This is a genomic window from Peribacillus sp. B65, assembly GCF_058513295.1.
This window is the reverse complement of sequence record NZ_CP195840.1, coordinates 4,567,432-4,625,102: the sequence shown is the minus strand read 5'-3', so window position 1 is coordinate 4,625,102 and position 57,671 is coordinate 4,567,432. Positions and strand designations below refer to the sequence as shown.

At 39.3% G+C, this 57,671-nt stretch carries 52 protein-coding genes, 1 tRNA gene and 1 riboswitch (2 of these 54 only partly in view); of the genes, 10 read left to right on the top strand and 43 right to left on the bottom strand.

Annotated features, from left to right (window positions below; all coding sequences use genetic code 11):
• Positions 1 to 926: the 3' portion of an ATP-binding protein gene (locus ACSR9O_RS22610; RefSeq protein WP_101223524.1), read on the top strand. The gene continues 337 nt to the left of window position 1, outside the view; only the last 926 of its 1,263 coding nucleotides appear in the window; its start codon lies beyond the left edge, outside the window; its stop codon occupies positions 924 to 926.
• A 4-nt stretch (positions 927 to 930) separates the two neighbouring features.
• Positions 931 to 1,878, top strand: a complete 948-nt coding sequence (locus ACSR9O_RS22605; protein WP_101223360.1) for a response regulator — start codon at positions 931 to 933, stop codon at positions 1,876 to 1,878.
• 83 nt (positions 1,879 to 1,961) lie between these two features.
• Here ACSR9O_RS22605 and ACSR9O_RS22600 read toward each other — a convergent pair whose 3' ends face one another.
• The 8 genes from ACSR9O_RS22600 to queG form a co-directional block, all read right to left on the bottom strand.
• Positions 1,962 to 2,969, bottom strand: coding sequence for a FecCD family ABC transporter permease (locus ACSR9O_RS22600; RefSeq protein WP_230178062.1), 1,008 nt, complete (start codon positions 2,967 to 2,969; stop codon positions 1,962 to 1,964).
• Positions 2,966 to 3,976 carry a FecCD family ABC transporter permease gene (locus ACSR9O_RS22595; protein ID WP_101223362.1) on the bottom strand — a complete coding sequence of 337 codons (1,011 nt, stop codon included), beginning with the start codon at positions 3,974 to 3,976 and terminating at the stop codon, positions 2,966 to 2,968. The genes ACSR9O_RS22600 and ACSR9O_RS22595 overlap by 4 nt, the downstream gene beginning before the upstream one ends.
• Positions 3,977 to 4,042: 66 nt before the next feature.
• On the bottom strand, positions 4,043 to 4,963 hold the full coding sequence (locus ACSR9O_RS22590; RefSeq protein ID WP_230178060.1) for an iron-hydroxamate ABC transporter substrate-binding protein: 921 nt from the start codon (positions 4,961 to 4,963) through the stop codon (positions 4,043 to 4,045).
• The gene (locus tag ACSR9O_RS22585; RefSeq protein WP_101223364.1) at positions 4,914 to 5,762 is read right to left on the bottom strand and encodes an ABC transporter ATP-binding protein; all 849 of its coding nucleotides are present in this window, start codon (positions 5,760 to 5,762) and stop codon (positions 4,914 to 4,916) included. The genes ACSR9O_RS22590 and ACSR9O_RS22585 overlap by 50 nt, the downstream gene beginning before the upstream one ends.
• A gap of 290 nt (positions 5,763 to 6,052) precedes the next feature.
• The gene (gene nfsA / locus ACSR9O_RS22580) at positions 6,053 to 6,802 is read right to left on the bottom strand and encodes an oxygen-insensitive NADPH nitroreductase (RefSeq protein ID WP_491725138.1); all 750 of its coding nucleotides are present in this window, start codon (positions 6,800 to 6,802) and stop codon (positions 6,053 to 6,055) included.
• Between the two features lie 79 nt (positions 6,803 to 6,881).
• Complete coding sequence (gene trmL, locus ACSR9O_RS22575; protein ID WP_101223366.1) at positions 6,882 to 7,370, bottom strand: tRNA (uridine(34)/cytosine(34)/5-carboxymethylaminomethyluridine(34)-2'-O)-methyltransferase TrmL; 489 nt, start codon at positions 7,368 to 7,370, stop codon at positions 6,882 to 6,884.
• 67 nt (positions 7,371 to 7,437) lie between these two features.
• Complete coding sequence (locus ACSR9O_RS22570) at positions 7,438 to 8,295, bottom strand: amidase domain-containing protein (protein WP_101223367.1); 858 nt, start codon at positions 8,293 to 8,295, stop codon at positions 7,438 to 7,440.
• A gap of 198 nt (positions 8,296 to 8,493) precedes the next feature.
• Positions 8,494 to 9,633: a tRNA epoxyqueuosine(34) reductase QueG gene (queG, locus tag ACSR9O_RS22565; RefSeq protein WP_260359169.1), complete on the bottom strand. Its 1,140-nt coding sequence runs from the start codon at positions 9,631 to 9,633 to the stop codon at positions 8,494 to 8,496.
• A 106-nt stretch (positions 9,634 to 9,739) separates the two neighbouring features.
• On the opposite strand from queG, the gene ACSR9O_RS22560 reads away from it, so the two are divergent.
• Complete coding sequence (locus tag ACSR9O_RS22560; protein WP_230178058.1) at positions 9,740 to 10,408, top strand: B3/B4 domain-containing protein; 669 nt, start codon at positions 9,740 to 9,742, stop codon at positions 10,406 to 10,408.
• Positions 10,409 to 10,618: 210 nt separating this feature from the next.
• Here ACSR9O_RS22560 and ACSR9O_RS22555 read toward each other — a convergent pair whose 3' ends face one another.
• From ACSR9O_RS22555 to mgtE, 7 genes are all read right to left on the bottom strand, one after another.
• The gene (locus ACSR9O_RS22555) at positions 10,619 to 10,786 is read right to left on the bottom strand and encodes a hypothetical protein (RefSeq protein WP_491725136.1); all 168 of its coding nucleotides are present in this window, start codon (positions 10,784 to 10,786) and stop codon (positions 10,619 to 10,621) included.
• A gap of 45 nt (positions 10,787 to 10,831) precedes the next feature.
• The gene (locus tag ACSR9O_RS22550) at positions 10,832 to 10,987 is read right to left on the bottom strand and encodes a hypothetical protein (protein WP_260359171.1); all 156 of its coding nucleotides are present in this window, start codon (positions 10,985 to 10,987) and stop codon (positions 10,832 to 10,834) included.
• Between the two features lie 487 nt (positions 10,988 to 11,474).
• Positions 11,475 to 11,548, bottom strand: a tRNA-Gly gene (locus tag ACSR9O_RS22545).
• Positions 11,549 to 11,738: 190 nt separating this feature from the next.
• The gene (locus tag ACSR9O_RS22540) at positions 11,739 to 12,152 is read right to left on the bottom strand and encodes a YbjN domain-containing protein (protein WP_063235961.1); all 414 of its coding nucleotides are present in this window, start codon (positions 12,150 to 12,152) and stop codon (positions 11,739 to 11,741) included.
• Positions 12,153 to 12,311: 159 nt separating this feature from the next.
• Positions 12,312 to 14,264, bottom strand: a complete 1,953-nt coding sequence (locus ACSR9O_RS22535; protein ID WP_491725135.1) for an FUSC family protein — start codon at positions 14,262 to 14,264, stop codon at positions 12,312 to 12,314.
• Positions 14,265 to 14,504: 240 nt separating this feature from the next.
• The gene (locus ACSR9O_RS22530; protein ID WP_230178055.1) at positions 14,505 to 15,533 is read right to left on the bottom strand and encodes an NADP-dependent oxidoreductase; all 1,029 of its coding nucleotides are present in this window, start codon (positions 15,531 to 15,533) and stop codon (positions 14,505 to 14,507) included.
• Positions 15,534 to 15,911: 378 nt separating this feature from the next.
• Positions 15,912 to 17,270, bottom strand: a complete 1,359-nt coding sequence (mgtE, locus tag ACSR9O_RS22525; protein WP_202190588.1) for a magnesium transporter — start codon at positions 17,268 to 17,270, stop codon at positions 15,912 to 15,914.
• Positions 17,271 to 17,534: 264 nt separating this feature from the next.
• A riboswitch (M-box (ykoK) riboswitch) is annotated at positions 17,535 to 17,700 on the bottom strand.
• 432 nt (positions 17,701 to 18,132) lie between these two features.
• Here mgtE and ACSR9O_RS22520 point away from each other — a divergent pair.
• Together ACSR9O_RS22520 and ACSR9O_RS22515 are read left to right on the top strand one after the other, a co-directional pair.
• The gene (locus ACSR9O_RS22520) at positions 18,133 to 19,380 is read left to right on the top strand and encodes an alpha/beta hydrolase family protein (RefSeq protein ID WP_402939850.1); all 1,248 of its coding nucleotides are present in this window, start codon (positions 18,133 to 18,135) and stop codon (positions 19,378 to 19,380) included.
• 1,177 nt (positions 19,381 to 20,557) lie between these two features.
• Positions 20,558 to 20,686, top strand: a complete 129-nt coding sequence (locus ACSR9O_RS22515; RefSeq protein ID WP_290370132.1) for a hypothetical protein — start codon at positions 20,558 to 20,560, stop codon at positions 20,684 to 20,686.
• Between the two features lie 317 nt (positions 20,687 to 21,003).
• Here the strand turns inward: ACSR9O_RS22515 and ACSR9O_RS22510 are convergent, their stop codons facing one another.
• The 5 genes from ACSR9O_RS22510 to ACSR9O_RS22490 all read right to left on the bottom strand — a co-directional run bounded on the left by ACSR9O_RS22510 (position 21,004) and on the right by ACSR9O_RS22490 (position 27,301).
• A complete protein-coding gene (locus ACSR9O_RS22510) occupies positions 21,004 to 22,503 on the bottom strand; it encodes a sodium:solute symporter family protein (protein WP_230178053.1) in 1,500 nt (499 codons plus the stop codon).
• Positions 22,500 to 22,700 carry a DUF3311 domain-containing protein gene (locus ACSR9O_RS22505; RefSeq protein WP_053344651.1) on the bottom strand — a complete coding sequence of 67 codons (201 nt, stop codon included), beginning with the start codon at positions 22,698 to 22,700 and terminating at the stop codon, positions 22,500 to 22,502. The genes ACSR9O_RS22510 and ACSR9O_RS22505 overlap by 4 nt, the downstream gene beginning before the upstream one ends.
• Positions 22,701 to 22,712: 12 nt before the next feature.
• Entirely contained in the window at positions 22,713 to 23,900 is a 1,188-nt protein-coding gene (locus ACSR9O_RS22500) for a M20 family metallopeptidase (protein ID WP_491725134.1), read from the bottom strand.
• Positions 23,901 to 24,119: 219 nt separating this feature from the next.
• The gene (locus tag ACSR9O_RS22495; protein WP_491725499.1) at positions 24,120 to 25,418 is read right to left on the bottom strand and encodes a hypothetical protein; all 1,299 of its coding nucleotides are present in this window, start codon (positions 25,416 to 25,418) and stop codon (positions 24,120 to 24,122) included.
• A gap of 578 nt (positions 25,419 to 25,996) precedes the next feature.
• Positions 25,997 to 27,301: a hypothetical protein gene (locus tag ACSR9O_RS22490; protein WP_491725133.1), complete on the bottom strand. Its 1,305-nt coding sequence runs from the start codon at positions 27,299 to 27,301 to the stop codon at positions 25,997 to 25,999.
• Positions 27,302 to 27,773: 472 nt separating this feature from the next.
• On the opposite strand from ACSR9O_RS22490, the gene ACSR9O_RS22485 reads away from it, so the two are divergent.
• From ACSR9O_RS22485 to ACSR9O_RS22475, 3 genes are all read left to right on the top strand, one after another.
• Entirely contained in the window at positions 27,774 to 29,318 is a 1,545-nt protein-coding gene (locus tag ACSR9O_RS22485; protein ID WP_402939862.1) for an AbgT family transporter, read from the top strand.
• A gap of 118 nt (positions 29,319 to 29,436) precedes the next feature.
• Complete coding sequence (locus tag ACSR9O_RS22480) at positions 29,437 to 30,696, top strand: amidohydrolase (RefSeq protein WP_491725132.1); 1,260 nt, start codon at positions 29,437 to 29,439, stop codon at positions 30,694 to 30,696.
• A 36-nt stretch (positions 30,697 to 30,732) separates the two neighbouring features.
• Complete coding sequence (locus ACSR9O_RS22475; protein WP_491725131.1) at positions 30,733 to 32,139, top strand: M20 family metallopeptidase; 1,407 nt, start codon at positions 30,733 to 30,735, stop codon at positions 32,137 to 32,139.
• Positions 32,140 to 32,322: 183 nt separating this feature from the next.
• Here ACSR9O_RS22475 and ACSR9O_RS22470 read toward each other — a convergent pair whose 3' ends face one another.
• The 17 genes from ACSR9O_RS22470 to speB all read right to left on the bottom strand — a co-directional run bounded on the left by ACSR9O_RS22470 (position 32,323) and on the right by speB (position 50,268).
• A complete protein-coding gene (locus tag ACSR9O_RS22470) occupies positions 32,323 to 32,844 on the bottom strand; it encodes a P-loop NTPase family protein (RefSeq protein ID WP_101223381.1) in 522 nt (173 codons plus the stop codon).
• 135 nt (positions 32,845 to 32,979) lie between these two features.
• Positions 32,980 to 34,038 (bottom strand): alkene reductase, encoded by a 1,059-nt coding sequence (locus ACSR9O_RS22465; RefSeq protein ID WP_101223382.1) that lies wholly within the window; start codon positions 34,036 to 34,038, stop codon positions 32,980 to 32,982.
• A gap of 207 nt (positions 34,039 to 34,245) precedes the next feature.
• On the bottom strand, positions 34,246 to 35,673 hold the full coding sequence (locus ACSR9O_RS22460) for an MDR family MFS transporter (protein WP_101223383.1): 1,428 nt from the start codon (positions 35,671 to 35,673) through the stop codon (positions 34,246 to 34,248).
• Positions 35,674 to 35,734: 61 nt separating this feature from the next.
• Complete coding sequence (locus ACSR9O_RS22455; RefSeq protein WP_230178042.1) at positions 35,735 to 36,307, bottom strand: TetR/AcrR family transcriptional regulator; 573 nt, start codon at positions 36,305 to 36,307, stop codon at positions 35,735 to 35,737.
• 253 nt (positions 36,308 to 36,560) lie between these two features.
• Entirely contained in the window at positions 36,561 to 36,653 is a 93-nt protein-coding gene (locus tag ACSR9O_RS22450; RefSeq protein ID WP_220126990.1) for a putative holin-like toxin, read from the bottom strand.
• A gap of 338 nt (positions 36,654 to 36,991) precedes the next feature.
• A complete protein-coding gene (locus ACSR9O_RS22445) occupies positions 36,992 to 37,969 on the bottom strand; it encodes a 5-oxoprolinase subunit C family protein (protein WP_402939875.1) in 978 nt (325 codons plus the stop codon).
• Positions 37,970 to 38,845, bottom strand: coding sequence for a 5-oxoprolinase subunit B family protein (locus ACSR9O_RS22440; RefSeq protein ID WP_402939878.1), 876 nt, complete (start codon positions 38,843 to 38,845; stop codon positions 37,970 to 37,972).
• Positions 38,846 to 38,863: 18 nt separating this feature from the next.
• Positions 38,864 to 40,903: a sigma-54 interaction domain-containing protein gene (locus tag ACSR9O_RS22435; RefSeq protein WP_491725130.1), complete on the bottom strand. Its 2,040-nt coding sequence runs from the start codon at positions 40,901 to 40,903 to the stop codon at positions 38,864 to 38,866.
• Positions 40,904 to 41,278: 375 nt separating this feature from the next.
• Positions 41,279 to 42,043: a LamB/YcsF family protein gene (locus ACSR9O_RS22430; RefSeq protein ID WP_491725129.1), complete on the bottom strand. Its 765-nt coding sequence runs from the start codon at positions 42,041 to 42,043 to the stop codon at positions 41,279 to 41,281.
• Between the two features lie 5 nt (positions 42,044 to 42,048).
• Positions 42,049 to 43,401: an acetyl-CoA carboxylase biotin carboxylase subunit gene (locus ACSR9O_RS22425; protein ID WP_491725128.1), complete on the bottom strand. Its 1,353-nt coding sequence runs from the start codon at positions 43,399 to 43,401 to the stop codon at positions 42,049 to 42,051.
• Positions 43,402 to 43,432: 31 nt separating this feature from the next.
• The gene (locus ACSR9O_RS22420) at positions 43,433 to 43,681 is read right to left on the bottom strand and encodes an acetyl-CoA carboxylase (protein WP_323599577.1); all 249 of its coding nucleotides are present in this window, start codon (positions 43,679 to 43,681) and stop codon (positions 43,433 to 43,435) included.
• Positions 43,674 to 44,672, bottom strand: coding sequence for a 5-oxoprolinase subunit C family protein (locus ACSR9O_RS22415; RefSeq protein WP_491725127.1), 999 nt, complete (start codon positions 44,670 to 44,672; stop codon positions 43,674 to 43,676). The genes ACSR9O_RS22420 and ACSR9O_RS22415 overlap by 8 nt, the downstream gene beginning before the upstream one ends.
• A complete protein-coding gene (locus ACSR9O_RS22410; RefSeq protein WP_491725126.1) occupies positions 44,669 to 45,538 on the bottom strand; it encodes a 5-oxoprolinase subunit B family protein in 870 nt (289 codons plus the stop codon). The genes ACSR9O_RS22415 and ACSR9O_RS22410 overlap by 4 nt, the downstream gene beginning before the upstream one ends.
• Before the next feature lie 309 nt (positions 45,539 to 45,847).
• A complete protein-coding gene (locus ACSR9O_RS22405) occupies positions 45,848 to 46,837 on the bottom strand; it encodes a D-2-hydroxyacid dehydrogenase (RefSeq protein ID WP_491725125.1) in 990 nt (329 codons plus the stop codon).
• 89 nt (positions 46,838 to 46,926) lie between these two features.
• A complete protein-coding gene (locus tag ACSR9O_RS22400) occupies positions 46,927 to 47,706 on the bottom strand; it encodes a class II aldolase/adducin family protein (protein WP_260359181.1) in 780 nt (259 codons plus the stop codon).
• Between the two features lie 24 nt (positions 47,707 to 47,730).
• Positions 47,731 to 49,170, bottom strand: a complete 1,440-nt coding sequence (locus tag ACSR9O_RS22395) for a sodium:solute symporter family protein (protein WP_427571314.1) — start codon at positions 49,168 to 49,170, stop codon at positions 47,731 to 47,733.
• 99 nt (positions 49,171 to 49,269) lie between these two features.
• Positions 49,270 to 50,268 carry an agmatinase gene (gene speB / locus ACSR9O_RS22390; protein WP_101223388.1) on the bottom strand — a complete coding sequence of 333 codons (999 nt, stop codon included), beginning with the start codon at positions 50,266 to 50,268 and terminating at the stop codon, positions 49,270 to 49,272.
• Between the two features lie 303 nt (positions 50,269 to 50,571).
• On the opposite strand from speB, the gene ACSR9O_RS22385 reads away from it, so the two are divergent.
• The gene (locus tag ACSR9O_RS22385) at positions 50,572 to 51,975 is read left to right on the top strand and encodes a sigma-54 interaction domain-containing protein (protein ID WP_491725124.1); all 1,404 of its coding nucleotides are present in this window, start codon (positions 50,572 to 50,574) and stop codon (positions 51,973 to 51,975) included.
• Positions 51,976 to 52,687: 712 nt separating this feature from the next.
• Here the strand turns inward: ACSR9O_RS22385 and ACSR9O_RS22380 are convergent.
• The 3 genes from ACSR9O_RS22380 to ACSR9O_RS22370 form a co-directional block, all read right to left on the bottom strand.
• On the bottom strand, positions 52,688 to 53,008 hold the full coding sequence (locus tag ACSR9O_RS22380) for an antibiotic biosynthesis monooxygenase family protein (protein WP_402939908.1): 321 nt from the start codon (positions 53,006 to 53,008) through the stop codon (positions 52,688 to 52,690).
• 177 nt (positions 53,009 to 53,185) lie between these two features.
• Positions 53,186 to 53,314 carry a hypothetical protein gene (locus ACSR9O_RS22375; RefSeq protein ID WP_260359184.1) on the bottom strand — a complete coding sequence of 43 codons (129 nt, stop codon included), beginning with the start codon at positions 53,312 to 53,314 and terminating at the stop codon, positions 53,186 to 53,188.
• 286 nt (positions 53,315 to 53,600) lie between these two features.
• Positions 53,601 to 53,780 (bottom strand): IDEAL domain-containing protein, encoded by a 180-nt coding sequence (locus tag ACSR9O_RS22370; RefSeq protein WP_137019900.1) that lies wholly within the window; start codon positions 53,778 to 53,780, stop codon positions 53,601 to 53,603.
• A gap of 430 nt (positions 53,781 to 54,210) precedes the next feature.
• Between ACSR9O_RS22370 and ACSR9O_RS22365 the strand changes: the two genes are divergently transcribed.
• Positions 54,211 to 55,509: an MFS transporter gene (locus ACSR9O_RS22365; RefSeq protein ID WP_260359185.1), complete on the top strand. Its 1,299-nt coding sequence runs from the start codon at positions 54,211 to 54,213 to the stop codon at positions 55,507 to 55,509.
• A 91-nt stretch (positions 55,510 to 55,600) separates the two neighbouring features.
• On the opposite strand, the gene ACSR9O_RS22360 is transcribed toward ACSR9O_RS22365, so the two are convergent.
• The 3 genes from ACSR9O_RS22360 to ACSR9O_RS22350 all read right to left on the bottom strand — a co-directional run.
• Positions 55,601 to 56,296, bottom strand: coding sequence for a YjjG family noncanonical pyrimidine nucleotidase (locus tag ACSR9O_RS22360; protein WP_491725123.1), 696 nt, complete (start codon positions 56,294 to 56,296; stop codon positions 55,601 to 55,603).
• 286 nt (positions 56,297 to 56,582) lie between these two features.
• Positions 56,583 to 57,305 carry an anti-sigma factor domain-containing protein gene (locus ACSR9O_RS22355; protein ID WP_402939916.1) on the bottom strand — a complete coding sequence of 241 codons (723 nt, stop codon included), beginning with the start codon at positions 57,303 to 57,305 and terminating at the stop codon, positions 56,583 to 56,585.
• Positions 57,306 to 57,671 carry the 3' portion of an RNA polymerase sigma factor gene (locus ACSR9O_RS22350; RefSeq protein ID WP_101223393.1) on the bottom strand. 189 nt of this gene lie beyond the right edge of the window, so 366 of the gene's 555 nt are visible here — the last part of the coding sequence; its start codon lies beyond the right edge, outside the window; the stop codon is at positions 57,306 to 57,308.

The window sequence follows — 57,671 nt, the reverse complement described above, 5'->3', positions numbered from 1 at the left end:
AAATATTGTCCGACTCAGTAGAATTAATCTTTCAATATATTGTATTGGAAACAACAATTACGCTAGGTTCACTGAATGAGATGATCATGATCGCATTCGCCCACAGTTTTATCGTTTTAAGTTTTTTTAATATGATGAAGCTTTATGAAGCACAATCAAGGGAACGACAAATCAGAAAACAAAATGAACATATGCTGATGCTCATTTCCAACTTATACGAGGAAACGATTCATTTAAAAAAAACATTAAAAAATGCTGAGAATATTACAAAGAAATCGTATGATTTGTATCGAGATTTAAAAGCTCTGGAAAAACGGGAAAAGCAATCTCATGTTCTTACAGAGCCATATAGTCAAAAAGCATTGCGCATCGCGGGTGAAATGCATGAAGTCAAGAAAGATAATCAACGAATTTTTGCCGGTCTTTCCAAATTGATTTCCAATGAGAGTTTTAAGGATTATATGAATGCTGCTGAACTTTTTCATTTAATTATCCGAATTAATGAAAAATATGCCTTATCTCTAGGAAAGGATATACAATTCGAATACTCATTGGATCAAAAAAATGATTCACATTATCATGTGTATACCGTGTTATCTCTTTTCAATAATTTAGTCGCAAATGCAGTTGAAGCAATTAAAGATAAGGGAATCGTCCGTTTAAGTTTGTGTGAAATCCATGACAATGTGGAATTTAAAGTTGCTGATACTGGACCTGGAATTCCTCAAAAATATCAGACTGTCATATTCAAACCTGGGTTCACTTCAAAATATGATCATTTCGGGACACCTTCAACGGGGATTGGTCTCTCATATGTTAAAGAGGTCGTAAAAGAACTGGGAGGCGATATCCTGTTTGAGAATAGTTTTAACGGCGCCGTTTTTTCAATAAAATTACCCATTCATAAGTTGATCCAGAAAGGATGATTCCATGCGTTTTTTTATAACAGATGATGATTGTGCCATACGTTCGAACTTAAGCCAAATTATAGAGAACGAAGATTTAGGAGAAGTGGTGGAGGAAGCCGAGGATGGGAGTCTATTAGAAGGCCATATTCTGAATTTAAAACAAATTGATATATTATTCATTGATTTATTAATGCCCATCCGGGATGGCATTGAGACACTTCGTCATATAAAAAGTACATTTAACGGAAAAATAATAATGATTTCGCAGGTTGAATCAAAGGAGCTGATTGGTGAGGCATACTCACTTGGAATAGATTATTATATTACCAAACCAATCAATCGTATTGAGATATTAACAGTTATCCGAAAAGTTATGGAACGGATTCATTTAGAAAGATCAATCACAAATATCCAAGCTTCTTTGAATAGTGTATTGAATTTTGAACAGCCAAAAGTTGATAAATCCAATAGTTTTAATGAAAAAAGTATAAGTGAGGTAGGTGAATTCCTACTATCGGAATTAGGGATCGTTGGAGAAAATGGCGCAAAAGATTTAATGGAGATGCTTCAATATTTATTTATGTATGAAAGGACTTTTACTTTTGGAAAGCATTTCCCTACCCTTAAAGATATCTTTGTAGAAATCACCAAAAAAAAGCTCGGTACATCAGCTTTGCAGGCTGATATCAATCGAGAAATAAAAGCTGCCGAACAGCGAATACGCAGAACGATTAACCATTCCTTAAATCATTTTGCCTCGCTCGGTTTAACGGATTTTTCAAATCCGAAGTTTGAAAATTATGCTTCCAAATTTTTTGATTTCACAGTCGTACGCCAAAAAATGAAAGAATTGCAAAATGATTCAACAATAGTTCTTACACCTACCCGGGTAAATACAAAAAAGTTTATTCAAGTATTTTATTTCGAAGCGAAACGATTGAATCCTGATGAAATAATTAGATATAGATAATCAATGATTAAAACAAAAAACTACGGAAGCACTTAATGGAACATAAAATCCCCTGAAGGATTTCAGGGGATTTTAGCAAGTTCTTATTTTTTCAACAATAAATACATGAAATAAGGAGCACCAATCAATGCAACCATGATACCTGCAGGAATCCCCTCGGGTTCAATTATATTACGGCCTATCGTATCGGCAAGCAGCAATAGCCATCCACCGATTAAAATGGCGACCGGAATGAATAGTTGATTTCGAGGTCCTACCAAGGATTTCGCTATATGCGGGGACATAAGTCCAATGAATGCAATTCCGCCTGTAACAGAAACGGCAGCCGCTGCCAGTGCTACAGCCGTGATTAGCAGTACGATCCGCTCCTTTTCAATCGATACACCGACCCCAATTGCGACCGGTTCACTTAAACCAAGCAGATTCAAACGATTCGCTTTATATAAAGTGAATGGAATGAGGATGATTAACCATGGAATAATCGCCCAAACGAAAGGCCAATCCGTGCCCCATATATTTCCCGCCAACCATTTTGAGATGAAATCGACCTTTTCTCGTTCCGCTGATGAAATGAGGACAATCATCAGGCCTGAAAGCGCCATTGAAAAACCTACCCCGATCAACACTAACCGAACGGGTTCAAGGCCACTCCTTCTTTTGAATGAGAGAATATATATTAAACAGGCCGTCAGTAACGCTCCGATAAAACCGACAAGCGGAACCATATAAACAAAAGAACCAGCATCAAGCGGGAAAAACAGAAAGAAAGCTGCAATGGCAACACCTGCTCCTGAGTTGATCCCGATGATTCCGGGATCGGCTAAATCATTACGTGTGATCCCTTGCAGAATGGCTCCCGACAGTGCAAGGGCCATGCCTGCTAAAAGGGTGATGATGATTCGCGGTAACCTTACGGAAAATAAAATGAATTCCTCTTTAAACGTCCCTTGCCCGAAAAGCGTGGGAATCAGTCGTCCTAAAGAAAGATTGGAATATCCCGAACACGTCCCAATAATGATCGTAACGATGATGAGTGCAGTTAATGCACCTATCATCCATCGCTGTTTTTTGACTAATGATGACTGGATCATGAAAATGCTTTACCCCCTTTACGCACGATTAGGAGGAAGAAAGGTAAACCGATCATCGCAACAACCGCTACCACAGGTGTTTCATATGGAGAATTGATGGTACGGCCGATCGTATCGGCAAGCAGCATGAAAGTGGCTCCCAAAATCGCAGACATTGGAAGGATGAATCGATAATCCGTACCCACGATAGCCCGAACAATATGGGGGACCATTAAGCCGATGAACACCATATTTCCAACAAGTGCAACGGCAGCACCTGCCAGGAGAATGATGACTACGAAAAGAACCGCCTTTATTTGTGTTGTCTTTTGCCCTAAGCCTACCGCCACTTCTTCACTTAAGCTAAGTATGGTGAGCTGTCTGGAAAAGATAAGGGAAATCAGGATGCCTATCAAAATGAACGGGACGATTACCCGAAGCTGCTCCCATGAAGTTCCGATATTCCCGCCAGCTGTCCACATCGATACATCTTTTGATACCTTGAAATAAATGCCTACCCCTTGCGAAACGGCAAATAGGAATGCAGAGACTGCAGCACCAGCCAATACAATCCGCAAAGGTGAAAATCCGCCCTTTTTGATCGCACCAATTCCGAAAACCATGGTTGCCCCGACAGCGGAACCTATAAAACACGCAATCATGATCCCTAAATTATTAGCATTTGGAATAAATGCCAAAGTAATGGCGAGACCTGCATTGGCTCCTGCCGTCAATCCAAGCAACCCCGGATCGGCAAGTGGATTCCTGGTCATTCCCTGCATGATGGCACCAGAAACGGCAAGTGCTGCACCAACAAAGATTGCGCCCACTTCACGAGGGAAACGGATTTCCCGGATGATTGAAAGCTTTTCACCGACAGCATTTGATGTCAGTGCTTGCCAGACATCTTTTACAGTAACATCCGCCGCCCCAAATGCCATTGAAATAATGAACATGCCTATGAATACAGCAATCCCTATGAGCAGTTTATATATAAATGGGATGAAACGTTGATTTTCTTTAGTCATCTGTCTCTCTCATCTCTTTTTTATAGAATAAAAGGAGAGGAATTGGAATCCCTCTCCCTCACTGTATTATTTTCCAAGAAAACTTTTGGAAAAGAAGTCTAATTGGTATTCTAATGTTATTGGATCATTGAAGTAGAATTTTTTTGCATCAGCTTCATATAGTTGATTGTTTTTAACGGCAGGTATGTTTTTAAACGTATCTGTTTGTTGGAATGAATTGTCCTGATCTTTGTTATTGCTCAAAATCACATAATCACCGGCATAGTCTTTCAGGACTTCTAATGATAAGGCAAAGTAACCATCTTTCAATGCCACTTCTTTTACCTTTTCAGGCATGCCCAATTTCATTTCTTGATAAAGGATTTCCGTTCCACGGCCCCAATTATCGCCGTATACATAGAACTGTTTGTCAAACTTTTCGAAAACGGAAACGGTAGCATCTTCTCCAATTTTAGCCTTAATTTCATCACCGGTTGTTTTTGCCCGTTTTTTGAAATCATCCACCCAAGCTTGAGCTTCTTTTTCTTTATTCAAAAGTTTACCAATTTCTACATGCTGTGTTAAATAGTCCACTTTTCCGTATGTATACGTTACAGTCGGAGCAATTTCCTTTAATTTATCGACATTTTTAATCGTTGATAAACCAATGATTAAATCCGGATCCAACTCAATGATTTTTTCCAGGTTTTCGTCCGTGACTTCCTCGACATTTTTTAACTCTTTAAAGTTCGGGTTCATTTTAGACCACGAATCGACACCTACAAGGTTAACATCCAAAGCCATTACGTTACCTGCGAAAGAAGATAGTACTAAAACACGCTGAGGATCTGCCGGAACTTCAACAGGACCATTTTCAGATTGATATGTGATGGTACCTGATTTTTCCTTTTTGGAAGCGGAGCTTTTTTCTTTTTCGTTTGACTCGTTACCACAAGCACTAATAATTAACACTAACAGCAGTATAAACGGGATCATTATCTTTTTCATTTGTTGTCAAATCTCCTTTTAATAAATTGTATGTGCTGCACATTGGTTTGTTTGTTCGTTGATCTCGTCCGATTACCGCATCAATATGGAATACTTCCTTAAGCACTTCATGAGTGATGACTTCTTCACAATCTCCTGCTTTGACTATTTCCCCGTCCTTTAAGGCAATGATATAGTCGGCAAAGCGAGCAGCTTGGTTTAAATCATGAAGAACCATGACAATTGTACGTCCCTGTTCTACATTCAGCTTTTGTAATAATTCTAGAACCTCCAGCTGATGCGCCATATCCAAATAGGTGGTCGGCTCGTCAAGGAAGATGATTTCCGTTTCCTGGGCAAGTGCCATCGCAATCCAAACACGCTGGCGCTGACCTCCTGATAGAGCATCCACCGGACGGAACTTGAAGTCTTTCGTACCGGTCACTTCAAGTGCCCAATCAATCACATCATAGTCTTTTTGGGTCAGGCGCCCAAAACCCTTTTGATAGGGAAAGCGCCCATATGATACGAGCTCCCCAACCGTCAAACCGCTTGCACTCTCGGGTGTCTGCGGAAGTATGGCCATTTTTCTTGCAAGGATCTTAGTGCTTTCTTTTGAAATATTCACCCCATCTAAAACAACCGTACCTGATTGATTAGAAATTATTCTGGTGATCGCTTTCAAAAGTGTCGATTTCCCACACCCATTTGAACCGATGATCGTCGTGATTTTTTTATCTGGAATTTCCACACTGAGATCTTTTACAATTAAACGTTCACCATAACCAATATTCAAATCCTCTGTATATAGGCGAACCATTTTTTAACCTCCATTTACTGAAAAATAGGTAAGTAAAAACTCAAATGAAAATGATTATCATTATCCACTACTTAATTACTATAATTCTATCTAAATATATTGTCAATGGTAATTTCATGGGCATATAAGAAGAAATTCTGACAGGATTTTTTGGGCCGGTCCATATTACCGACTGACAAATGAACACAGTAAAGATCCCGGAAATATTTCCGGGATCTTTACTGCTAGGTCCATACTCAGGACTTTGGAAGATGTCCCTTATGGGAAGGGCAATAAGCCATTACCATCAATCAATGTTTCTTAAATCCTTGCTTCTCAACATAATCTTTCATGTACAACCTGCTTTTCTTTCCAAGCATTCCAGCCATTTGCTCGGTCCAGGTGTCTTTTCGTTTACCTTCAGTCCGACGCTCGTAATAACTGGAAATCGTTTCATTATACTCTTCAAGTTGTCCGATGAACTCTTGCTTATCCTCCTGATATCCATTTTCATGATAAATATTGGACAGCGGCAAACGCGGCTTTTTATCCGAACGGTTTTTCGGATATCCGACCACTAGAGCGAATAATGGTATAACGCGATGCGGTATATTCAATATTGCTGACACTTCTGGGAGATTATTGCGGATCCCGCCTATATAGCAAATGCCAAGATCCATCGATTCTGCTGCCAATGCCGCATTTTGAGCCGCAAGAGCAGCATCAATACAGGCAACCATGAATTTCTCCGTACTTTCAATTGATTCGGACAGGTCAGTGTTTTCCATTTCGGAAACCATATCATGACGATATAAATCGGCGCAAAAGACGAATAGATGTCCATTCTTCTCTACATATGATTGTGGTCCGGCAAGTTCAGCAAGCTTGGCTTTCTTTTCCGGATCGGTTACCCCTATGATTGAATACGCTTGAATATAACTTGAAGTCGATGCCGCTTGGGCACATTCCACAATCGTTTTGATTTGCTCCTCAGACAATAACTTGTCCTCAAAAGAACGTATGGAACGATGATCTAAAATCTTCTCAATAATGTTATTCAATGCTCCCACCCCTAAAGAATATGTAAAGTATCCATCATCGGGGCTGAAATAATGCCCCCGATGACAGTAATGATGAAACTCAACCTTTTGTTTTCAAATCCAATTCACGGTAATTTTGCTGTCTAAGTGCTTCATAAACCAAGATGGCAGCCGTGTTCGACAGATTAAGTGAACGTACTTTATCCGTCATTGGAATCCGCAGGCACCGATCCATATTTTCTTGGATCAGATCTTTCGGGAGCCCCGTCGTTTCACGGCCAAAAATGAAGAATATCTCACTGTCTTGATCACTGTAATCGAAGCTGGAATGCGGCTGCTCCCCGAATTTCGTCAAGTAATAAAATTCACCGCCGGCATTTTTTTCAAAAAACTCTTCTAACGAATCATAATAATGGATCTTTACATTCTCCCAGTAATCGAGCCCGGCCCGTTTGAGCTGTTTGTCATCCGTCGAGAAACCGAGCGGGCGAATGAGATGTAAAGACGTATCCGTCCCTGCACATGTTCTTGCGATATTTCCTGTATTTGCTGGAATCTGTGGTTGATATAAAACTACATGTATTGACACTTCATTTTCACCTCTAGTTTGAACTTCACCTTAATTATAGCATTAAACAAAAAAGACTAAAAACCAATCACCCTCCATCCAAAATCACAAAGAATTTATAAACAATGTTCGGTGTGTATCTCGTTGAATCCTCATATGTCCAATACCGGTGACGGCTGTTCATCGTATGTGCATTCACTAGCGGCATCCCGTCCTGATCCTTCGCCGTTACGATCAAGTTATGATCAAACCGTCCGTCCCCTTCGAAATCTATACAAAGGATATCTCCCAAATTCAATTCCTTGGCCGACTCGACCTGCTTTGTCCTGATGGCATTCCCGGCTTTAAGCAGATGATATAAAGAATGGGCCGTCGTCCATGTATAACTCCAGCTTTTCCCTCTTATCCACCAGCCCTTACTTTTATTTGGGGCCCCCCACATCGGTATTCCTCCTGCATGTAAACATTGTGAAATGAAATTCGTACAATCATCAGTGAATTTATGATAAGCGGGATTGAATTCGTTCCACCAACGCTCGGCATATTGGACAGCCTTCATCCGATCATATTTATATGCGAGACGCTCTGCGCCTGGATCACATTTTGGCGGTGCCCCTTCGGTTTCAAAGCTCGGAATCAGCTCACTTTCATCCACTATATAACCATTTCGAAACCGGGCCTCCCTTTCCTCCATTTCTTCTTCTATATAAAATGAATCCTCCTGTTTCAATAAATATTGCAGGTGCACGTGATATGTCAGAACTGTATCATTGTCTTCCTTTCTCTTTGAATGTACCTTGCCTGCCGCATTCACCCGAACAATTTCCGCAGCACGGTTTCTCATCATTTCCTTCTTCAAATGTAACTTCCTTTCACCCCGTTCCAGATCATCGGAAGTATAAAACTCCACTCTTTCTTGTAAAAGGCGTTGCAATTGTTCCCTCAAGTTCATGCCCTCCTTCTTACCATCTATGCTAATGTGTATGTATGAGGGCATGGACAAAAACACAATTTCATAAAATGTGGGAGTTTCAACTTTATATATATAATGATACTTTTAAAAAGGTTTCCTTGAAGGTAACGGAATATTCTAAGCCAAAAAAGCCGCCCCGTTAATATTTACCGGGCGGCTGCATTTTAGATATCATTTAGTTTCCAAGGTAAACTGCAGTCCTTTCTCAATTTCCGCCAATACCTCTTCATCCGTTTCCTTCATTCTTGCATCTTCCAATGCGGAAACAGCCTGCTCCCGGCCAATTTTCCCAACTGCCCAGGCCGCCGTCCCCCTGATGACAGGCCGCGGATCATCCTTCATGACCTGTATCAATTGAGGCAATGCCGTTTCATCTTTGAAATGGGCCAATGCTAAAATGGCATTTCGTTGGATTGGTTTTTTACCGCGCCAAGAGCCAGATACATGGCCGTATGTCTCTTTGAAGTCCCTATTCGAAATCGTAAGCAGCGGTTTTAACAGCGGTTTCGCCAGCTCCGGGTCGGGTTCCATCTCTTCATGAAAATGAAAATCCATTCCTTTGTTTTTCGGACAAACGGTCTGGCATGTATCACATCCATACAAACGATTGCCTATTTTCGTCCTGAACTCATCCGGAAGGAAACCTTTTGTCTGCGTCAAGAACGCAATGCAACGCTTGGAATTTAGCTGCCCGCCCTGAACGAGCGCTCCAGTCGGGCAAACATCGACACATTTATTGCATGTCCCGCATTGATCTTCCATCGGTTGATCCGGTTCAAATGGCAGGTTGGTTATCATGTCTCCCAAGTATACATAAGACCCGAATTCCGGTGTGATGATCATACTGTTTTTTGCACTCCAGCCAATACCTGCACGCTCAGCCACCGCCCTATCAGATAACTCGCCCGTATCAACCATGGACTTCATCATTGCTCCTGGCACCTTATCACTAATGAAATCCTCAAGTAACTGCAATTTATTACGAAGAACGGTATGATAATCCGTTCCCCAAGACGCCCGGCAAAAAATCCCCCGGCGCTCACTTTTTGTACTTTGCGGAGCATCCTTCAATTTAGAAGGATAAGCAAGCGCAATCGAAATGATGGATTGCGGTTTATCGAATATCAATTCAGGCCTTACCCTTTTATCTATATCGGCTTCTTCAAACCCTGACTGATAATCCAGCTCCTGTTGACGTATCAACCGACCTTTCAATTCGGTAAAGGCCGTGGCCGATGTAAAGCCGATTTTATCGATGCCGATTTCCTTACTATATATAATCACTTCTTGCTTGAATGTGTTCATATCCATATTAATCACCTACGTTCATTCAGTATTCCCATTGAAAGCTTGAATCTTTTTCAAACCATTGCTATCTATGATAAACTAATTGCAATCATTTTTGGAGGTGAAACCGTTGGAAATTACCGTATCAGCTAATCTTAGCAGTAAAATCCCTCAATTCAAAGTTGGGATCATTACATATGAAAACATCGAAGTAGGTCCCTCCCCGCAAATGGTGAAAGGAAGACTTCAATTATTTCAGGAAGCTCTTTTCTTCGATCTTGAAGAAAAGGAATTGACCGACTTTTCCGGCATTAAAGTGTGGCGGGAGATTTTCAAGGCTACTGGAACAAATCCGTCACGGTACCGCCCCTCCGTGGAAGCCCTTTACCGTCGAGTAAAAAAACAGAATTACTTGACACCCATTCATTCAGCCATCGATTTAAATAACTTCTTCTCGCTGTTATATGAAGTTCCGATTGGCATTTATGATGCGGAAAAATTATCAGGGGACATCTCGATTAAGATCGGCGAGGAGTCAGATGGTTATGAAGGTTTGAACGGCCGCTTGAATTCCATGGAGAATATGATTACATCTGCCGATCATGTGGGCGCATTCGGAAGTCCTTACGTTGATTCAGAACGCACGAAAGTCACTGAAGAAACGAAAAAAGCTATCCAAATCATTTATTTACAACCCAATACTCCAATCACGGAAGCAGATCAGCTGACGAAATCCCTGATGGACATGTTCCTTGAAATCCATGGTGGTGAAGGGACTTACTCGATTGTAGAAGGATAATTAAAATTCGAACGAAATTAAACCCTTTCCACAATCGGAAGGGGTTTTTATGATTTTTCCAATTAATAAAACCAGTCCTCTAGTATCCTTTTATTCAACCGATCGATCCATACCCTGAAAAAAGCGATAAAATGATTCCTGGATTTTAAGAGCATAAAGGATCACCTAGCTTAAATTTGGTTTGGGATGAGTCTAGCCTACGGACTTTTCTCAAATTACATTCCAGGTGATTCCAGAAATCCGCTCCCTTTCCGCCGACTGACTGCCAAGCCTCATCAAAGCAAGCGCCTGTGGGGTCTCGACTAGCCAGTTATTCGGCAAGAGTGTCGCAAATTTCTTCCATCCATTAAGGATTACAGTAGAAACATTAAGGATCACCTAGCTTAAATTTTGTTCGGGATGAGTCTAGCCTACGGACTTTTCTTAAATTACATTCCAGTTGATTCCAGAAATCCGCTCCCTTTCCGCCGACTGTCTGCCAAGCCTCATCAAAGCAAGCGCCTGTGGAGTCTCGACTAGCCAGTTATTCGGCAGGAGTGTCGCAAATTTCTTCGAACCAGTGAGGGTTTCATAAAACAATAAAAAAACAAAGAGCGAGATTGCCTACAATTTTTTCCAAAAAAATGTTTTTGCTGTTTTCAGCCGGAGCACTTTTGTTTCAACCTACACCTCACTATTCGGACTCCCAATCCCTTTTTGTCGCCAAACTGCAACCATAACAATGGTTATTATATCCGCACACCTTGCTCTTCCCCATTAACAGTGTCTAAACAGACCTCAACTACATAACTTGCAAGTTAGGACAAAAAAAAGCACACACTTAGTCAAACTGATTCTACTTACGTAGTTAATCACATTGACTAAGTGTGTGCTGAATCGAAATCCCCACTCTCCAGGATGGAGGATAATATAAAAATAAAAAATCGGTTTTCGGGCATAACATACTTACTGCAGGCAATTTGAACAATAAAAAAAATCCCACTGTAAACAGTAGAATTCTTGTAATAATATTTAAACGCAAAGCTTCGTTCTCCAGGTAACGAAACCCTACGTTATGAGTATGTATTGGAGCGGGTGAAGGGAATCGAACCCTCATCATCAGCTTGGAAGGCTGAGGTTTTACCACTAAACTACACCCGCATATTCTTGTAGAAGTTTGTCGAATTACCAATCAACAAAATTAATTATATAGTTTAATGTGAAAAAATGCAATAGTTCTTTTAAAAAAAATTAATAATTAACGTATTGTAACGTTAATATATTCATTCACTCTAGTAAAAATGTTAAAAAGTCCTCTGAATCAGAGAACTTTTTCATCCTATATGATGATCTAAGACCAAATGACTTCCATTAACCGCGGATAAACCTGCTGTGCCGTTTCAAGCAGCATGATTAACTTCCTGAACGCCAGATCCGGTACGATGTCCCCCTCAATGGAGTATGAATACCGAATGGAAATGGTCCCATTTTCCTCATACAGCTTAGAATACCTAAAATTAGCATTATATTCATTCAACAGTGTATGTACATCCTGTTTCTTTTCAGGATTCTTCAACTCGGCGACATTAAAGCAAAATAAGTCCGCCACATTTTCATCTTGATTGAAAGCAAATACTAAAAGGACCTTCCAGCCGTCCTTTAACTTTTGCTCAGCCCTAAAAAAGGTGGTGCCATCTTCATTCAACTCATTCATATAGATTTTCTCACTAGTTAAAAAATCACGAAATTTAGCAACGTTTGACATGGTTCATCACCTTTCTCTTTGTAATTACATTTTATAATGAAAACTGGCATTTTTACAGACTTTTCTATAAACCTTCCAATTTCATCCTATTAATAGGGGCGAAGAATCACTCAGCTAAAGAAAGGGATTCAAATATGATCTCCCGGATCAATAGATTGATTAGCCAGTTGCTTCTCCGGAAAACTGAAGCGCATCTTGTAGGTCCAAAATTTCCTGACGGATTTTTGAATATCCTTCTATTTCTGGCACTTCTTTATTCGTATGTGATCGACTTTTATCGGCCGCTATCGCCATGTTTTCGAAAACATACAGCAACTGAGCAAGCTCCCGCTCTGAAAGGATTGGCCGTTCAGAGGATTTTAAGCTGGCATTTAGATAATATCCCAACTGTTCTATCGAAAATATAACGGGCCAAAGAGATTCCAATCTAGCCTTGTTTTTGAATATCTCACCAAGGGATGCATTGTAGACGGTTAATAGATTCACCATATTTGTTTGCATTTTGTTCCTTTCACTGCTTTCATCAATTGCAAGGTCATTATCTTTTTCAGAGAACGCCATCAATAATAGCTGCCCCTGGCTACGAATCGTTTTGGCTATTAAATGATTGAGAAGACTGGATGCCGAACGACTTCCGAGTAACAGCGACCCAATAAGCCCTATCAAGCTTCCAACGACAATATCGGTTATCCTTACAGTCGCAAAAAAACCGAAATCATAGCTTTGAGATGAATATTCCGCCATGATCAATACTGAAGGGGTAAAAAACATCGCCGCCAATCCATAATTCCGAACGATGAAAAGCTCTGTAATGAATGTCAAAGATAAAATGATCAGAACGATGATGAACTCGTTATGAACGGCTGCTAGAATTAAACTTGCTATCAGGAGCCCGATGACCGTCCCGAAAGTCCTTTGGACCGCCCGATGGAATGTGGAGATGATGGTCGGACCCGACATAACGGCCGCACAGGATAAGGGAATCCAGTACGAACGGTTAAAATCGGCGGAATAGGCGATGATCGCCGCAATGGTAAGGATTGTTCCATATCGAACGGAAGAGAGGAAAACAATGGAATTCTTATCGAACGCCCCAAGAAAAATGGTCTTTAAAGAAGGCTTGGAGATGGTTGCTGCTTGATCGATTTTCTGTACAGGTTCATTCATGATGGCATCTGCATTGTAAATCATCATGAATAACGCTTCCACCTCATCAGTCATTTGGTCAGGTTGAAGGATCTTTTTTTTATTCTTTTTTCCAGATGCAATGGAACCGGCCAAGGCACGAACGGAATGACCTAATTCTGGCGGCATCACGATCTTTTTGTTCAAGGTAATCTCCAGAGCCTCCAAGAATATGGCATTGGCATGTTCATTCAATAGATATAATCGCTTCAACTCATCTGGACTTCTCCTGTTTGAAACCCCCGCTAACAGTGTATCTTCAGCGTGTTTCATCGCCAATACGGTTCTTTGTCTTGCTTTATTGAAAGTCTCGGTGCCCATGGAATCAAAGAATGCCCCCAATTCTCTGTACACCTTTTCTACCGCAAGCGATTCTGGTCCATGAGGGTTGAAAAACCAGCCTAACATACAGATTATCCATGATAGTGCCCCACCCATTAAAACAAGGCCACCACGCAATGGGGCAAGGCTTTGGTCAACGGGCATACCTGTCGCAAGCGCAAAGCTCAAGACGAAGAATACCGCCGAAGGACCGGTTATCTTTAATGCACCAAATACAAAAAAAACACTGGCCCCGATGATACCCATCATTATGGCTGTTCCTAATTGGTATGGAGCCAAAAGCGTCCCTAAAACAACAGATAAAGCAAGACCCACCATCACAAAGAAAATCTTTTTAGCTCTTTGGCGATACGGTTGGTTAAAAACGTATAAATAAGTGAAACCTCCTATCGCTGCAAGTAAACCGTACGATAAATTTCCGAATAATAAGCCAATGAAAACAGGTAGTGCAGCAGCTTTACCTGCACTTAGTGCTTTTATCCAAGGAAATGGATTCTTTTTTATTTCAAAAGCCTGTTTAAATGTAGTATGTATCGTATCCAATTTCAGAGATTCCGAAGAGGACCTTTGCTTATTTTCACTCATTTTCAATTTATCCTTTCATTAAAGATTCCAACTCTGTAGTGAAGGCTATGTCTGATGAAGTGACTTCTCATAATTAATATCCTTCATATGGATCAAAAGATACCACTTAAGGTAATGAAGGATCATATAACTTGAAAGAAAACGGCCTTTCCCCGATTTAAATCGAAAAAAGGCCGCTTTTGTCATAAGCTGCTTAAAAATCCCAACAATGGACCTTCCTCAGCTTTATTTCCAGAAAACTTATAGTTGAGCGAATTCAGGCTCCGCAACTTTTACAAGCTGTTTACCGAGGTTCGTTCCTTTAAACAAACCTAAAAATGCATCAGGCGTGTTTTCGAACCCTTCAATAATCGTTTCTTCATACTTCAGCTTTCCTTCTTGAAGCCACTTACCTAAATCCGTTGCACCCTCTTGGAATCTAGAGGCATAATTTCCAACTGTGAAACCTTTCATTAGTGCACTCGTTTTGATCATCGCCGATTGCAGACGCGGTCCTAGATCTTTTCCTTCTGCGTTATACGAGGAAATCGCTCCGCATAATGGTATTCGGGCATTCGCATTCAAAAGTGTGAAAACAGCATCGGACACCTCGCCGCCCACATTATCGAAATAAACATCGACTCCATCGGGAACAGCATTAGCTAAATCTGTCGCAAAACTATCACTTTTATAATTTACGGCTCCATCAAATCCCAGCTCTTTCGTTAAATACTCAAGTTTTTCATCTGAACCAGCGATGCCAACAACCTTCGCACCTTTAATCTTAGCAATTTGTCCGACTACTGAACCAACTGCTCCAGCCGCTCCTGAAACGACTACCGTTTCACCTTCTTGAGGTTTACCAATATCAAGCAAACCAAAGTAAGCAGTTAAACCGGTCATTCCAAGAATCCCTAAATGAGTTGTGACCGGAGCCACCTTGGGATCAATCACGCGGATTTCCTTTTCGGTGACAACTGTGTATTCTGCCCAGTCGATATTCCCAACAACGACATCCCCTTGTTTGAAGGAATTCGATTTGGACTCAACAACTTCAGCAACAACGCCGCCAGTGATGACCTTATTCAATTCAAATGGAGCAATATATGATTTGGTATCTTGCATTCTGCCACGCATATATGGATCGACAGATAAATATAGTGTACGTACTAAAATCTCATTATCCTTTGGTGTGGGAACTTCACTCTCAACAAAGTTGAAATCCCCTTTCGATGGCATACCTTTTGGACGGTTTGCCAGGGTGATTATTTGTTGTTTAGTTTGTGTCATCATTGTTCCTCCTTGGTTTGAATACGTAATTTCGAAAAGAAGCGTATCACTGATGAAGTTCATAGGTCAAAGAATATGATTGGTTTTTTCTTCCATAACACTCTTATGTAGTCTTTCCTATAAACCCCAAACTTGCTACAGCCTATTATGTCCCATGTTTTTCATTTCAATATACGGTTCACTCCCAGAAAAATTTAACGGCCTTTCCCCGATTGGATACCGAGAAAAGGCCGCAGCTTAAAACTCTATTTTTATTGTCTGCTTGGCAGATGATCAACCTCCGCACTATCCCGATTTAAAACATCAGCCTGGACAGTTTGTACTGCAATCCTTGAGACTATGTTCGCCCATGAAAAAACTACTAGCTTAATGGATAGTCTACATCAATTTTGAAATAAACATCGTGGCAATTCCAAAGTAAATAAGTAACGAGAGGATATCATTTAGTGTTGTAATTAGCGGACCAGAAGCAACTGCAGGATCGATGTTGAATTTATATAATATCAAAGGAATAATGGTCCCAGCTAAAGTCCCGATAATTAGGGTCATCACTAACGAACTTCCAACCACTAATCCCAGAACGGGATTTCCCTGCCAAACATAAGCTATGATGGAAATCAATATTCCACAGGTAACGCCTATTATCAATCCAACTTTCAATTCCCGTATAATAAGTCTGGTCACGACTCCTTTATCCGTATCACTAGTGATTAGGCCCCTTACAACAACAGCTAAAGATTGTGTACCTGTATTTCCAGTCATCCCTGCGATCATCGGCATAAAGAAGGCAAGTGCAACAACTTTGGACAATGTTTCTTCAAAACCGCTTATAATGGTTCCAGACACCAATCCGATAAATAAAAGTAGAATAAGCCAGGGAAGCCGACGATATGCGGCCACGTGCGCCTTCGTATCAAAGTCTATAGCTTTACCGGATGCCGATAATTTTTCAATATCTTCATTCGCTTCCTTAATGACAACATCAATAATATCATCGACGGTTACAATTCCTAATAATTCATTATTTTTTTCAACTACTGGAATTGCTAAAAAATCATATCGCTCAATAACACGAGCTACCTCTTCTTGGTCTTCATAAGCAGTAACCGAGATAACCCGGCTATACATAATATCTTGAATTTTTTCAGATTCATCATTTATTATTAAATCCCGATATGAGACAACACCTACTAATTTTTTATCATTATCTATTACATAAAGATAATTGATCGTTTCCGAAAACTCCGCAAAGATTTTCAGTTTTTCAACTGATTCACGAACTGTATAATGTTGGGGGATCCAGACAAAACGGTTTGTCATTATTCGCCCGGCTGTTTCAGGGGGATAATTCATGATATTTTGAACGATTTTTGATTCTTCTTGTTTCATGCCTGAAAGAAGTTCTTCAATTTTTTCAGGGGATAGGTCCTCTAACAATGAAGCTAGATCATCATTATCCATTAGATCCATTACATGACCGGATTTCTCTATTCCTAATTTACTAAGGATTTTTAATTGATGCACTTTCTCAACTTCTTGAATCAGTTCAGCGATTTGTTCTGAATCAAGTAACAACAAGAAACGTGTATGGTGTTTTTCTGGTAGCCCCTCAAAAATTCGCGCAATGTCATAAGGTTGGAGTTCTTCTAATATTGCTAAAAATTCATTCTTTTTTCCTTCTTTTAAAACTTTTATGATTTGTAAAGTCATTTGATCTTCGGTCAGGACTTTTATCATCTTGTCACTCACTCCTTTTTAGGGGAGCAAAAAATATTTCCCTTAAATACTAAGAGTAAAAAAAATATTTATTCCCCTTCCAAAATCTTGTTTTCATTCACGTGTATGTCGACGTGAATAGTTATCCAAATTCCTCACCCCCAGGAAAAAATAAAAAAACCTCCATTACAAATGAAGGTGTTAAATACGGTATATATGCGTACATTGTCTGGATGACAAATACAAACAGTCGTATAAGACTGAATGACAAATACAAGCATAAATCCAGTTCCTCCATTCGTAGAGCTTTAGCACTGTGTGGCATAGGACAAAGCCAGCTACATTAAAAACCACCTTATGTCGATGGTTTCTGTTGACCCATTGGCGTCTTTCGACATTTTTGGGCAGTAGCGTATCTCCTACACAGGAGCCTCACCTAACGAGGATATTTAATTTACACATCCACTCTAAAAGAGTTTCTTTTAGATGTCAATGTTTGATTCAAATAATTCTAATTTTGACCTAATATCCCGATCTTTAAAAAGGGAACGTGAAAACAGCACCGACTTAGGCGCTCTCGATTAAGACGGTCTGTTCTCTTAATTAAAAAATCCCTCCACAATTGCCACCTTATTTAAAAAGGGACAATGGAAAAATAAACGCAATCACAAGGGAAAATATTGGAATTTGATATTAAAACTTACTTATAATGGAGACGGATATGAATGTCTGAAACAAAAAAAAAACATTACATGAAATAGTTTTTATCTCTAATTACTTTAGAAAGGAAATCGCTCGAATGAAAAAACTTTTGACGATTATATGTATTTTCGTAAGTACTTTTGTATTAATGGTAGGTTGCAGAACCAAGGAGGCGGTACAGGTGGAAGAGAATTCAAAGGAAGTGAGCTCATTGAAAGCTATTGAAGGCAGATGGGAGGGAGATATTAAGATTCCAAATCAACCACTTCCAATCATTGTTCATTTTACGAAGAAAGGTGGAACCATAAGTATTCCTGTACAAGGGTTGAACGAATTCCCCTTAACAAGTGTAAAGTTAAGTAAATCAGACTTGTTTTTTGATATGAAGATCCAAAATCAGCAAATAACGTTTGATGGTAAAGTAGATCAGAAAAGGATTTCAGGAACATTTGTTCAAAAAGGGCAAAAGTTCCCCTTTGAATTGGTCAAGAACTCCGATCAGGCAGTTGAAGAAAAAGAATCAGGTGAAATCGTGCAGGCCGACTTAAAGAACGGAACCATTAAAGGCCTTTTAGAAACACCAAAAAATGAAGGGCCTTTTCCTGTGATGATTTTAATTGCGGGTTCTGGTCCGACCGATAAAGATGGTAACACCATTGGAAATCCGGGAAAAAATAATAGTTTGAAAATGTTAGCCGAGAGTCTTGCAGAAAAAGGTATCGCAAGCATTAGATATGATAAGCGCGGAATTGGTGAAAATATGCAATTGGCAGGAAGAGAAGCGGACCTGAGATTTGAACAGTATATTGATGATGCAGCTGCCTGGATTCAATTTGCCAAAAAGGATGGCCGTTTTTCCAAAGTCGGCATCATCGGCCATAGCGAAGGCTCTTTAATAGGAATGGAAGCAGCTAAGAAAACAGAAACAGACATATTCATTTCATTGGCAGGTCCAGGCGAACCTATTGACCAGGTACTCATCAAACAGCTTGAAGAGCAACTGACACCGAAGTTATTAACGGAATCGAAAGATATACTGGCAAAGCTTAAACAAGGAAAACAAGTCGAGACTGTCAGTGCAGATTTGCAGAATGTATTCCGCCCTTCTGTTCAACCTTACATGATTTCTTGGATTCAATATAACCCGATAGAATCAGTAAAGGAACTGAATATCCCTGTTCTGATCGTAAACGGCAATAGAGACATTCAAGTGCCGGCAACTAACGCAAAGGCGTTACATACGGAAAAAAGCGATTCTGAATTACTTATACTCGAAAAGATGAATCACGTATTGAAAGAAGCCCCTGCAGATCGAGCGGGAAATTTAGCAACCTATACAAATCCTGAACTACCATTATCCACTGGATTAATTAATGGAATCATAGAATTTTTAAACAAAAATGACTTTACCAGTAAAAATAACAATTAAGAGTCGTGTCTCCCCGGGTTTGCAAAGATCACCCAAATGATCCTCGTGCCCCAATATTAAGGTGAATAATCTTTTTAGTTTGTATCATCTTAGCCCTGGGTATCTCATATGTGTTTGTATTACTAAAAGAAATTAAGATCATTAAGAATTTGAATTGAATATTTATTGGATGAGTTAAAAGCAAATGGGTTCTATCTAAAAATTAAAACAAAGTAGATTGAAACGGAAGGAGCAAGCCGAGGAGGCTCCCGGACCGCCCGCGGAAAGCGAGTGCCTGGAGAGGAAATCGACGTTCAAATTGTACAAATCAAAAAAAACTGTAGACAAAGGGCAGAATAATTCTGCCTTTTGTTTTTTATATTTTCTCCGAGCTACTCTGCCCCGCAGAAACCAGAAAAGCTCCCTCATATCGAATTTATGGTACAAGCGCTAGTAACTGTGAAGCAAATATTCGACTGATCCTTCATAAAGTACATACCAAAATCAGTTATTGGATTCCTAAAATACACGTGAAATATATTCTATCGTGGTAATAGAAATGACTTCAATCATTTACCTGAAGGTTCACCTGGTAAACAATCCTTTTTCAATAAAAACTTACATCCAGAAAAACAATGGCAGGTAATCTAACAAAGAGGAAGATTTTGTATAAATTCATTAGTATAATTGATGAAATTACAATTAGAAAGGAAAGATGACTATGAAGATGCTTATACATGCTTTAAAAAGGAATACCACATGTATCCTTGAAATCATTTATCTGTATATACTTTTCTTTTTTTCAGAGCTACAAACTACTACTGCAAGCTTATTAAAAATAAAGTAAGAACTATGTAATTTAACCCTCTTGTATGAACTTATGTTAAAAAGACCCTCTAGTTCCCAAACATTCCATAACATTTTTTATTTCATCTTCATAATTAGAACTTTCAACAGTCATAACAGCCAGTTTGCACACTTTGTCTGTGTAAAATCCCTCAAGGGCGAAATGCAGATCGATATGCAGCTGAGCTCCTTTTTCAACAGGCAATGATTGTTCTATCTATCCTCCTACCGAGCTACCTTACTAGCCGTGAATGAAAAAGATCACTTGATAAGGATGTTCCTTACAAGTGAAAAACATAAGTTCACCAAAAAGGGACAAACTGTATTTGAAAAAAGAAAGGAGATGTGAGACATGACAAAAAAGTTCAATAAAGGCAGCGGTAACCAAAATTCACCGCAATTACACGGACAAACTCCTATTAGCGGGGACAACAGCAAAGGAAATAAAAGAAATAAAGATCAGAGCTCTAAATCAGAGTAAGTAAATGAAACAAACCGGTCATATTCAGACCGGTTGTTTTTTTGCAGATAATCTTCTTAGTTATTTGGCAGAAAGAGATTAAAAAGGACAATTCTCAAAGGTCCCCTTCAAAAAAGGGCGATCATTGAATTATCCTGTGTCCACTGGACCAACTTTGATTCCAAAAGCCCAATTCTTTAAAAGCGTTCCAAACTGTAAATGGAGTGCTGCAAAACTGACCCCAGGAAAGTTTTAATTGGAAGGAATTCGTGTTACATATTTATACCGGAAGTGAATGTAAAAAATCATGTTGCGTTAGCTATTTGATTCTTTTTGCATTAGATCTTCTGCTCTAGTGTTGATGTCTCCAAATCATCAGTATCTTGATGAGTATAAGTAAAGTTTTTTGTCATCAAACTGACCACCACTAAAACAACAATGTTAACAAATAGGGCGATAATACCCACATTCAGGTCTTTTATTGCTTGAGGAAGATAAGGAAACAGTTGTCCAATTTTTATATTCCCCAGTTCCATGATGGAAACCAGTACTCCTCCTGTTATTATCCCTGCAAATGCTCCATGTTTGGTTACAAAATTCTTTCTCATCAAACTTGCGAAAAAGGCAGGAGCAAGTTGTGTAATAAAATTATAGGCGATTAAAGCGAGACTAAAGAGGGTGTTTCCACCTTTAAAGGTCAAGTAAATCCCTACTAGAGAAATAAGCGGAACCAAATATTTTACCAGTTTTGCAATTTGATTTTCCGTTGCAGATGGAGTGAATACGCTGTATACATTTTTCGCAAGCAATGTTGATATAGACATCAACAGCATGGAACTTGGGACTAGAGCGGCTAACACGCCAGTACCACCGATTAAGCCTACAAACCATGGATCAAATTCTTGTTTAGAAAGCTGCAGCAAGATAAGGTCGGCGTCGCCGCCTTTTAATCCAGGCATCTGTAAGATCGCTGCAAACCCGACAAAAAAGGCAAACAATAAAATCAATTGGTATATTGGCATTAGGATTGCATTTTTTCGCAGTGCTTTCTCGCTAGAGGCAGCATAAATAGGAGAAAACCCGTGCGGCCACATATAAAATCCAATAGCGCTTAATACAACGGTCGATATATACCATGAAACGCTCATTCCCTGATTTGGAAGTATGGTATAGTTCGGCTTTGCCTGTTCAACGGCCTCATACATAGGTTGAAGACCGCCATAATAATGAAGTGGGAAATAAACTCCTAAAAATACAACAACGCCAAGAATCAGAATATCCTTCAAAATAGCTGTCCTGGCAGAACCGTGAATACCGGAAACCATTACAAAAATGGTAACACCAATTGCTCCAACCCAAATGGCAGCTGTAGAAGAAATGACCCCATAGGATGTTGCAGAAACGATATATCCTAAACCCTTCAATTGCAGGACTAAGTAGCAAGTACAAGCTATAACACCTATTACAGCAACAAGCACACCAAGATATGGACTTTGATATTTTTTCACAAAAAAATCAGATTGGGAAACTAATTTATGTTTCTTTGCATACCTCCAGATTGCCGGAAATGTCCAATAGGAGATGACTGTAGCCAGACAGCCATATGTCACGATACTAAAGATGGAACCACCTTCCCCATAAGCCGAACCACTTGCACCCAAAAAGGTAAAGGTAGTATACATTTCACCTGCGGATAAGAGGAAAATCAATAGGGCTCCCATTCCGCGACCTCCAACTGACCATTGTTCCAAGTTCATTTCTTTCCCTTTTTTAGCCTGGATACCAATCAAAACGGAAATGACGAAAAAAAACAGGATGAAAAAAACGGCAATGTTCATCTTGAATCTCCCTTCTGATTAGCAGGATCGAGTAGATAAATAATCCCCATTATACCTGTGGTCAGCACAGACCAAAGTACAATCCAAAAATGAAAAAATGGCATACCCAGAACATAGGGAGTTACTTTATTTGTAAACAAAGCGCCCACAATAAAGCCAAGAAACGGGATAATTCCGAGCCAATATATTTTTTTCAAACTCTTAACCCCCTAGTAAGTTAGATTTAACATTTTTAAAGTCCCATGAACAAATAACTTCACCCCATTTTGTAGAGCCTGTTCATCGACTGTAAATTTGGGATGATGGTGAGGATATATAATCCCTTTTTCTTCATTACGAGCTCCTATTCCAATATAAGATCCCGGAACTACTTTTTGAAAAGCAGAGAAGTCTTCACTTCCCATAATTGGCTTTGAAATTTCTCGACTTTCTTCACCAAATATTTCACAGACCGTTTCGTCCATCAATCGGGTAACTTCTTCATCATTAATGGTAGGAGCATAACCAAACTGATAATCGAATTCATAAGTAGCTCCATGCGCTTCAGTAATCCCTTTTACTATCCGTTCGATAAAATTCGGGATTTCTTCCTGCAGTTCCAGATTGAAGCTGCGAACTGATCCACCAATGCTTACCTTACTTGGAATAACATTAATCGCACTTCCCGCATGGAACTGAGTCACTGAAATCACCAGGGCTTCCTGGGCATCTCGATACCTCGAAACAATGTGCTGGAGATTTGATACAACCTGAGTTCCAATTGCTATGGGATCGACGGTAAGTTCAGGCTGTGAGGCGTGCCCCCCTTTACCCACCACGGTAATGTTAAAAGTATCAGCCCCAGCCATCATCGGACCGTAACTTAGTCCAATTTTCCCTAAAGGAAGAGTCGACAAGAGATGGGATCCAATGATCATATCCACTCCATCAAGCACACCGGCCCTCACCATTTCTTGAGCACCACCGGGCGGCAGTTCCTCAGCATGTTGAAATAAAAAGAGCACCTCACCTTTAATTTGATCCTTTAACTGTGTAAGAATTTTTGCTGTGCCAAGCAGCATCGCCGTATGCCCATCATGTCCGCAAGCATGCATAACTCCTGAATTCTGTGACACAAAGTCAAAATCATTCTCTTCTACAATTGGAAGCGCATCCATATCTGCCCGCAGTGCAATAACCTTCCCAGGCTGCTGACCAATCAAACGAGCCATAATACTCGTTTTTGTCGGACGTGAAATTTCCAATTCACCAAAAGCTTGCAGCGTTTCATAAACAAATTGTGCTGTTTTTTCCTCCTGAAAAGACAGCTCAGGATACTTATGTAAATATCTTCTCCAAGCAATCACTTCACCTTTAACAGCCTCGATCAAATCATGAACCATTATAGTTTGAGACATCCACTACAACCCCTTTTTCATTCAATTTACATAACGACCACTAATTTAGGATAGTTTAAGGAAAAAATTCCTTAAATAGAGTATAATCTCACGCGGTCTTCATTACAATTATTTTTTGAAAATTCCAAACTGTTTTTTTGCACTGCATCTAATTGTTGAACTTTTTAATGCGACATGAAGCAGAAATAAAAAAGCACCCAAATTATGGGTGCCTGTAATTTATAATAATTGATAAATTTTACTCGGTCTTCCACGGGTGGCGTTAGCCTCTTCACCAACGCATTGTGCCAAATCGACTTCGCACATATCCGCAACAATACGCCGTACATTGCGCTCTGTCATTTCAAGATGTGTCGCTAAGTCCTTTGTAGTAAAATCACTCCAGCCCATTCTTTGAACGAGAGCCGAGATTTTCTTATACGTTTTGACACTGATATTTCCGCTTTTTAACTTTTCTATAAGGGGTTTATTGTGGGTACGGGTATCATATTGCAGTTCTTTCTTTTTGCCTGGTGATTCGATAATTTTGCCATCATCTTGAATAATCACAATTTCTCGCTTCTTCATCTCTTTTGAATGTTGAATAGCACGAAAAGCATTGATTTCCGCCGAATAGGCAGTCTCGCCGAAGCCAATTCCAACGGCAACGGGTGTATCTGCTTCAAACGCCAATTTTTGGATGGTATCTTCGAGCATAATGATTTCTCGTTCAATCGCGCCGCGAGAACTAAAAATCATGTACCTCCCATTCCCTTTATCTGAAAAGGAACCATTTATTTTTTCTCCAAGTTGAATCAACATTTCTTTTAGCCGAAGCTCCAAGTACTGTAAATGATAAGGAGTTTTCATTTCCTCTGCCACTTTGTCAAAGTATTCGACTTCAATGATTTCCACTCCGATTTGTGTATCTTTAAAGTAGGAAGCCTTTACTTTTTCAGAAAGGATTCGAAGCGTTTGCCGCACTTCCATCTTACTCATCGACATCCGGTAGGCTGGAATGCCATACTCCCTTAAAGCTTCACACACGGACGGAAAACAAGAAAAAGCACCTTCTGTCATTCCCTTATTCCATAAATTCAAGTGAAAATGTACCAATTCATCCGTATCAACCTCTGTCTCAAACACTTTCGTATAAATCTTTTGGGTCTTTATATTCAACTGTGACAAAGCTTCTTCGCTTATATTATTTGAGGACATAGTATCGATACTTAGATGCTCAATGATTTTTCCTTGTTCGTAGATCATCTCTAAAAAGGATTTATAAAAACCTGATTCCGTGGCAGGAACATGGACCATTATTTTATCTGTACCCAGTGTTCTTTTTGCAATTTCATAGGGAAGTGGACCAGAAAAAAGCCATGCATGTACGTGAGAATCATGTTCCTTTACAATATTCTCTACCTCTTCGGTCCTTTCATAGGGCAAAGAGATGAATTCCAACTCATGTTTATATTCTTCTGCCAATACTAAAATTTTTTCTATAGAAGTTTTTAAACCGACAAGTCCGATTTTATACATCCAGTAATCGACTTCCTTTATCATCTGTAATAGATTCATTGTTCTTTGTAGAATATCCTGGTTTAATCTAAGTCATGATATCGTAATCCTAATTCTTTCTGCTGTCTAACTATTGCTCAATTTGTATTGAGTCCTGGTTATTAGTTGTTTTGTTACTCTTGATCATATAAGCAGCAAAAAGGAAAGATTAATTGTTTTCATACCCTCGCCAAACTTTTCTCTTTTGTATCATTTTATCATGCAACATGAAGTAAAAATACGTTGTATAAGCTTTTAATGAGAGGTTTACAAGTCAGCTTTCTATATAGTTCGTTGCAAATCAACGTTTACTTTCCCTAAATTGAATAACGATATTACTATCATTTATAACTGTTCTGGTATTTTTACATATACGAATGATAGAGGAACATCTTTTTGATATTGCACCATAAGAAAAAGAGCTGATTTTCAGCTCTCTAGGTTAAAATAAAGTTTAAATGACTAGATCCAGATAATCAAACTCATTACTAATGAGAATCCCCTTCAAAACTTTCACCGTAAATCGATTGCATTTACATGATAATAAGAACGTCGAGGTGTTACTTCTTTAACATATAAATTTTACGAGGTCTTCCCCGAGGTGATTGAAGTTCTTCTCCTTTGTACTCCACTAAACCGCTTTCACTCAAACTACTCATAATTCTCTGAGCATTTCGAACGGTCATGGATAAATGAGAAGCTAAGTCTGAGGAAGTGAAGCCGTCCCAGCCCATACGATCAACCAATGCTTCTATCTTTTTATACGTTTTTACACTAATGTTAGCCTGATTCAATTTATCTAGCAGTTCTTTATCATTAGAACGGAAGGTATATGCCAATTGTTCTTCTTGACCTACGGATTCAATCATTACACCATCTTCTTGGATAACAACAATTCCGGAACTGTCTTGCTTCTTCGAATGACGGATTGCCTTGCGGGCATTGATTTCTGCCGATGCAGCCGTCTCTCCAAAACCAATACCCACTGCAACTGAGACATCCATTTCAAGGGCCAGTAATTGAACAGTACTTTGCAAGCTGCCAATTTCCCGTTCAATTGCCTTGCGTGAACTAAATATTTGATAGCGGCCGTTTCCATTTTCTATGAGTGATCCATCTAATTTTTCGCAAAATGAAAGCAAGGTTTGTTTAATTTTCAGCTCCAAATGCTGAAGATGATAACGAATATTAACCTCGTCCACAAATTGATCAAACTGATCAATTTCAATAATCTCTACACCTATCTGACTATCTTTAAAATAGGTGCTTTTTGCTTTTTCAATCAAAATCTTGACCGCTTGCCGGATTTCCATCTTTGTCATATTTATTTTGTAGACAGCAACATTTTCTTTTTTCAAGGCCTCATATACAGATTGTAAAACGGTTAGGACAGCATGTATCTCCCCTTCCCTCCACAACTGAAGATGAAATTGAACAATTTCTTGATAATCATATTGTTCATCAAATGTTTTTACATAAATATGTTCGGTGGAAATCCCTAGCTCTTGCAGTGACTCATGCAGAAAAAAGTCTTCCAATCGAATCATATCGATGGATAACTTATCGAAAAAATGTTTTTGATCTGCAGACATTTGTAATAAACATCTATATAAACTAGATCCTACGGGAGGACAATATGTAAAATTGGCCTCTGAATCCAACATTCCTTTTGCTATTCTATAAGGAACTGGTCCAGAGAAAAACCAACCATTTACTGTACTTTGGTGTTTTTTTATAATGTCCGTTACCTCACGTGCATCTTCATATGGAAAATCAATAAAATCTATTTCATGTTCAAATTCATTAGTAACATCCCGAATTTTCTTTATAGATGAAAGTGGACCTACAACCCCAATTTTATACAAGTTTATTTCACCCCTACATCATACTATTAGTTTTATTATATCAAAATAACCACCCCTATCAGGGAATAAAAATGAGAGCCAAATATAAAAGCATGTAAAGCACCGTTTGACATTAATAAACGGTGCTGCTTAATATGCTTTCCTATCTATCGTGAGTTCAAGAGTGGCAGGACTTTTTGACTCAAAGGTTTCGAATCCTATTGTTTGTTTAACAATAATTACCATAAAATAATTTCTCTTTTTTCTGAAAATTTTATTGAAATAGATTATTCTTAATTATATAATACATTTAACGAAAATAGCGTTAAATATTCGTTAATTAAAAATCAGTATATTGGAAGGAATTAATGAAGTTCTCAAAGGATGAAAGACGGTAATTTGAGTTTAAGGCATGTTTAGAGAAAAAGTTTATAAATGGAATGGTGCAAAACGCACAAACTACAAATGGAAGAAGGTTTAGGAGGAGAATGTAATGGAACAAAAAGTAATTAAAGATACAACTAATCTTCAAAATCATAAAACGGGTGGTTTTTTCAATCGAGTAGAGCGAATAGGAAACAAAATCCCCCACCCCTTTATCTTATTTATTTATATGATTGCCTTTTTATTTGTTGTAACCGCTCTCTTATCAGTTTTCCATGTTTCGGCATCGGACCCCATAAGTGGAGAGAGAGTGGAAGTTCAAAACCTCTTAAGCCGTGAAGGCATCCAATGGATTTTGCCGAATATGATTAAAAACTTTTCCGGCTTTTTACCACTGGGATCTATTTTAGCTCTTATGCTAGGAGTAGGATTAGCAGAAAAAGTTGGATTGTTAGAAGTTTTGATTCGGAAAATGTCGTTAAAAGTCTCAGGGAAATACGCTAGTTATTTAGTTGTATTTGTTGCCTTTTTTAGTCATGTTTCTTCTGATGCAGCGCTTGTTATTATGCCTCCCCTTGGTGCTCTAATTTTCCTTGCTGTGGGACGGCACCCTGTTGCTGGGTTGCTCGCTGCCATCGCTGGGGTTGGTTCAGGTTTCACTGCCAACTTATTAATCGTCACAACAGATGTCTTGCTTTCAGGAATTAGTTCGGAAGTAGCGAAAGGCATGAATGGAAATTTGACCGTTAATGTTACTGATAACTGGTTCTTTATGGCGACTTCCGTTCTCGTACTCACGGTAGTTATATCCTTGATTACAGATAAATTTGTCGAGCCGCGCTTAGGAAAGTATGAAGGTAGCGGTCAGCATAAGAAATTGGAGCAATTAACGAAGCAACAAAACAAAGCACTCCTGGCTACAGGTATTTCAGCATTGATTTTTATTGCTGTTATGGCCGTTCTAGTCGTTCCAGAAGGAGCTCTATTACGAAATCCAGAAACTGGAGCGATTCTCCCCTCGCCATTCATGTCTGGAATTGTCGCAATCATCTTACTCTTCTTTTTTACAGTTTCTATTACTTATGGAGTTAAGGTGGGAGCGATTAAGAAACAAAATGACATTCCGGAATTATTAGTAGACCCAATTAAAGGAATGGCCGGATTCATTATCATGGTTTTCCCGCTTTCCCAGTTTGTCGCTTGCTTTAACTGGAGTAATATGGGTAAATTTTTGGCTTTATCCATCACAGATCTCTTGGAACAGCTAAACATAGAAGGTGCACCTGTCCTAATTGGGCTAATGTTCTTATCTGGACTTCTTTCAATGTTCATTGCCAGCGGATCTGCAATATGGTCTATATTGGCACCCGTTTTTGTCCCAATGTTCATGGTATTAGGCTATCATCCTGCCTTCGCCCAAATGTTGTTCAGGGTAGCAGATTCATCTGTACTGCCATTGGCTCCTGTATCTCCATTTGTCCCACTATTCTTAAGTTTCTTACAAGAGTATCGAAAAGATGCAAAACTAGGAACTTATTATTCTCTTATATTGCCTTATCCGATTATCATCTTCATCATTTGGACGCTATTGGTAGTTGTTTGGTATTTCCTTGGCCTCCCAATTGGTCCCGGAGTATATCCGAAATTACCGTAATTTAAAAATCTCAAGCGCCTCGCATGCCCCTTAAGCGACTTGAGGGGCTGTGCTGCTTGATCTAAACAACAAATCGTATTATATGAATTATCATCAAATAAATTAGGAGTGAAACGAATTGGATATTATTTCTTTAAGACGTGATCTTCATCAACATCCAGAAGTTGGCTTTACGGAATTTCGAACTGCTTCAAAGGTAGTAGAAGCACTAACTTCTCTGAAATATAACGTGATATTTGGCAAAGATGCTTTAGATGGTGATTCTCGCCGTGGAGTCCCCCCTATAGAAGTATTAGAGGAAACATTTAATAGAGCATTACAAGATGGCGCCAATCCAAAAATCCTCCAAGAAATGGAGGGCGGATATACTGCCGTCATCGGTATATTAAAAGGTAAAACTGATGGCCCAACTGTCGCTTTCCGATTTGATATGGATGCATTGCCTGTTACAGAAAGTACTGATTCTGACCACTTCCCACAAATAAACGGTTTTCGTTCCAAATATGAGGGCAATATGCATGCCTGTGCACACGATGGCCATACGGCAATTGGCTTAGGGCTTGCTGAAAAATTAGCGGATGGCAATTTCGCAGGAACGGTAAAGCTTATTTTTCAACCAGCTGAAGAAGGCGTACGCGGTGCCTATTCAATTGTACAAAAAGGAATTTTGGATGATGTGGATCATATATATTGTCTGCACCTTGGCACAGATGTCCCTCTGGGAGAATTTCACGGTGGGTCTTCCGGCTTTTTAGCAAGTACGAAAATGACTGCCCATTTTCATGGGGTATCTTCTCATGCAGGTGCTTCTCCTGAAAAAGGTAAAAATGCATTATTAGGAGCAGCCACCGCATTGTTAAATATTCATGCCATTCCAAGATTCAGTTCAGGCTCTACCCGCGTGAACGTAGGTGTTCTTAATGGAGGAACAGCCGCTAATATTATTCCAGCGCATGCAAAAATGATCATTGAAACCCGTTCTGTATCCGAAGAAACAAATGCTGAAGTGGAGCAACGTGTTCGAAATATCGTGGCTCATAGTGCAGGTATGCATGAGCTTGAACATGAAATTGAAATTATAGGTCAAGCAATTACGATTCGTTGTGATCAAGAACTTGTCGAACTGGCCATGGAAGAAGCCAGGAATGTAGAAGGTTTTTCAACAATCAAAGCTTGCAGGGAATCCGGTTCTGCTGGTAGCGAAGATGCAAGTTTTATGATTCGAAGAGTACAGGATAATGGCGGAAAAGGGACATATATGATTATCGGGACTGATATTCCTGCACCACATCACCACCCTAAATTTGATATTCAAGAAGAGGTTTTACCAAGGTGTGCAGAACTTTTGAATCTAATTGCAAGACGCCTATTAAAATAATTCTTCAGAATATATATAGGAAGGAAAGAGTGTAAAATGACACATGTAAATAGATTATCGGAAATCATTGAACAAAAAAAAGAAAAATTCATTGAAGTCAGTGATCGTATATGGAATTTTGCTGAAACACGCTTTGAAGAGTATCAATCTGCTGAATTGCTATGCAGCACCTTAGAGAACGAAGGATTTTCTGTTGAAAAAGGTGTTGGAAACATAGAAACGGCATTCATTGGCAGCTATGGAACTGGTAAACCTGTTGTGGCAATCATGGGAGAATTTGATGCGCTGTCAGGAATGAGTCAAAAAAAAGCTACAGCTAAACAAGAGCCAATAGTACAAGGTGAAAATGGCCATGGATGTGGTCACAATTTACTTGGTACGGGATCTTTAGCTGCAGCTGTTGCAGTGAAGGATTATATGAAAGAGAATCATATAAATGGGACAGTTCGTTATTATGGATGTCCTGGAGAAGAAGGCGGATCAGGCAAAACCTTCATGGTCAGAGAAGGATTGTTCGATGACGTTGATTTTGCATTTTGTTGGCATCCACTGGATGTTAACGGCGTTATGTCGATGGATTCGCTTTCAAATTTCCAAGTGTATTATAAATTTAAAGGGAAAAGCTCCCACGCAGCAGCATCACCACATTTGGGACGGAGTGCTTTAGATGCGGTAGAACTTATGAATGTTGGTGTGAACTATTTAAGAGAGCATATCATCCAAGAAGCAAGAGTCCATTATGCAATAACGAATTCAGGTGGATTATCGCCTAATGTTGTCCAACAAGATGCAGAAGTTCTTTATTTATTACGAGCTCCAGAAGTTTCACAAGTTCAAGATATTTACTTGAGAGTTTGTAATATTGCTAAAGGAGCTGCCCTTATGACAGGAACTGAATTAGAAATCGTTTTCGACAAAGCCTGTTCCAATGTTATCCAAAACAATGTGCTAGAATCCGTCATGTACAAGAATTTTCAAGAATTAAGTATTCCACAACACGATGATAAGGAAAAACAGCTTGCCAAAGAAGTCCGCGCCACCTTAACCGAACAAGAAAGGAACAGTACAATCAATCCTTTTAAAGATAATCAAGATGATGCATTGGCAAATTGGTTAGAACCTATTGAGGGCCTCCAAGCGCCATTAACAGGTTCCTCGGATGTGGGAGATGTTAGTTGGATTGTTCCTACTGCCCAATGCACAACAGCTTGTTTTGTTCTTGGGTCACCTTTGCATAGCTGGCAGTGGGTTACACTAGGATCAACATCCATTGCCCATAAAGGAATGCTTCATGCTGGCAAGGTTATTGCGGCAACTGCAGTAGAAGTGCTTCAAAATCCAGAATTAGTTGAAAAGGCAAAAACGGAGCTAAAAGAACGATTACAAGGGAAAAGCTATATCTCCCCTATTCCGCAAGATGTAAAGCCTTTAGTTAAAAGATGATAGACTAGATTAGTGGGTTACCGTAATCGCCCCTTGCATATACGGCCATTTAGTTCATGGTATAAAAAGGGATCTTCGATTGGAAGATCCCTTTTCCGTTTGGTCTTTATATTAATTCCAAATTTTTGTTAAGAGCAGTTTCTAACATCTCTAAGTGTCATTAAAATTAAGTGGTAAAAAAGCTTATCCCATCACATTCAACAGATATCCTTCAATTTCGTGCTTGCTTTTTAAAATAACTATTAGCTTTTCAGGGTCACTCTTTTGAAGATCGGCAAATCTGGCTTTCATTTCTTTCTTGCGAGGAAAATAGGTGGTCATGATAAATTTAATAAACTGCCAGTCTAATTTTTCATTGCAGCCTTTGCCCATATCCGGCCTTGTTTTACCTATATTAGACAACCAACGTTTTATAACCCGGTAAAGGCAAACACGGAGAGGAAGTTCTAAATAAATAATCGTATCGGCAAGCTCCGAACGTAAATTAAAAGAATTACTATAGTTGCCCTCCATTATCCACTTGTCATGACTCAATACCTTCTTCTGGGCAGAAATAAAAGCCTCTAAAGGAGCCTCCACCCAGCCAGGCCTCCAGTAGAATGTATCCAAATGATATACTTCGATATTCAAATGATCTCCAAGCCTTCTTGCAAAAGTAGATTTTCCGACACCCGCGGACACTCCGATAACCATGATACGTTCCATTGATATACCATCCACTCTCCCCTTTTATGTTCATAAGAAAAGGCGACCCTTCTTGAAGAAGAATCGCATCAGTTTTAGAAAATGAAGTATGGTTGCTGCGGCGTCCTGTCAAAGAACAAGCCAGCCTTACATTTATTAAATCAGATGCCCTAAATGTTTCTTTACCTCGTAATCAACAAGTTTTTCATCTTTCTTAATTCGTGCCAGATAATCCGGGTTGGCTATAAGCGGACGGCCAATCGCCGCAACGTCAATGATGCCTTTTTCCAGTGCTGCTTCTGCTGTTTCAGGATCAAGCCCGCCCACACCGACTATGATTCCATCCCAGTGGCTGCGTACCAATTCATGCATGGTCAATCCTCTTGCAATCGGTTTGGTAAATTCCATCGTGGATGGGTGAATCATTTTGACTCCTGTTTCATTGAACGCTTCAATAAATGTTTGGATCGCTTTTTCAGGGTCTTCCCACATGTAAGACGGCTGGTCAATTTTCAAAGCCGAGAAACGAATAAGGGTACGTTCCACTCCAACCGCATCAATGACTGCTTTTAGCACTTCCTTCATAAATGTCAGACGCTGTTTTAAATCACCACCGTACCGATCGGTCCTTTCATTGGAGGTGTCAGAATTGAACTGGTCTATTAAGTAGCCATGTGCACCATGAATTTCAACGCCGTCAAAACCAGCAACCATTGCATTCTTTGCAGCTTGTTTATATTGGTTCACAACTTCTGCAATATCCGTCTCTGTCATTTCTTCAGGAGTGTCAAAAGGTTTGCCGAATCGTGAAACCTTACCTTCTGCAGCGATAGGTGACGGAGCCTGCGGAGGAAGTCCTCCTGCAATTTCATGGTGACTTGCACGGCCCACATGCCAGATTTGCGCAATAATCGTTCCGCCTTCAGCGTGTACTGCTTCCGTTACTTTTTTCCAGCCGTTGATTTGCTCTTGAGTATATATACCGGGAACTCCAGGATTGCCCTTTGCTCTTGGTGAAATCACTACACCTTCAGTAATGATAAGTCCGATTCCATCTTGAGCCCGTTTTCGGTAATATTCTACGGTCAGGTCATTCACAACACCAGTTTCGTTATCGGCAAACGAACGTGTCATAGGAGCCATAGCCGTTCTTGTTTTTAAGTTCCATGCACCTATTGTTACAGGTTCAAACATTTTGGTTTTTATTGTTTTCATATAAGTTCCTCCCGTTAACCGCTTAACCTGAGCTAAATTTTAGTAACTTTCATTGTGTAAGATTATCCGATAAGTGGTTAATTTTCAAATAATTCACTCTGATTTTAGCGCTTTTGATAAAATATGGTAATAAAGACCAATGAAAAAGCCAGACAGAGAAAATTACTTTCCCTGCTGGCTAATTTATTTTTCTTCATTACTATCTTATTAGTCTCGTGCTCTTCTGATAAAAAAAGACACGATCAAACCAATGATTGCAAGGACAAGACCGAAAATAAAGGCATCTTGAACGCCTGCAGTCAATGAACCGCTAATGGCAGATGGATCGAACGGATCTTCTGCATTTGCCATATAATTTTTTTGGGATGCTGACATGATTGTAATGGCAACGGTTGTACCGATAGCCCCTGATACTTGTTGCAATGTATTCATTAGAGCAGTTCCATCCGGATAAAGATTTTTCGGCAGTTGATTCAGCCCATTTGTCTGGGCCGGCATCATGACCATCGAAACACCAATCATAAGGAGGGAATGCATGACGACTACCATAATGATCGTCGTTTCAGTCGTTACGTTCGTCAAGGTCCATAACATGACAATCATGATAATGAAGCCAGGGATCACTAACCCTCTTGGCCCGAACTTATCAAAAATGCGCCCCGTAACCGGAGACATGATACCATTAAGCACTCCACCCGGTAATAGTACCAGCCCAGCAGAAAATGCAGCTAATGCAAGCCCGGTTTGCAGGTATAGCGGTAAGAGAATCATTGATGACATGATGATCATGAAGGTGATGAAGACGGTTATTAAACCAAATGTGAACATCGGGTATTTAAAAACGCGCAAGTCAATCATCGGTTTATCCATGTTGAATTGTCTTACAGCAAACAGGAAGAGCGCTATAAGTCCGACAATGATAGAGGAAAGAACTATCGCATTGCTCCATCCTTGTTCTCCGACAATACTAAAGCCATAAACAATTCCGCCAAAACCAATGGTTGATAAAATAATGGATGGTACGTCAATTTTAGGTTTGGTGATTATTGAAACGTTTTGCATATACTTGAGACCGAATAGTAAAGCGATCACAAAGAACGGCAAAGACACCCAGAAAATGTAATTCCACTTCAGGTTTTCAATAATCAAACCTGAAACTGTCGGCCCGATTGCTGGGGCAAACATGATCACCAGCCCCATCAATCCCATCGTCGCTCCCCTTTTATGGATAGGGAAAATCAATAAAATGGTATTGAACATGAGAGGCAATAAAAGACCCGTTCCGATTGCCTGGATGACACGGGCTAGCATCAAGATGCCGAACCCAGGTGCAATTGCTGCAATGAGCGTCCCAATGATGGAGAATACCATTGAGGCAATGAATAATTGACGAGTATTGAACCACTGAATCAAGAGTCCCGAAACGGGAACCAATATCCCCAATGTTAATAGGTAACCCGTTGTCAGCCATTGCACGGTGGAAGGACTGACATTGAACTCTTGTATTAGATCACCCAGAGCCATGTTTAATGCCGTCTCACTGAATAACCCAATGAACCCTGCAATTAAAAATGCAATTAAAATGGGAGTCGTTCTAATGACTGGTTTTTGTTGCTGTGTTGCATCTGTAGACATAAAATATTTCCTCCAATTACTAACTGTTCGACCTAAGCTTAAGATAATTTTTTCGTATGACTTATTTATTTATCAGCAATAATGGTATCTGTTCGGCAATGGCTTGGAGAGGTCCCCCGCTTTTCGCCGTTAAGGATAAAAGGATACCGCCTTCAATCAAAGCATTAATTACGATACTCAATTCTTTTGCCCGTTTCTCACTGAATTCCGCCTCGAGTAATTTCTTCACATATATGGATTGCCAATCTTCTATCGCTTCTTGGCAGGCCGTTCTTATCTGCTCACTTGTCGTATATGTTTCCGCTGCAATCGTTCCGATTGGCAGTCCTAATAGATTTTCACTATCCCCAAATACCTCGGATAATTGAAAAATATGAGCCTGAATGGCTTTGATGGGGTCATCGATTTCATCAAAGCCCCGTTGAATTTCATCTATCACGAATTCTTTAGTATGAATTATCGCCTCTATCGCCAATTCTTCTTTGCCTTTCGGAAAATAATGATACAGAGAACCTTTTGGGATTCCACTTTCCTCAATAATGTCTTTAAGCCCTACACCATAATATCCACGTATTCGAAAAAGTCGGGAAGCAGCTTCAATAAGAATGTCTTTAGAGTTTCGTTTCTCTGCCATAGCTGGATCACTCCTTGAATTATATCAACCGGTCTATTAGAGACTATACTTGTATATCATTGTTTTGTCAAAGATGATACTTATATATGCATTGAATATGCGATTGAAACTCATTGGAAACAAAAAAGAACACCTCCTAATGGTGTTCTCTGCAAGTTTAAAAAATCGTGAAAATCAATACCTTCTTAAACAACCCGGCATTTTTTAAAACGCTTCGATTATTAATCAAACACATCGTCCTGGCTCAATATCTTCAAGGATTCTTGTCATGATTTTTGAAATCAAGAATAGCAATTACAAACATGCCAAAGCTTAGCATCAGGGAAATAACTTCGAAAGTACCCATTCATACATCGCCTCCTTATATCCAGCTTTTCCTGATCAGAGATTGTCCTATACAAGAAAACATAAAGTACTGGCTTTTCAATGGTATATGCATTAATAATAAAAAAGAGCAACCCCAGTAAGAGGTGCTCACGTAGTAATCATATTCCTTGGAATCAAAAGTACATATTTATTGGAACGACTTCAATCTAAACTCTTTATTGACAATAAGCTCTTGATTTCCGCTTCTGTTATCGAGTGTTTTTTGAGCCACATCATATACACTCATACACTTTGCTCCTGTTATAGAATGAATTTATTATGTTGGTCCAAAGTTTAAGTTTAAGTTTAAGTCATTACTTACCTTTTAATAAGGCCGAACAACTTTTCCATATTTTTTCTTCTTTCTGCTCTCGCTTGGATGGCCTGATCAATGGTAACTGTGATAAAGTGACATTTCGATAAAGGTCTAGATTGAGAAATTAAATCTAAATCTTGGCTTATGACGGTGCCTATTGTGACAAAACCACCACCTGTCATTGCATCATTATGTAAAACAATCAGTTCTTCCTCATTTGTAAACATAACAGATCCTATAGGATACGCAAAATCAACTACATTTGAAAAACTAGTTCCTGCACCGAATGGTGGGTATTGCTCAGTAAATGTCACACTTGGGCCAGTATATCGGTAAGCGACCCGGTTGGATTCATGCGAAACGATCCATTCCGAATTGAGAAAAGTTTTTAACCCCTGATCGCTCAACAAGTAACCTGATAACCCCATCGTGACACGTAATTCTTGAAAGTCATTAAAGGTTGGGACGAATTCTAGTGGAACAGATTTACCAACCTGCTTTGAAGCTCCCGGCAGTGGCTCATTAATCTGTATTCTATCGCCTACAGCTAACTTTCTGCCATCAAAGCCCCCAATCTGGCTTAGTTCATAGGTTGATTTACTACCTAAAACATCTTGAACCTTTATGCCACCAGAGATACTTAAATAGCTTTTCACCCCCTGTTGGCAAGCTTTTATCGTTAAGATGTCTCCTTCTTTTACTTTATGGGCTTCCCAGAAAGATAATCGATGGTGATTTAAGTATGCTTCCATTGGAGCACCTGTGAGGGCGATAATTAGATTTCTATGAATTTCAAACTTTCCCCCTAATAATGTCATCTCAAGTGATGCAAATTCAGCTGGATTTCCTACTAGTAGGTTTCCGATAATAAATGAATATTTATCAGCTGCTCCTGATGGCGGTACACCCAGATGATACTTTCCGACGCGTCCCATGTCCTGTACCGTGTTCCATAACCCAGGCTCCTTAATTTCTATCATTTAAAAACCCTCCATGAGCTCATCGATATACTTTTTTCCTTTTTGTACATATTCAAGTGGCGAAAGATCAATTTCTTTTACTTTATTAATATACGTTCCAGTACTTACATTGCTTTCGATCTCATTATATTCAGATTCCTTAACAGGACGATACTTCCATATATCTCCGGGTCTTGCCAAAAAGGAAGTCTCTTCTAAAGGGTTTATTTTATCTACTAAAGGGATAGCTGATCGTCCTATTAGTTGATAGCTGCCTGGTCCATTGACTGGATAAATCACATTGAATGCACCACCTATACCAATGCTTCTTTCCGGCGTTTCTGTACGGGGACTATTATATTTTGGTGCTTGAATGATCTCATTTGGCTTTAATCCAAGCGGAAAATGCCAACCCGTTCCAGGCAGAAATCCAACCATCGTAATTAAATAGGGTGTATCTGAATGAGTTTTAATAAATGATTCTTTGTCTGTAAACCCATTTACTTTCATCACATATTCAAAATCTGTTAAGTCAGGGGCCGGGTGTCTGCTCTTAAAACGCAGGGAATATTCTCTTGACACTGGATCGTCGTACCATGCTGGAATTTCTACTATTCGTACTGATAAATTTAATTTTTCAGGATTACTTTTCGTTAAATCTATTTCTTTTAAATAGTCCAATAAATCTCTTGCTGAGACGATGTCCGGATTATAACGAACTAAATAGGAGGCATTGGATGAAACAATATCAATAATGCCTGGAATTTCTCTTTTTCTCAGCTCCTCAGTCACCGCAATTGCTTTAAAGTTACTCTCAATTCTCATTTCACGAGAAATTTCAGCATAAATGTATTCGTCTCCTCCGAAATTAAAATGAGTTTCAGGTAAATTAAACAATAATTGTCGCCCCCTTTGTTATTTCAACTTTTTCATCCGCCTGCTTATTGTCGCAGGACTAACACCTAGTACCTTAGATAATTTATCGGCAGTGCCGTATTTTTGCATCCCTCTTTGAATAAGTTGAGTTTCTAATTCTTCTACCGCTTCTTTAAGCGGCATTAATTCTAAAACTAATAGTTGTTTTTTCCTTTTTTGAACTTCCCCGTACAAAAATTTCAATGCATGCTCCCGTTTAATCCATTCTCCCTCGCCCAATAATGATAAGCGCTCCACTATATTTTGAAGCTCCCTTACATTTCCCGGCCATGAATATGTCTCTAAAACTTCAATGGCTTCTGGGGTGAAACTTTTCTTGATATCATACATTTTTTTAAATTGTTCCAAAAAATAAATGGCGAGGGGAAAGATATCATCTTTTCGTTCACGTAATGGCGGAATACTGAATGGAATAACATATAATCGGTAGTATAAATCCTCCCTGAATTCACCTTGGTTCACCAACTCTCGTAAGTCCTTATTGGTTGCTGTTATAATTCGAACATCTACAGGTCTCGGATGGGTCCCGCCAATTCTAGTCACTTCTCGTTCCTGCAACACACGTAATAGCTTCACTTGCATATTTAAAGGAAGTTCACCAATTTCATCGAGAAAAAGCGTGCTGTTATTAGCAATTTCAAACAACCCTGCTTTCCCATTTTTATCTGCACCAGTAAATGCCCCTTTTTCATAACCGAACAATTCACTTTCAATTAGATTCTCTGGAATAGCACCGCAGTTAATCCGGACTAGCTGCTGGTTACTCCGAGGACTGGCTGAATGAATTTGGTGGACAAATACTTCTTTCCCAACACCGGATTCACCTTCCAGTAGAATAGTCGAATTAAATTGGGCTACTCGCTTTATCTCTACTACTAAGCGCTCAATTGTTTTCGAACGATAAACAAGTTGTTTATTGTTAAAATCATCATGATCTTGTAGAGTTTGAGAACTTTCGTCCGACTGATAATGAATTGAGGGACTTTCTTGTGTAATATCCCTTGAAAGTACAACTACTTTTTCTAATTTCCCTTCATGGTACACCGGGGTAGCGACAGACCAGACTCTACTTTTTCCCATAGAATCCTGAATCGATGTAACCTTTTTCTTTTGTTTTTGACATAGTTCAAAAACATTAGGCTGAAAAATGTTCTTTCTTGTAAACTCACTTATATGCTTACCAATTATGTTTTCTGGATTTTCCACTTTCCAAAAATCGTTAAGAAACATTCCCGCTACTCGAATGATTTTTCCGCTTTCGTCAATGACGAGAATTTGTTCCTGGGAAGAAGCATATACCGTTTGTAAATCAGAATTCAGATTTCGTACAAAGTCTAATTCTTTAACAGAATCCTCGAAAACTTCACGCGAGAAAAAAATATGAATGAGTCCTTTTATTTTATCTTCCATTTTTAAAGGGTAAAAATTCCCAACTGTGTATTTAAAATTAATAGAAGCGTTCACATTTATAAGAGTTTCCCCAGTCATTACTTTATCAAGGTTTTTATCGATACTTAATAACACTTTATAGTCTCGAAACTGTAAAAATGAGCGGTGGAGACCTAAAATACTTTCTGCTGTTTCATTAATATATTCTATTTGGTAATCGATATTCGTTCGGACAATTCCTACCCCAGCTCCATGTAAAAGGAGATTTAAATCCTTCAAATTCAGCTCACTGATTTGATTTCGGGCATGTTCAATTGTAGTGAAGCCGATAATTTCTCCATTGGCATCTTCCCCTATAATAAGAGTAACGTTATGGAAAAATTCAACAGGCGAAAACTGTGGGACTTTTAAAATATCATTTTTATAGATAATTGGCTTTGATAAGTCTTCATTTTGAGCAATTTGGTTCATTAGAATCTCAATAGTACTATAGCCAACTAAAGACCCCTTATCCTTTACAAACACAATATTCGCTTTTTGATTTGATAATTTTTGAATGACGGCTCCAATAGTGCAATGTATATTAACATATACTGAAATCGGTTTAAGAATATCGTTCCAAATAATCAACTTACTCACCCCTCCCGATTAAGAAATCTTTATTTTATTATACTTTTTTTTAGTTAAGGATTTAGAAGTATTTTAATATAAAAATAATTTTGATTATTTAGATAACTATATCTATAATTTTTTTCAACAACTAGTGAAATAACTACGGCTTAGTTTGAGAAGTTTACAAATTAATTGAAGAGAGTCTAGAGGGCAATTACAATACAATTCGTTATATTGGGATCTAAACAGAATGACTCCGGCATACAATACCGGAGTCATTTACTAGTCAACTATCTATAAATCCTTTTTTAGGACTGTCCTTTTTAAAAGAGCATCGTTCATTAATTAGACCCCCACTACTATACCAATATACATTTTAGGACAAGTATCTTATTAGATGATCTTATTAATAGGGACAATCTCGACGCCACTCCCTTTTAAAGCCTCTACAACTTTTTTAGCCAGAGTCGGCGCTCCTGGTGTATCTCCATGAATACAAATGGTCTCTGCTTTAATGGAAACATCCTTTCCATCGTGTGTGATGACTCTTCCTTCTTTGACCATACGAACAACTCGCTGTGCAATTTCTTCATAATCATTGATTCGTGCGCCTGTTCTCGTTAGCAAAATGGATCCGCTTTCAGTATGCTCCCTGTCAGCATAAGCTTCTTTTGCAACTGGGACACCCATTTTTATCGCTTCTTCCATCACTTCCGATTGGCTAAGCGCAAATATGATCATATTTGGATCGATTTCATGAATTGTTTCTAATATTGCTCGTGCTATAGTCTTATCTTCCATTGCTTTCATAAATAAAGCTCCGTGTGGTTTACAATGCTGGATTTTGACATCTGCTGCTGCACTGAATTCTCTTAAGGCGCCTAGTTGATACATCACATAGTCTTTTATTTCTGATGGAGTACAGGTCATGAAGCGACGACCGAAACCCAATAAATCTGGAAAACCTGGATGTGCACCAATCCCTACATCATATTTCTTTGCTATTTCCACTGTTTTTCTCATAACATGGGGATCTCCGGCATGAAAACCACATGCAATATTAGCTGAGGTAATAAGCTGCATTAATTCTTCATCATTGCCTAATTCATAAAGGCCGAAGCTCTCACCCATATCACAGTTCAAATCTACCTTATACATAGTTTTCACCCCTCAACTTGAACTTTATTTTCTGCTAAAAATTGAGTCGTATAATTACCACTAATAAACTGGTTATTTTTCATGATTTGTTTGAGAAGCAAGAGGTTTGTTTTAACTCCCTGTACTTCAATTTCTTCAAGCACTCTCTGCATTTTTGTGATTGCTTGATCACGTGTTATTCCGTGAACAATAATTTTACCGATCATCGGATCATAAAAAGGGGTCACCGCACTGCCTTCAACGATGCCAAAATCCAACCTTACATCGTTTTCGGGTAATTTCAACCTAGAAATTACACCAGGACTAGGAAAGAAAGTATTAGGATCTTCTGCATAAAGTCTGCTTTCAATCGCGTGTCCTGTTTTGTTTATCTCTTCCTGTGTAATCGTCAGTTTTTCCTTCGCAGCTATTTTCAACTGTAGTTCAACTAAATCTAGTCCCGTTATTTCTTCAGTTACTGGGTGTTCCACTTGCAGACGAGTATTCATTTCAAGAAAATAGAAATTTTGATTTTCATCAAAAATGAATTCCATTGTGCCTACATTTGTATAATCGATTTGTTTTACACCTCGAATGGCTGCTTCCAACAATTCTTTTCGAAGGGTATCATTTAGAAATGGCGAAGGGCTTTCTTCTATAACCTTTTGATTTCGACGCTGGACCGAACATTCCCTTTCAAATAAATGCAAGACATTCCCGTGTGTATCGGCGACAATTTGCACTTCTATATGCCGAGGTTTTGAAATCCATTTTTCTAAAAAGACAGTACCATCATTAAAAAATGAATTAGCTTGTTGCTTCGTCGCATCAAACACCTTTATTAACTCGTCATCATCTTGAATTAGCTGCATCCCAATACCACCACCACCGGCGCTAGCTTTCAACATGAGTGGATAGCCAAGATCGTTCGCAATCAGCAATGCTTCGTCAACTGACTCAATGCTTTTATCCGTACCTGGCACAACCCTTACGCCCGCCTTTTGCATTTGGGTACGAGCTTCAAGCTTACTGCCCATAATGTGTATCGTTTCCGCAGAAGGTCCGATAAAGACAATATTTTCTTCCTCACATTTGCGTACAAATTCCGCATTTTCAGATAAGAATCCATACCCAGGGTGAATAGCATCTGCATGTGTTTCTTTTGCTACCTGAATCACTTTTTCAATATCAAGATAACTCTTTTTCGCTTGAGCAGGACCGATGCATACAGCTTCAGTCGCCTCACTGACATAAGGAGCCTCTGCATCGGCTTCAGAATAGACAGCGACTGTTTGAATACCTTCCTTTTTACAAGTACGAATAATTCTCCTAGCAATTTCCCCTCGGTTTGCAATCAGCACCTTTTTAAAATAGCCCATTTACTTTTCCTCCTTCCTTCTTCAAAATTGATTACTGTTCAATGATTACCGCTATTTCCTGTCCTGCGTCTAGAATGTCCTCGTCCTCTACAAAGAATTGTGCAAGAACTCCATCTGTTTCTGCTTTAATTTCATAGAAGTTTTTCATGACTTCCACCATAGCAAGAACGTCACCAGTCTTAACTGTATCTCCTTCTTTTACGTACACGTCCTTATCAGGAGCGGGTTTGCGATAAAATACTCCTGGAATTGGTGATAGAACTGTTTTTTGTTCAGCCATGATTGATTCCCCCTATTTGTCCTAATACTTGTTTTTTCATTTGATTGATTTTTTCTTTGTATTCCTTTCTTGCCTCGAGGGCTTCATTAATGTCAACAGCCACAAAGCGTACCTTCTCATTTGTTTTGATTTGTGCCATTTTGTCTAAATCCGTACTGATAATTGTACAAATCGTCGCATAGCCTCCACCTGTCACAGCATCGTTTAACAAAGCAATCGGTTCGACACCATCTGGTATTTGAATCGATCCGATAGGATACCCTAAATCCACAACATTTGAAGGATTGCTGCCGGCTCCAAATGGTTGTTGACGCTCTACGAAATTCAAACGCTCCCCTTTAAAACGGTAGCCAACACGGTTTGCTTCCGGTGTAACCGTCCAATCGATGGAGAAAAAGCGTCTTTTACTTTCTTCAGTAAGGCGATAACTGCACAATCCTACAACAACACGTATTATATTCGTTTTTGAGAAAACCGGAATTAATTCATCACTTATGCGTGTTCCGATTGCAATCTTTGATTGGTTTGCATTACCGATTTTCAAAAAGTCCCCAGCTTGAAGTGATCTTCCTTCGAAACCTCCAATTCCGCACAATGTATATGTGGACCGTGATTCCATAATAAGCGGCACTTCAATTCCGCCAGCTACCGCTAAATACACCCGGGCTCCTTGTTTAACAAAATCAAAGGACAGAACATCTCCAGCCTTAACTTCTAACGTTTCCCACATTGGAACATACTGATCATTAATTTTTGGTGGTATTTCCCCTCCTGCAATAGCAATGGTTACATCTTGTTGGAATTTTAAGATTGGCCCCATATAAGTAATCTCGAGAACAGCTGCATTTTCATCGTTCCCAACAAGAAAGTTGCTTGCCCTGAAGGAGTATTTATCCATGGCTCCCGATGGCGGCATACCCACTTCATAAAAGCCTATTCTCCCATAATCTTGAACAGTCGTTTGAAGGCCAGGGTTAATAACTTTAATCATGCATATAACCTCCTAATCACAGATTCTGAAAACGCATTTGGATTTTCGAGAACATCTTTAGGTTTAAAGGTAATATCCTTCGTCAAATAACGGAATTCCCCATTTTCAACTTGTTTTCGAATATCTTCGTACTCCTCCATGGAAATGCTTCGATATCGAAAAACATCCCCCTGTCTCGGGAAGGTCATTGACTCTTTAAAATCATGTAAACGTTGCTCCTTTTGAAAAATCGGTGCTGCAGCAGTTCCAAACAATTGATAACCACCTGCACCTTGAACCGGATATATAACGGCAAATGAACCGCCGAATCCGAATGCTCTCTCTGGCGTATATGTTCGAGGACGGACATATTTAGGTGCTTCGATTTGCTGCTCGTTTGGAACCATTTGATAGCACCATGGCAATCCCGGTACAAAGCCTATCATCGAAACCAGATAAGGGGCATCCGTAATTGATTTAATTAAATCTTCTTTTGTTTGAAAGCCATTTGTATGTGCCACATATTCAATATCTGTTGATGTTGGATCCTGATGTCGATCTCTAAAACGCATTAATGCCTCATGTGTCCAAGGATCTTCAAATAATATGGGTACATCTACTGCACGTGCAGTTATTTCAAAGTTGTCCAAGGAAACATATTGTCCAAGTTCTTTCAATTTTGAAATTAAATCATCTGGATGAATGAGATCTGGATTAAACCGAATCATATAGGAAGCATTGGAAGGACAAATATCCAAAATTCCTGATACTTTCTCTTTTCGTAACGCCTTAGTAATGGCCATTGCTTGAAAATTTGTTTCAAGACTCATTGCCTCAGCTAATTCAACAAAAATAAACTCATCACCGCCATATTCGTAACGGGTCAATGGACTTCACCTCATTTATTGGATTTATACTAAACCATTGCAATTCTCATGCCAAAACGGAAAACGATAATATTTGTTGATTATTCAGACTATTTAAATGGCAAATCGTCTAAATCCGTTTATTAATATTTCAATTTTGAAATATAATCTTTCAAAAATGAAATAAATCAACAGGTTACTAGTTCATAATGTCTAAAATATAAAAAAGACCACAAAGCTTTCTAGGCTTTTGCGGTCTCTCAATTTATGTCCTCATCAACAATAATGAAACTATCTATAAAGTATTTTCTTACAAAGAGTCCATTACTACTAATAACCAAGTTTTTTTTCTACAACGTTCATTAAGGGTTTACCGTCAGAATAAAGCTTTAAATTTTTCAGGAATAATTCCATAACACGATCTAGGTGTTTGGAAGAGTTGTAAGCATTATGTGGGGAAACCATGACATTTTCCAGCTGCCAGAAAGGATGGTCCTTAGGTAAAGGTTCTACTTCAAACACATCTAGGGCCGCTCCTGCTATGTGCCCATTGCTCAAGGAATGAATTAAATCTTCATCAACAATCGTATTACCTCGGCCGACATTAATTACATAGCTGCCTTTTTTCATTTTATTTAAGCGTTCTTTATTAAAAAAGTATGATGTATCTTTTGTAAACGGAAGGGCCAAGACGACAAAGTCGGAACTGGAAAGGACCTCATCCACTTGATCCATTCCCATTATCAAATCAGCAGGTTCATATTCCGTGTTCCTCTTGGAGGGATTCCGGCGGCACCCAATAACGTTCATACCAAGTGCTTTACATCTCTTTGCTATCTCATAGCCAATATCCCCATATCCAATTATCCCCACTGTCGCATTCTCGAGATCTTTCACAGGAATTTCAACCCAAGTTTTGTTTATTTGATTTCTGATCATTGTCGGTACACCTCTTGCTAATGAAGACAGCATCGCAATTGTATGCTCCGCTATTGGGACAGATGTGCAGCCTTTGACATTGGTGATGATGACATCGCTGTTTTGTATATCTTCATTCAGCATGGCCTCCACTCCAGCAGTGTCTGAATGGACCCATTTAATATTTGGAGCTTTTTTTATAATGTTAAGATTATCATGAAGCCCCAGCGTATAAATGACATCAAACTTCGATAGATCAACTGTTGGTTGTGGTTCAGGTTCACCGAACTCCCATGGCTCGACAACAACTTCTGAACAAATCTCCTTAAACTGATTGATGTATTTTTTCGGTATATCGACCCTGATATAGAGTGAAGGTGCTGTTTTCTTAGAATCGGACATTATAAAACCTCCTCAAGAACCTACGATACCCTTTTCCCTCTTTTATGGGAAAACAATCCGTTGCAGATTAGACCATGCCTGCTTTATGGTCACCTCAAGAAATCTGGCTGCTCTTTTCTGATTCTGTCCCAAAGAGGCTGAAAACTCAGCCATCCCTCATATTCCGTTCCCGTTTGTTCTGCCGTTAACTTTGCATACTCTTCTTCTATAAAAATAGGCTTACCTACAGACTCAGCCATTATCTGTGCTTGACATGAACGTTCCATCGTTATGAACCACCACGCAGCTGAATCTACAGACTGGCCTACAGTTAACAATCCATGGTTGCGGAGGATGACAGCTTTGCATTGACCTAAAGCCTTAGCAATGCGTTTCCCTTCTTCGGATGCGTAAACCACACCCGTAAAATCATCAAATAATGCATGATCTCTGTAAAATTGGCAGGCATCTTGCGTAATCGGATCTAACAATCTCCCTAAGGAAGACCATGTCTTTCCATAGACTGAATGAGCATGTGCCGCTGCAATGGCATCCGGTCGCGCTTTATGAATTTCAGAATGAATGGCAAAGGCAGCACCATTCACAGAATGTTCACCCTCTACAATATCACCTTTATGATTGACCAATATTAGATCCGAAACGGAAATTTGACTAAAATGCATCCCAAACGGATTAACCCAGAAATGGTCTGTATATTTAGGATCACGGACCGTAATATGGCCGGCTATCCCTTCATCGAAACCAAACTTTGAAAAAAGACGGAAAGAAGCTGCCAACCGTTCCTTCCTGTGAATGCGTTCTTCTTCCAATGTATTGAATGTTGCGGGTTGCAGGGAAATTGTCTTTGTCATTTTTACTTTCCTCCTCAATTTTTCCGTTTTTTTGCCGAACCATCAATTAGCCATTGTGTCCATGTCCGCTTTGCCCTTTATATCTTGCTTCACTTCACTTTTGTTTCTGTGATCATTATTCGGACTTAGGAGAGTGATCGTAGTAATGACGATAAAACTAGTAGCGAGCCCGTACAGGATTGGTTGAGTGGAGGAAGGTCCATTAATCACCAATCCGACAATAATAACGATCATGCTGGCCAGAATCGAGTAAAATGCCGCTGTAGCCGTGACCCTTTTCCAAAAGAAGCCAAGGATGATCGGAAAGAACACAGCACCGGATAAAATTGCGTAAGCTACATCCAATGCAACTAAAATATCTTGAATCCATATCGAAACGATTATGGTCAATACACCAATCGTTAAAGTTGTAATTCGGGATGTTTTTAAAAATTGACGTTCATTCATTCCCGGACCGATATATTTTTTAATGATGTCATTAACAACTAAAGTTGACGAAGCGAGCAAAGTTCCTGAAGCTGTGGACATTAGGGCCGAAACCACACTCGCAATGACAACCCCCAATAGGCCAGCAGGTAAAGTTTCCATCGCTATACTGGTAAATGCATTTTGGGGATCGCCTAAATCAGGAAGGATAATAAAAGCGCACATTCCAATGATACTGATTGCAATCGCATAAAAAACACTATATATTCCCGCTCCAACCGTTCCGCCACGAGAAACAGCTTTGGTTCGTGCGGTAAAAAGACGCTGCCAAATATCTTGGCCAACAACTACCCCTAGAGTAAATAGTAGGAAATATTGAAAAATTGTTTCTCCGCCAATGTTGCCTAACTCGAAATGTGAGGCAGGGAGATTTTCTTTAAGCGAGCCCCACCCTCCTGCCTTAGAGATGCTCATCGGAAGCATGACAAAGAAAATGCCGATCGTCATGATGACGAATTGCACGACATCAGTCATGGTGACTGACCACATACCTCCTAATATTGTATAAAATAATACGATCCCACCCCCGACTATCATGGAAACCGTTAAATTCCAGCCAGCCAAAACATGTAAAATCGTCCCCATCCCAATCACTTGCGTTACAGTCAGCATGAATGTATAGATAACAGAGACAAGTGCACTGATCAATCTTGTCTGAGAGTTGTAGCGCTTCTCAAGCATTTCACTGATCGTCAATACTTTTAAATTAAATATCTTATTTGTTAAAAATAACCCGATAGCGATTATGCCGAGGCCGATCATCACCACTAGCCAAATACCGGATATCCCAAACTGATAACCTAACTTTGCTGTTCCTAGAGTAGAAGCCCCCCCTAATATCACAGCAGCTAAACAGGATAAATACATAAAATGACCAAGATTACGTCCTGCCACAATGAAATCATCTGCTGTTTTTGCCCGTTTGGATCCGATTACTCCCACAATGATTAAAACAGAAAAATATAGAATCATGATCGATATATCCAAAATATGCATTTACACATCTCCTTTTGGGCTTATATTGTTCTTTCGCTTTGTAAAGAGGGAAGAAAGGACTTCAACGATTCCTTCCTTCTTTACAGTTAAATGAAGGAACTAATTGTTAAGCTGGGTCTCCAAATCTCCGACTCTCTCTTTTTTCTCCAGTTTCCCTTTTTTTGCGAGGGCGATGAGTGTGATGAATTCATAGACAATATTAGCGGCTGCGGCAGCCGTGATTTGTCCGTGATCGTATGATGGTAAAACCTCAACAAGATCGAATCCAACAAAATCTATATTCGTCAAGCCTCTCACCAAAGCCAAGGCATCATCAATGCTGGCACCGGACACTTCAGGGGTCCCCGTTCCCGGAGCATAGACCGGATCTAAAAAATCAATGTCAAAAGATAAAAACACCGGACCATTCGCAACACGCTCATGAATGACCCCCAGCATCTTTTCAACCCCGAGACGTTTATAATCGTTTGTCGTATAAACGCCCAAACCTAAATCCCGGGCATCTTGAAGATCTTCCGGTCCGTACAGACCGCCCCTCATACCAATTTGAAGAGATCGCGATACATCGATGAGCCCCTCTTCTATTGCACGGCGAAAAACGGTTCCGTGATTATACTTTTGATCAAAATAACTATCCCAAGTATCAGAGTGAGCATCGAATTGAAGCAGGGCAACAGGTCCATGTTTTTTTACGATCGCACGTAACTCCCCTAGTGTAATGGAATGATCGCCTCCCAATGAAATGGGAATGATCCCTTTTTCAATGACGGGGGTAAGCTCTGCTTCGATTTTTTTATATGTTTCAGAAATATACCCCGGAATGATCGGGATATCTCCATAATCTATTCCTGATATATAGTCAAAAATATTAATATCTTGTTCTGGATTATAAGGACGTAAAAGGATTGAAAAATCGCGAATGGCCTCTGGTCCGAATCTCGCACCCGTTCTAAATGATTGCCCGGAATCAAAAGGAATCCCCGTAATGACAAAATCCATATGTTCATCTACCCGTTCAACAAATGGGAGCCGCATAAACGTACGCACTCCACAAAAACGGGGTGATTTGAATGAGTCTTTCGGTTGATACTTCATCATGTAACATCCTCCTAAATTCTAATTCTGCCATAATTTTTTTCACACCACTGCAATTGCAGCTGCCCTACAAACTTTCATCTTTTCTAATAGAATGGCTATGGAAATTCTATTTCTATCTATTACATAAGCAAGATTCAGGCCAACTATTTTGCTGTGGTATATGGGGCTTTTCGTCATTTTGTTTCATTCAACTGATTAAAAACTTAATCATTTTCTTGTTTTTTGATTTATTTTTTGATTATTTAGACTTTTTGATTTATATTTTAATTAAACAGCATCCCAAAACCCAAAGGAGCGGAACTTATGTACGATGATATGCTGGAGGAAGAACTAAATAAGATTATTGAAACATCGAATAATAACATTCTCATTACCGATCAAGATGGGATCATTTTATATTCCAACCCAAAGCTTTGGGAGATTTATGGTATGAAAAGTGACTCTTATATCGGTACCTCCGTCTATCAATTAGAAAGTGAAGGCCTTCTCACGCCTTCCATCAATGCGATCGTTTTAAAAGAAAAGAAAGCGAAGCGCATAATGCAAGAAACGAAAACGGGTCATGTTGTCATGTCGACTGGCTATCCCATTTTTAATAAGGAAGGACTTCTCGTTAGGGTAATCAGCTATGGTCAGGATCAAACCGAGATTTTGCAATTGCAGGATCAATTTGAGCAATTACAACGAAAAATAAAAGGCTATCAAACGGAAGTCGAGGATTTAAGAGAAAAGGAACTGGATTACCATTATTTGATTGCCAGATGTAATGAAACGAAGCATATTTTAAAAACGATCCATAATGTTTCAAAAACCGATGCCACGATTCTCTTATTAGGACCTTCAGGGGTAGGGAAAAGCACTTTTGCCCGTGCTGTTCATGACCAAAGCAACCGAAAGAAAGAACCTTTTATCGAAGTGAATTGCAGCACGATACCTGAAAGTTTGTTTGAATCAGAAATATTCGGCTATGAGCCGGGATCATTTACAGGGGCAAATAAACAAGGGAGGCAAGGCCTGATTGAACAGGCTGACAGCGGGACGCTTTTCTTAGATGAAATCGGGGAACTCCCACTTGCCATGCAAGCTAAATTACTGAAAGTATTACAGGAAAAAAAGATAAAGCGCATCGGCGGAAAAAAAGAAAACCATATTAACTTCCGCCTGGTTGCAGCAACTAATCAAGATTTGAAGGAGATGGTAAGTCAAGGTAAGTTCAGATTGGACTTATTTTATCGTTTGAATGTGATTCCCATCCAAATACCGGCATTACATGAACGTAAAGAAGATATCCCTCTCTTAATTCAGCATTACTTACAGAAAACCAATGATAAATACCAGAAATTCAAAAAAATCCATCCATCGACTTATGAAATTTTGACTCATTATCATTGGCCCGGAAATATACGGGAATTAGAAAACTTAATTGAACGGCTAATCCTGACCATCGAAGAGCCCATTATATTTCCCGAACACCTTCCCCAATCCATCACAGGGCAAATAGAACAGCCTGAAGATTCCACCTTCCTGGCAATCGAACAGGAATGTGAAGAGAATTTCGATTTAAAGAAGACACTGGAAAAAGTTGAAATGCAACTGATTGCAAAAGCATGGAAACAATGTAAAACCACATACGAAATGGCAGAACATTTAGGCATCAGCCAGCCAACAGTCATCTATAAATTAAAGAAATACAAAGAGTATTTGTAAATCCATCTGACTAAAATCCCTGTAAACCATGAATGTCCCTTAGCTAATTAAAGCTAAGGGCGCATTTTGAAGCCTTATATGACAGCAATTCGAAGTGAAACTATGAAGATTATCGACAATAATACCAATAAAAAGCCCCTCAAAAAAAATCCACATTCAAGTTGAATGGGATTCAAAATATCACGTTTCCAAATTATTGAAGTTACATCTCATATTAATTCAAACGGATGATCGTCAGTGAAGCCCTCACCAACTGTTAGCGACCAGTCACAACGGTAAACACAGTGTTGGTTCCATTCACTGTGAATGACCTGAATTTGGGTTGCTTGGAAGCGTAAACCGATTGCCCCCACTTCTCCTGTTGTACCGGTTGATCCAGTAGCTCAATATTCCCTTTGCTACGGTTGCACCTGTTACTTCCTGCTCCCTTTTCTTCACATTTCCATGATTGTCTCCATTTTAATGAAAATAAAAGATATTTTACTATATCAACAGAATTGGAATTACATATATCCTATTTTGAGTTGAATAAAAAAGAGGCACCCATAATGGGAGCCTGAATTTTTAGTGAAGGTAAGCCATTATATGTAAACGGTAACCATTCCGCATCCTTATGCTAACACGATGATTGAGAAATGGGATATTCCACCCAGTAACTTAGGAAATATCTTTTCTATTGTACCGAAATTAAAACAGGCTAGCTTATAGTCGGTTATTTCACTGCCTTTTTTCTAGCTTTCACTTCATATAATGATCCTTCCGAACTGACGATATATTCAGGCTTTGGTTTCCCAAGGTTCGCTTTATGGCCTGCGATATGGGCTTCACTCTTTTCCCACTGCTTCCAATGCGCCTCCGACTCCCAATTGATCATAATGATGACCTCTTCATCCCCGCGACGCACTTTTTTCACCATCACACTTAAATCGATGAACCCTTCCTGCTTTTCTATGATCCCTTCCCCACTGAACCGTTTTACTACTTGTTCTGCATTACCTTCTTTTACCACCATTTTTCTCATCTGGACGAACAATCTGAACAACTCCAATCGATATACTTATAATGAATCATTTTATTCGATAACGATTCTCATTGTCAATTATTGAGACTTCGACTTAAGTGCACTACTTAAAACTCCAAATCCAAAAACAAAATAAAAAATGGATCAGGAAGTTATGGCATATCTTCCTGATCCACTTTTTATTGTCATTCACCTTTTATCTTTAAGACTTTTGGGAACATAGTCATTCAGTTTATTAAATAAAGAAGTAATGTAGGAGCTGAGTTCGAAACGATCCTCCTGAACAAATTCAACTAACGACACTCCATTCTTTTTCATAACTTTTCCCCCTTTAGTTTTTATCCCGGTGCATAAACCTTTTCAGGGCACTAATACCAGTGAATTCTGCCATTTGCCGAAATCCATAACTTCTCTCCATTGTTTTCTTTATTTGATTATACAAGAAAGCGCTTACAATGTAAAATATTATAATACTAAAGATTGCTATTTAATTAGAATGTTCCAGTTATATAAAGCTACATATTTATATTTTTAAACTATGCTGGCTTTTTAGGTGCACTTTCTTAATCAATTACTACTTGTCTTGTTCACAGTGTATAAAATTTCATGAAATGCCCTTCAATATTTCAGTTAATCGCAGGAACTCTTCCTTATCACGATTTCTTAATGAGTGATCGATTTCTTTTTCGATTTGTGCTTTCCGGTAATCACTAAGGGCCTTTTTCAAAACCATTTCAGCCATCTCTTCAGGTTCAAGCGATGTTCCTGGCAATTGCTTCTCCATACGAAACCAACTCCTTAACCTTTTTTCTATTATACTAAATAACTTGGAGATTATTATTATTTATTAACTTATCCTTTCCTCTTTTTTATTTCCTTATCCACATGATTTCCACTTTGCCACTCTTCCATACATAAAAAATACTAAATGATTTGAATTTAAAACTTTTCATTTTATCCGGGAATATCGAATCGTTTATTTCCATTACTTTAGAATTAATTATATTCCATTACAGGTGATTGGAGCTAAGTTATCCGCTTCATTTTTTCAGAAAAGTCAGAAATATGTTGACCGGTATGGATAAGCCCTCTAAAATAATCTAAATAATCCAGTTTTTTACTTATATTCATTAACCATCATTTTTGTTCTTTTCGACCTTATTATTGTTGAAAACAATTTTGATGAAAAACTTAGCATTAAAGGAGCATTTATCATGAAAAAAAGTCGAGTTCTTTTCGCAAGTTTAGCCGGTTCCGTTATTGAGTGGTATGATTTCTATTTATACGGGACAGCTACTGGCCTGGTTTTTACAACTCTATTCTTCCCCAATCATGATCCTGCCATTTCACTTCTTCTCGCCTTTGTCACTTTCGGGGCTGGTTACGCAGCCCGACCAATCGGGAGTATCCTATTCGGTCATATGGGTGATCGCATCGGACGGAAGGCAGCACTCATGTTCACCCTTATTGGTATGGGAGGGAGTTCAATGCTTATCGGTGTTCTGCCCACTTATGCCCAGGTTGGGTTGGCAGCCCCCGCCATCTTGGTGGTGCTGAGGTTAATTCAAGGGATTTCCTTGGGAGGTGAATGGGGCGGAGCCATCCTATTGGCAACGGAATCTGCTCCAAAGGGTGTCCGTGGGTTATATGGATCAATTCCCCAACTAGGGGTCCCCATCGGTTTGGTTGCCGGTTCGTTCAGCCTGACCCTTATCAGTTCCTTGACAACCGATGCCCAATTTTTATCTTGGGGTTGGCGGATTCCATTCCTTTTAAGCGGTGTACTGATTGCATTGGCAATCTGGGTAAGGAGTGGCATTGAAGAAACGCCGGAATTCCAACAACAGAAAGATAGCGGCGATCTTGCGAAAGTTCCCATTATTGAAACGTTGAAACACGATTGGAGAAGTGTGCTGCAAGTGATCGGTCTAAAAATTGGGGATGGGTTCTTCAATGTATTCATCATGTCCTATGTTCTCGTCTTTACTACACTGTATTTTGGTTATTCCCAAGAGTCAGCCTTGACCGGTTTAACGATTGGCTGCGCTACAATGCTAGTAACCATTCCTGTCATTGGTTACATTTCTGATTTTATCAACCGAAAAATCATCTATTTTGGGGGCCTGATTCTCCTTTTCATCCTGGCCATCCCATATTTCACAATGATCGGGCAAGGAGCCGGCTGGTTCTACTTTATGCAGGCAGTTGTACTCGGCGTCATCTGGGGAGCCATTTTTTCTACACAAGGGACGTTATTCTCGGAGCTCTTTCCAGCCAAGGTGCGTTATACTGGATTATCTGTCGGTTATCAGGTCGCGGCAGCCATTGCAGGTTTCGGCCCGCTGATCTGGACCACGATGGCGGAATCATATGGCCCATCCCCTCTGGTATTTGGCGGATTCATGATGGCAGGTCTCGCAATTTCCCTGGCGCTTTGTATATTATCACCGCATTTCAGCAGAAGGATCAAAAGTGATCAAACACTCAATCCACAAGAGCTGGATTTGAACTGATTCTAAAATCCCAGGCATAAGTAATAACAGAGGCTGAACGTCCTTTCACTTGGACAACCGGCCTCTGTTTTTTTAGAAAGCACATACCTGTCTAAACTTCCTTAATTCCCACAATCTCCAAAAGATCGGTCAACGTCCGGATTTCATAGGTGGGGCTGATTCCCAGATTATTATCCTTTTGATGGGGATTGTACCAGCATGTATCCATTCCATAATTCAAGCCGCCCTGTATATCTGATGTCAAGGAGTCGCCCACTATCAACGCTTTCGATTTATCTGTAATCTTTAACTTCGTAAATGCATAATCAAAAATCCCTCTATCAGGCTTCTGAAACCCAGCCTCTTGGGAAACTATTAAAGTTTCAAAGGTATTGCAAAGGGGTGACCCCCCTATTCTTGCTGTCTGCACTGTCGTGAAGCCATTAGTTATAATGGCCAGCCTGCATCCTCCAAGCTTCTCGCAAACCTCCAAAGCCCCGGGCAGAAGATGTATTTCCTTTCCCAAATGTTCTAGGTACACACGGCTGAATGCATCCGCATCAATATCAAGCCCATGCTTCAGGAACAACCGCTTGAACCTTTCCACTCCCAGATTTGTTAAATCTATAAGCCCCTGTTCCAAATCCCTCCATAATACCTCACTGATTTCTTGATAGCATCCCGCATAATCCTCCGCCCCTGTAAGCAAACCGAACTCTAAGAAAGCTTCATGCAGTGCATTTTTTTCCGATATTCCAAAGTCTAGCAATGTATCATCAACATCAAATAAGATAATCTCGTATTTCATCGCTGCCTCCATTATCATTTTAGTCCAACTTAACACATTTCCTTTAATTACGTATAACTTATTAGATACATGCTAAATAAATACTGCAAGCTTGGAAAACTACAAAAAGGACAGCTTCAAAGGCTATCCTTTTTTGTATGGTTCTTTATGGAGGATGACTCCAAATGGCAAACTGTTATCATATTTACTCTGTCATGACCATGGCGTTTATTCTATGACGCACAGCTATCATTTTAAATACCAACAGAAAATAAGAGACTTCCCTTTGCGGGCAAGTCTCTTATTTTTATGAAGAGCCAACTATTTTCTCTCCTCTCGGCTTTGTACTATTTGAGTCTGGTTCTCTTGTGATGCCAATTTGATTGAATTTATCATTAATGGACAGTTTGTATGTCAATGATCCTGTGCCGGCATCATCAGGCTTGAAAGTTCCTGCATTAGTCCGCTTTCCATCTTTCAGCAACCAAACCTGATACACCTCGGACTCTTGAAGGCTAGGCAAATTCTGAATTTGCACGATTAACCGTCTTTCTTCTCCTTGCTGCAAAATGTATGCAGCACCGTCCGTATTCATATTTACAGCCGTCTTATCGACAGGCTGCAAAGATAGCGACGTTTTAACCTCCATTGGCAGATTGATGGCCGCAAGTTCTTTTTTCAGTTGAATATTGGAATATAACAGCACAAACGCCAAAACTAGCGCTGCCAACAAAAGACCTGAAGTTACTGGTGTAAACTGCTTAAAGAAAAAACGCCTCCAATTCTTTTCCCTTCTCACCGGAACTTCATCATCCGTCTCAAAGACAAAATTCATAACCTCTGATTTCAGGGAAGAAGAGGGTTCTTTTTCTTCGAAATCCCATTTCAATGACTTCCAGGCTTCCGTCATTTGTTCATACTCCCTAGTGCATTCAGAGCATTGTGTTAAGTGTTCCGCGAATGCTTTTTTTTCTTTTTCACCCAGTTCACCCGATAAAAATGAAAGCAGGTTAGCGCACTCTGTATTCATTTACAAACCACCTACTTCCAAATGCTTTTTCAATAATTTAAGCGACTGGTGAAGTCTGCTCTTGATGGTACCAATCGGTTCATTTTCAATTTTGGCAATTTCGGTTAATGAGTATCCTTTCCAATACAGTAAATCAATCAGTCTTTTTTGCGGCTTGCTTAACTTACTTTTTGCATTGGCAATTTCACTGTGTAATAGCCCATTTTCTATATCATTATTCGGATCTTCTATGTCAATTGGACGACTCATGTCCATGTGTTTATTATTCCGAATATGAACGCTGTCTTTACGGACATAATCCACACACACATTTCGTGTAACGGTCAAAAGCCAGCTTACAAAGTGCCCCTTTTCGGAATTGTAGCT

Coding starts and splice junctions, on each gene's coding strand:
- ACSR9O_RS22605 (WP_101223360.1), top strand. CDS start 931: ATGCGTTTTTTTATAACAGATGATGATTGTGCCATACGTTCGAACTTA.
- ACSR9O_RS22600 (WP_230178062.1), bottom strand. CDS start 2,969: ATGATCCAGTCATCATTAGTCAAAAAACAGCGATGGATGATAGGTGCA.
- ACSR9O_RS22595 (WP_101223362.1), bottom strand. CDS start 3,976: ATGACTAAAGAAAATCAACGTTTCATCCCATTTATATATAAACTGCTC.
- ACSR9O_RS22590 (WP_230178060.1), bottom strand. CDS start 4,963: ATGAAAAAGATAATGATCCCGTTTATACTGCTGTTAGTGTTAATTATT.
- ACSR9O_RS22585 (WP_101223364.1), bottom strand. CDS start 5,762: ATGGTTCGCCTATATACAGAGGATTTGAATATTGGTTATGGTGAACGT.
- queG (WP_260359169.1), bottom strand. CDS start 9,633: ATGGATATGAACACATTCAAGCAAGAAGTGATTATATATAGTAAGGAA.
- ACSR9O_RS22540 (WP_063235961.1), bottom strand. CDS start 12,152: ATGTCAAACGTTGCTAAATTTCGTGATTTTTTAACTAGTGAGAAAATC.
- ACSR9O_RS22535 (WP_491725135.1), bottom strand. CDS start 14,264: ATGAGTGAAAATAAGCAAAGGTCCTCTTCGGAATCTCTGAAATTGGAT.
- ACSR9O_RS22530 (WP_230178055.1), bottom strand. CDS start 15,533: ATGACACAAACTAAACAACAAATAATCACCCTGGCAAACCGTCCAAAA.
- mgtE (WP_202190588.1), bottom strand. CDS start 17,270: ATGATAAAAGTCCTGACCGAAGATCAAATGACTTTACAAATCATAAAA.
- ACSR9O_RS22515 (WP_290370132.1), top strand. CDS start 20,558: ATGACAAAAAAGTTCAATAAAGGCAGCGGTAACCAAAATTCACCGCAA.
- ACSR9O_RS22510 (WP_230178053.1), bottom strand. CDS start 22,503: ATGAACATTGCCGTTTTTTTCATCCTGTTTTTTTTCGTCATTTCCGTT.
- ACSR9O_RS22500 (WP_491725134.1), bottom strand. CDS start 23,900: ATGTCTCAAACTATAATGGTTCATGATTTGATCGAGGCTGTTAAAGGT.
- ACSR9O_RS22495 (WP_491725499.1), bottom strand. CDS start 25,418: ATGTATAAAATCGGACTTGTCGGTTTAAAAACTTCTATAGAAAAAATT.
- ACSR9O_RS22485 (WP_402939862.1), top strand. CDS start 27,774: ATGGAACAAAAAGTAATTAAAGATACAACTAATCTTCAAAATCATAAA.
- ACSR9O_RS22475 (WP_491725131.1), top strand. CDS start 30,733: ATGACACATGTAAATAGATTATCGGAAATCATTGAACAAAAAAAAGAA.
- ACSR9O_RS22470 (WP_101223381.1), bottom strand. CDS start 32,844: ATGGAACGTATCATGGTTATCGGAGTGTCCGCGGGTGTCGGAAAATCT.
- ACSR9O_RS22465 (WP_101223382.1), bottom strand. CDS start 34,038: ATGAAAACAATAAAAACCAAAATGTTTGAACCTGTAACAATAGGTGCA.
- ACSR9O_RS22460 (WP_101223383.1), bottom strand. CDS start 35,673: ATGTCTACAGATGCAACACAGCAACAAAAACCAGTCATTAGAACGACT.
- ACSR9O_RS22455 (WP_230178042.1), bottom strand. CDS start 36,307: ATGGCAGAGAAACGAAACTCTAAAGACATTCTTATTGAAGCTGCTTCC.
- ACSR9O_RS22450 (WP_220126990.1), bottom strand. CDS start 36,653: ATGGGTACTTTCGAAGTTATTTCCCTGATGCTAAGCTTTGGCATGTTT.
- ACSR9O_RS22445 (WP_402939875.1), bottom strand. CDS start 37,969: ATGATAGAAATTAAGGAGCCTGGGTTATGGAACACGGTACAGGACATG.
- ACSR9O_RS22430 (WP_491725129.1), bottom strand. CDS start 42,043: ATGTATAAGGTAGATTTGAACTGTGATATGGGTGAGAGCTTCGGCCTT.
- ACSR9O_RS22425 (WP_491725128.1), bottom strand. CDS start 43,401: ATGGGCTATTTTAAAAAGGTGCTGATTGCAAACCGAGGGGAAATTGCT.
- ACSR9O_RS22420 (WP_323599577.1), bottom strand. CDS start 43,681: ATGGCTGAACAAAAAACAGTTCTATCACCAATTCCAGGAGTATTTTAT.
- ACSR9O_RS22415 (WP_491725127.1), bottom strand. CDS start 44,672: ATGATTAAAGTTATTAACCCTGGCCTTCAAACGACTGTTCAAGATTAT.
- ACSR9O_RS22405 (WP_491725125.1), bottom strand. CDS start 46,837: ATGTCCGATTCTAAGAAAACAGCACCTTCACTCTATATCAGGGTCGAT.
- ACSR9O_RS22395 (WP_427571314.1), bottom strand. CDS start 49,170: ATGCATATTTTGGATATATCGATCATGATTCTATATTTTTCTGTTTTA.
- speB (WP_101223388.1), bottom strand. CDS start 50,268: ATGATGAAGTATCAACCGAAAGACTCATTCAAATCACCCCGTTTTTGT.
- ACSR9O_RS22385 (WP_491725124.1), top strand. CDS start 50,572: ATGTACGATGATATGCTGGAGGAAGAACTAAATAAGATTATTGAAACA.
- ACSR9O_RS22375 (WP_260359184.1), bottom strand. CDS start 53,314: ATGAAAAAGAATGGAGTGTCGTTAGTTGAATTTGTTCAGGAGGATCGT.
- ACSR9O_RS22370 (WP_137019900.1), bottom strand. CDS start 53,780: ATGGAGAAGCAATTGCCAGGAACATCGCTTGAACCTGAAGAGATGGCT.
- ACSR9O_RS22365 (WP_260359185.1), top strand. CDS start 54,211: ATGAAAAAAAGTCGAGTTCTTTTCGCAAGTTTAGCCGGTTCCGTTATT.
- ACSR9O_RS22360 (WP_491725123.1), bottom strand. CDS start 56,296: ATGAAATACGAGATTATCTTATTTGATGTTGATGATACATTGCTAGAC.
- ACSR9O_RS22355 (WP_402939916.1), bottom strand. CDS start 57,305: ATGAATACAGAGTGCGCTAACCTGCTTTCATTTTTATCGGGTGAACTG.